The sequence below is a fragment of the Rhizobium sp. 1399 genome, from assembly GCF_031455475.1.
Taxonomy (GTDB): Bacteria; Pseudomonadota; Alphaproteobacteria; order Rhizobiales; family Rhizobiaceae; genus Rhizobium.
In genome coordinates, this window is the sequence record NZ_JAVDSU010000001.1 from 665,098 (window position 1) to 720,687 (window position 55,590).

Below are 55,590 nucleotides of genomic sequence, written 5' to 3' on the forward strand. Positions count from 1 at the left end.
CATTTCGCCTCAGCGGGAATAGTGCGTTGCTTCTCCGGCTAAGCGCGCTACACTCCTCTTGCGACTTTGGAGAAGCCTGGGAGGAGCTGGTTCATGAAGAGAGCGTGGCCTGCGGAGTTCAATTCCATTTTCGATACGGCGGAGGAAGTGACCATCGAGCCCATAACAGTCGAGCCGGTCAACGGCGAACGGCTTGTTGCGCATGACGAGCCTCCGGTTCTGCGCAAGGCGCTGAGAGTGCGTATTCCCATGGAAACCTACGAACGCATCTGGCCGCTGGCAGAGATGCGGTTCCGGCCGGGCGAAGGTCCCTACGCCGGCAAGGCGGTGACACTGATCGCCACCAACCCACACTATCATCCCTGGCACCCTGCCGATGGCGGCAGCGAGGAGAAAGTCAGCGATAGCGGGCGGCATTACAAGATCGATTATCTGATCGTGCATTTCCTCTTAGATGAGGTGCGCGAAACCGTAGCAGCCTGAGCTAACCGCTTGAAGGCAGGACAGCTCCCGGAATAGGCTTGCGCAAGCAAAGTCCATTCGGGGAGCCAGGCCTTGAGCGATTTCGATATCATACGGCGCCGTGCAGAAGAGAGAAAAGGCGGAGCCGATGCGCTGAAAGCGATGCTGCCGGCCATGCCTGATCATGAGGCGCTGCGCGCTCTGCCCGATGACCGCATTCTTTCTCAGATGACCCGGCGCATCTTCTACAGCGGCTTCGTGCACAAGGTCATCGACAATAAATGGCAGGGCTTCGAAGAGGCTTTCGATGGCTTCGATCCTGCCGCCCTCAACATCGCTCCCGACGAATTTTGGCATGATCTGACCGGTGATGACCGCATCGTCAAGAACGGCGCGAAGATCATGTCGGTACGCGCCAATGCGGCCTTCGTGCGCGAGCTTGCGAACGAGGCCGGCAGCGCCGGCGCCTTCTTCGCCGATTGGCCGCGTGAGGATCATATCGGCCTGCTCGAATTGCTCACCAAGCGCGGCAGCCGGCTGGGCGGAGCCACGGGTCAATATTTCCTGCGCGGCATCGGCCGCGACTGCTTCATCATGACCACTGATGTGCTGGCCTGCCTGAGGGATGCGCGCGTGCCGCTGACTTTATCAGGAACCGGCAAGAAGGACCAGCAGCTGATCCAGCAGACCTTCAACCGCTGGGCTGCGGAAACGGGCCTGCCGCTTGCCTATCTCTCGCGCATCTGCGGGCTTTCGATCGACACGCCCGAACAATGAAATATTTCCGGCCAGCGGTTTTTTGACGGGCAGCGACTGCCTACCTCTCCAAAAGGCTCATCCTGAAGGAGAAGATCATGGCCGAGTTTCCCTATCGCAGCGCGCTGATCGTCGGCGCCGGTTCCGGCATCAGCGGCTCGCTTGCCCGCATGCTTTCAGAGCGCGGCGTGAAAGTGGGCCTTGCGGCGCGCAATATCGGCAAGCTCGGGCCGTTGATTGAGGAAACCGGCGCCAGGGCCTTCGCCACCGATGCCTCGCAGCCGGCGGCGGTTTCCGCCCTGTTCGAGCGCGTGGATGCCGAGATCGGCAAGCCTGATATTGTGGTCTACAATGCCAGCGGCCGGGTGCGCGGGCCGATTGCCGAACTGGATCCTATTGAGGTGGAACAGGCAATCGCCACAAGCGCCTTCGGCGGCTTCCTCGTAACCCAGCAGGCGGCAAAACGCATGATTCCGCGGGGACGTGGCGCGATCCTGCTGACGGGGGCGACGGCCAGCATCAAGGGCTATGCGCAATCGGCGCCCTTCGCCATGGGAAAATTCGCTCTGCGCGGGCTGGCCCAAAGTGCCGCCCGTGAACTCGGGCCGCTCGGCATCCATGTGGCGCATTTCATCATCGATGGCGGGGTACGATCGGCAGTGAGACCCGACCGGGAAGACAAGCCTGATGGTACGCTTTCGCCCGATGCGATCGCGCAGTCCTATATCGGCGTGCTGCTGCAGCACCGCAGCGCCTGGTCGCAGGAGGTGGAACTGCGGCCCTGGACGGAAAGTTTCTGATCCGGCCGGCGCGGCATATGCGCTTTCCCGAAGGCGCTGAAACCGGTAGGATCTGACTGGCTTCGAAAGCTCGGGAGGGAACGATGCTGCGCCTGGACCATGTGACGATCGATACCCGCAATGCGCCTGTCATGATGGGCTTTCTGGAAAGCATTCTCGGCGTGAAGGAAGGCTATCGGCCACCCTTTTCCACGCCGGGCCACTGGCTTTATCTCGACGACCAGCCGGTGATCCATCTGAGCCTGACGGAGCGCGAAGGCGACTTTCCGCCCGGCATCTTCAACCATGTGGCCTTCAGCCTCTTCGAATTCGAACCGGCGCTCGCTCGCATCAAGGCGAGCGGCTATCGCCACGAATATTACGATATTCCGGAAACCGATCTCGGCCAGGTCTTCGTCTATGGCCCCGAAGGCGTGAAGATCGAGCTGCAGTACAAACGGCCGATCTGACGATTTCCATCAGTGGAAACGCGCCAAAAAAGCAAAAGTTAAAAAATTCTCATCCGGGTTAACGAGTTCTTTACCACGTTTCGTAAAAGGTGCGCGGTGAGCATTGGCGATCTGCATTCCTTTTCTTTGTCTCGCGTTTCAGGAGTGCCGCCAAAAAGTCTATCCAGCTTGAGGAAAGTCTAATTGACTATTTCCTTATGGATGGCGCTCTCCGACGTGTGCCCCGGTACGCTTCGGAACAAGCAATGATCGGGCCCAGATCGGGCAATCGAAGCGAGCAAGAACATGAACGGATCGCGATCACATTCTTCCCGGCATTCCGACAGGACCTCGCTCGACGCGTTGAACCGCACCATCGAAGGGCTGGAGGCGCGGATCGAGGGCCTGATGGGCAGCGGGCGCGAACAGCGGCCCCGCAATCCGACGCCCGAACGCGATTCCTACGCCAGTCCCTATGCGCCGCGCGCGGCCGATCCGCTTGCGGAAATCCGCCAGCGCCAGCGCGCGCTCGACGCTACCAGAGAGAACCGCGAGCGCGCCTATACGCGCGAAGCGGCACCGGCCCTTCTGCGTGAACCGGCTCTCGCGCCTGCCCCGCAGCGCGCTCCGGCGCCGCAGCCGGCGGCACCCGCCTTCCGTGCCTCCGACGATACGATGACCGAAATCGCCCAGGCGCTCGTCAATCTGCGGCAGGACCTGAAGCGCGATATTTCCGAAGGTGTCACGCGCGAGATGAATGCGCTACGCACGGAACTGCGCGAGATCAAGACCGGCGCGCAGGACCGGCATTTCGCCGACGACATCCGCGCCGACATGGGTCGTCTGTCACAGAGCATTGCGCAGCTCACCAGCCGCTCGGCCGGACCGGAGGCTACCGGCCTGCGCAACGAATTCGAGGAGCTGCGTTCGTTGATGGACGGGCTGGCGCGCGAAGATTCGATGCGCCACATGGAACAGCGCTGGGACAATGTGGAAAACCGCCTGGCAGAGCTCGACACGGCCGGACTGCAGGGAGAGCTCGTGTCGCTCGCCTACCGGCTTGACGACATCAAGCGGCATCTCGGCGGCATGGGCGAAAGTCCGGCCGTTCGTGCGCTGGAAGACAAACTCATCGCGATTGCTTCAGCCGTCGAGCAATTCGGCAACATGATCCAGCCGCACGACCGGATCATGTCCGAACAGTTCGCCGCCATGGACACGCGGCTCGACGAAATCAGCCGCGCGATCGCCGCCAGTGGACGCACTGCCACGGGTAACGACCCGGCACTGATGCAGCGGCTGGAAAACCGCCTTTCCGCACTTGGCGACCAGATCGAGCTGATGGGACGCGCCGCTATGAGCCGGCCCGGTCCAGCCGACGACATGGCAGGCCGGCTGGAAGCGCTGACGGCGCGCGTTGAAGACCTCGCCAATACCGAAGCGACTTCACGTCTCGACGAGCGGCTTGAGCACCTTTCCTATCTGCTCGAACGCACGCAGAAGGCCGCGCCGCAGCCGGACCTGACCGGCACGCTTTCCGACATCTCCCGCAAGATCGATGCGCTGGAAAGTGGCTCGGTCAATGATGCGCTCGCCAAGCGGCTCGACTATCTCGCACGCCGCATCGACGAGATGGAAATCCGCCCCGCCCCGGCACCTGTTATCGACGACAGCGCCTTTCAGCGTCTCGAAGGGCGGCTCAGCGACATCGCCGCGCGGCTCGAAGAAAGCACGGCGGCCGCGCCGACTGACACGCGCGCGCTGAAGAACCTCGAAGATCAGATCGCCAATCTCTCCGAACTCTTGAGCGCACCACGCGAAAGCGCCGAAGTGTCGGCAAATCTCGACCGCCGCATGGGCGCGATCGAGGATTATATCGCGACGAACGACGAATATATCATCGAGGCAGCGCGGCAGGCGGCAGAAGCGGTGGTCGATGCTTATTCGCGCAATGGCGGAGCGCAGGGCGCTGCGCCTGCAGCAGCCGACATGTCGGCCCTGGTCGCGCTTGCCGAAGATCTGCGGCATCTCGAAGATCTGAGCCGCGACGGCGAAGAACGCACCCACAAGACCTTCCAAGCTCTGCACGAGACTTTGGTGCATATTGCCGACCGGCTGGATACGATGGAAGAGCGGGTTCGCCCGGCCGCCCGGATACCGGCGGCGGAAGTCGATTTCGACGTCGATCCCTACGCACTGGTCGATGCAGCCCGGGAGCCGGCTAAAGCTCCGGTGATGCAGGCGCCGAAGGCTTCGCCTGTGCTGCGCACGGCCGCCATCGCCGAAGAGGCGGCGCCGCGTATGCCGGAAGCGGCATTGGCCGACAGCACCAGCGCGATCGCCATCGACGCTACCAGCCAGCTGGAAAAGCCAGTCGTTCCCGCCAAAGGCAGCCTGCTCGCAAGCCTTGGCCGCAAGCTGATGCCAGCGCGCAAGACGGAAGAAAAGGCGGTCACCGAGCGCACAGTCATCGATCCCGCTCCGTCGATCGATCCCGTCGACGTGGTACCGACTGAGGCGGCAAACGAGCTGCTGGAACCGGGCTCGGGCGCACCTGATGTGAAGAAGATCCTGGAGCGCGTGCGCGCCAGCCAGAACGCCCAGCGCGGCAAGCCGGCCACCGAAAACGATCGGGCCGACTATATAGCCGCTGCGCGCCGCGCCGCGCAGGCTGCCGCCATGGAGATCGACAGCAACGCAAAGCCTGCGACGCGCGCCGAGCGCCGTGCCGCCAAGCCTGAAAAAGCCGGCAAGGGCGGCGCTTTCTCGCGCTTCCGCCGGCCGATCCTGCTGGCAGTCGGCGCCGTACTGCTCGCCATCATGGCCTTCCCGCTTGCCCGGACGCTGATGACGGGCGAAAAGGCCCCGCCGCCGGCTGAAGTCTCGGCCCTGACCGGTGCGACCGAAACGCCCCAAGCCAACATGGCGGCCCCTGCGCCGATTGCGCCGGAAGTAACCGCGCCGGAAATCGGCGCTCAGGTGCCGGCGATGACGCCGGAGACAACATCTCCCGAGGCGGCCGCTCCCCCAGAGCCGCAGCCGGCGAGACCCGACCACCTGACCGATGCAGCGCCGCTTGACGGCGAAGGAGCCGAATCCTTCGACCAGGCACCGGCACAGGAGACGTCCGGCTTCGTTCCGAACGCGCCCGCCGCACCGGCAGCAACGACGCTGGCAGCTCCTGCTGCTGCCTCCATCATCGTTCCAGACACGATCCAGCCGCAGCCGCTCGCCGACGCGGCACGCAACGGCGATGCGCTGGCGCTTTTCGAGATCGGGGCGCGCTACACCGAAGGCCGCAACGGCCTTGCCGCCGACCAGAAGCAGGCCGCGAGCTGGTACCAGCTTTCCGCCGACAAGGGCTTTGCGCCGGCGCAGTACCGTCTCGGCAGCATGTATGAGAAGGGCAATGGCGTCGCTCGCGACGTGCAGAAGGCCAAGGCCCTCTACGAACAGGCTGCAGCCCAGGGCAATGCCAGCGCCATGCACAATCTCGCCGTACTCTACGCCTCCGGCGCGCTCGGCCGGCAGGATTATGCGACGGCCGCCTCATGGTTCCAGAAGGCAGCCGACCTCGGCATCACCGACAGCCAGTTCAACCTCGCCATCCTCTGTGCCCGCGGCAATGGCGTGCCGGCGGATCTGGAAGAATCCTACAAGTGGTTTGCGATCGCCGCCAGGGCCGGTGACAAGGACGCCGCTCAGAAGCGCGACGAAGTGGCGAATGCCATGAAGCCGGACCAGCTCGAACGCGCCCGTGCCAAGGCCGACCTCTGGAAGCCGCAGCCGCTCGACAACAAGGCGAACGGCATCGAGATTCCGGACGCATGGGCGAGCGGCGCTGCGCCGAAGACGGCAACCGTCGACATGAAGAAGGCCATCCGCAACATCCAGGCGATCCTCAACAATAACGGATTCGACGCCGGCCCGCCGGACGGAGAGATGGGCGCCAAGACGGTGACCGCCATCAAGAACTTCCAGAAGTCGATCGGCCAGGAGCCGACCGGCAAGGTCAATGACGAGACGGTGAAGGCGCTTCTGGAGCGCAACAAGCCAGGCGCCAAGGCCATCTAAGACAACCCGGCGGCACCCTGCCGCAGGGCTTTGCACCTTTCGCGCCGACCGTCACAAAACCTGAAAAAAGCCGGATTATGCGGGACATATCGGGACTCGCATCCAGCTGACCATGGCTTTTTTCCTTCGAAAGCCTCTGGCAACGATTTGACAGTAGGATGCGCCATTCGAATGGGGACATGAGAGTGCCGCCCCGGCAGGAGCGGCAATAATCGGGGTCGGCTGTGACAATCTATCTGCCCATCGCAGAATTGTCGGTGAACATCTTCATCATTCTCGGCATGGGGGCTGCCGTCGGTTTCCTGTCCGGCATGTTCGGCGTTGGCGGCGGCTTCCTGATCACGCCCCTCCTGATCTTCTACAACATCCCCCCGGTCGTCGCCGTCGCGACAGGCGCCAACCAGGTGGTGGCTTCCTCGATATCGGGGGCGATCACACATTTCCGGCGCGGTACGCTGGATGTGAAGCTCGGTACGGTGCTGCTTGTCGGCGGTCTTTCGGGCGCGACGGTCGGCATCTGGATTTTCTCGTTGCTGCGCGCCATCGGTCAGCTCGACCTCTTCATCTCCCTGCTTTACGTCGTCTTCCTCGGTACGGTCGGCGGGCTGATGCTTTGGGAAAGCGTCAACGCCATGCGCCGTGCCGCCCGTAACGAAGCGCCTGCCCCACGGCGACCGGGCCATCAGCACTGGGTGCACAAGCTGCCGCTGAAGGTGCGATTCAAGAAATCGAAGATCTATCTCTCGGTGATCCCGATCGTGACACTCGGATTTTCGATCGGCATCCTCACCTCTGTGATGGGTGTCGGCGGCGGCTTCATCATGGTGCCGGCGATGATCTACCTGCTGCGCATCCCGACCAATGTGGTCGTCGGGACCTCGCTCTTCCAGATCATCTTCGTGACCGCCTATACGACAATCGTGCAGGCGGCGACCAACTATTCGGTCGATATCGTGCTCGCCTTCTTCCTGATGCTCGCCGGCGTCATCGGTGCGCAGTATGGCGTGCGCGTCGGCCAGCGGCTGCGTGGCGAACAGTTGCGCGCTCTGCTCGGCCTGCTGGTTCTTGCCGTCGGCCTGCGCCTTGCAGTCGCACTGGTCGTGACACCGGAAGACATCTATTCGGTGGTCATGGGAATGGGGAACTGATGCTTCGGCTCCTCCTGCTCCTTGCCCTTCTCATGCCTGTCGCCGCCTGGGCACAGGTGCTGCTGCCCGGACAGGGAACGACGCGGGCAGAGCGCGAGGGGCTGGAAATCGGCACTTCCACCAGCGAAATCGCCATTACCTCCGATTTCCGCGGCGCGGATCTGACGATTTTCGGCGCGGTGACGAATACCGACGACCTGCTGCTCGCCATCGGCCAGTATGATGTCATCGTGGTTCTAGAAGGCCCGCGCGAAGACGCCACGGTGCGCAAGAAGGAGCGGGTCTTCGGCATCTGGATCAATACCTCGTCAATGACCTTTGCCGACGTACCGCATTCCTATTCGATGTCGAGTTCGCGCTCCATCGATGACATCACGACGCCGCTCGACCTGACCGGAGAGGGTATCGGCATCGACCATATTCCGCTGCGGCCGATCGATTTTGCCGGCAACTTCAACAGTCTCAACGAATTCCGCACCGCCTTCAGGCGTCTGCAGCAGTCGGGCGGGCTTTACGAGCGCGATCCGAGCGGCGTTCGTTTCGTCTCCTCCAACCTCTTCAAGGCAAGCCTGCGGCTGCCGGCCAATATTCCGAACGGCGTGCATACGGTGCGTGCCTATCTGTTTAAGAGCGGGAAGTTCGTAACGCAGAAATCGCAGCCGCTGCGCGTCATCAAGACGGGCATCGAGCAGACGATTACCGACGCGGCGCATGAGCAACCGATTTTCTACGGCTGCTTTGCGGTGCTGCTGGCCGTGCTGACGGGATGGGGCGCCAGCCTGATTTTCCGCAAGGATTGATCGGGCGGAGGTCCGCCGTCGCGGCGATGACTTTCAAATGGGCTTTTATCAAACGTCCGGGGACGATGACGTACCCGGTGGGCGGACGCTTGTCCCGATGCCTGCCATAGCCACCATTCAAAGTCTTCTTGCTCATAACCGCTTGCATTTCACCATCAGTCAAGCTAACTTCAAAACCAGTTGCTTATGGCAACTGGTTTTGAAGAACATGGTCTAAGGAGGATGAGATGAGGAAGCTTGTTGTCTGGAACCTGATGACGCTGGACGGTTACTTCGAAGGGACGAAGCCGTGGGATATCGAGTTTCACAATCTGGCCTGGGGCCCGGAGCTCGAGAAATATGCCGAGCAGTTCGGTGAAGAAGGCGACCTTTTGGTCTTCGGCCGCAAGACTTATGAGGGCATGGCCGCCTACTGGCCGAGCGCGGAGAGCGAAGACAAGATCAAGGCCTATATGAACGGCATCGCCAAGATCGCCGTCTCGCGGACCATGGAAAAGGCGGACTGGAACAATACGCGCGTCGTCAATGATCCGGTGTCCGAGCTGAAGCGGCTGAAGGAAGAAGATGGTAAGACGATCTTCGTCTTCGGCAGCGCCGAGCTTGCCGATACCCTGTTGAAGGCGGAGTTGGTGGATGAAATCCGCATCTGCCTCGTGCCCGTTATTCTCGGCCGCGGTAATCCGCATTTCAAGCCTGCGGATGCGCAGCAGACCCTGAAACTGCTCGACTCGTCTGTGACGAAGAGCGGCGCGGTGATCCTGCGCTATGAGCCCGTCAGGGCAGTCTGATCATTTGCCTTTACCGGCTGCAGCCACCAAGGCTGCGGCCGCTTCGCCTGCCGTTTCCATATAGGTGGGATCGCGATGCAGGAGCACGGCGGCAAAGGAGCCGTCGAGCAGCAGAACGACCTGGCGGGCGAGCTTTGGCGCCTCGACAAGATGCTGCTCCTCGAAGAGAGCAGCGAGCCATTGCTCGACATTCTTCTTATGCGCGGCGCCAACCTTGATGGCGGGATGGCCGGGCATATTGGCAAGTTCAGCCGAGGTCCTGAGATAACCGCAGCCCTTCCATTTCGGATGCCGCGCCGAGCGAGCAAGATTGTCGAATATACCCTTCACCTTCGCCGCCAGATCCCCATCCGTTTCCGCAAACCAGCGCCGATAGACCGCAAGATTGGGCTGATCGCGGGTTTCCAGATAGGCGGTGATCAGGTCGTCCTTGCTGTCGAAATGATAATAGAGGGTGCGCTTCGTGACATCGGCTTTCTCCGCCACGGCATCGACGCTCACGGCCCGGATGCCTTCGCTGTAGAACAGTTTGGCGGCGGCGGTGACGATGCGTTCGCGCGTGTCGGAAGCGGATTTGACCATGTCGGCAATGTATACCGACTAGTGAGTATCCTCAACATCAACTGTCGCCTACTGTCCCGGCCAAAGTGCAGGCAAGGGAGAGATATATGTCGGCTGCAAGAAAACGGAGGAAGAGCGACCTTGCACGGGAGGCAGAAGCTGTCGCGATCGGCTGCCGTGACGGCGTGGAACTTCGCGGCCATCTCTGGAGTGCAATCAGCGACCGCAACAATGGCAGCGTCGTCATCAATCCGGCAACCGGCGTCGCGGCACACTATTATCACTACTATGCGCGCTTTCTCGCCGAACACGGCTTTGACGTGCTGACCTATGATTATCGCGGCATCGGCCTGTCGCGCCCGGAACGGTTACGCGGCTGCGGCTATCGCTGGCGGGACTGGGGTGAACGGGATTTCGATGCGGCGCTGCTTTTCATGGAAGGCCAGCGGCCCGGCCAGCCGCTTTTCGTCGTCGGACACAGTATCGGGGGCTTTCTGCCCGGCCTTTCGGTGCGTGCCGACCGCATCACGCGCATGCTTGCAGTCGGCGCGCAATATGGGAACTGGCGAGACTATGCCCCCGCGCACCGCTGGTGGCTGCTCCTGAAATGGCATCTTTTCATGCCAGCGGCGACCTTGCTGTTCGGCTATTTTCCAGGGCGGCGTCTTGGCTGGCTCGAGGATCTTCCGAAGGGCGTTGCGCTCGACTGGGCGTTCCAGCGGGAATGGATCGATCCTCATCCATCGGCTGCCGAAAGAGCCGGTGCGTCGAAGCCCTTTGAGAGTTTTCATGCGCCAATCCTGAGCCTCACCGTCACCGATGATGAGATTGCGACTGTCCACGCTATCAGGCGCGGTCTTTCCCATTATCGCAACGCAAAGGTGGAAGAAGTGCTGCTGACGCCGGAAGATCTTGGATTTCCGAGGATCGGACATTTCGATCTTTTCCACGCCCGCCACGCCGCCGGCTTCTGGCTCGACACTCTGCTCTGGCTGCGGGACGGCACCAATCCCTGGCCTGGTAAAAAGCCATCGGAACATCTCGTATTCGCATAAAAACCGCTCTTTAACGTTTACGAGTTAGTAATCTCTCGGAAACGAGAGGTTTGTAGCATGCGTACTCGTATCGTGCTCGCGGTCATCGGGCTGGCCCTGCTTGCCGGCTGCGCGACAGCGCCCCGCCAGACGAGAAATATCTGCGCCGTCTTCGATCAGAAGGATGGTCTCTTCACAAGCTGGCAGGGTGCTGCGGAGCGTGCGGAGAAGAAATACGGCGTGCCGGTGCCAATCCTGATGGCGACCATGTATGTCGAATCCGGCTTCCAGCCTTATGCGCGGCCGCCGCGCACGAAACTTTTCGGCTTCATTCCCTGGACGCGGCCTTCGACGGCCTATGGCTATTCGCAGGCGCTGAACGGGACCTGGGACCACTACCAGTCCGAAACCGGCAACTGGGCCGCAACGCGTACCAACTTCGCCGACGCGATCGATTTCATCGGCTGGTACCACTACAGCAACAGCCAGGCGACGGGTATTCCGCTCAACGACGCCTATGGTCTCTACCTTGCCTATTATTCCGGTCCGACAGGATACAAGCGCGGCGACTGGCGCAACAATGGTCAGCTGCAGCAGACGGCGCAGAAGTTTGCGCGGATGGCCGGGACCTATCAGCAGCAATTGCAGGGATGCAATTGAGTTATTCCCTTCTCCCAGTGGGAAAGGGAGAAGGTGTCAGCCCCGCAAATTGTCGTATCGGACCGAATAGATCCTGTCACGCCCGAGCAGATGAGCAATCAGCGACGCCTTGTCGAAAAGGCCCTTCATTGCGTTGTGGCCGAGGTCGAGACCACCGCTCATGACGCCGAAAGCAGGCATCAGCAGGCGGGCGCCGTCCGTGGCGAAGCAGGGACGGCGAACGGATTTTTCGCGGCGGCGGACGGTGGCCGCCGGATGCAGATGGCCGGCGATTTCACCCTTCTGCAAGCCATCGCGCGGCTCATGACGGAAGGTCAGGCCGGCATAATATAGCTCGTCCGAACAGGTGCCCGGCAGGTCGACGGTGCCGTCAGGGTCGTGATTGCCGTTGATCCAGATCCATTCGCGGCCGCGGGCCATCTCGACGATCAGGGTGCGGAAGGCATCCGGCAGGTGCTGCGAGCCGACGCGGTCGTGAAAATTGTCACCAAGCGATATGACGAGTTTCGGATCGTAGCGGGAAATGACGGCGGCGAGCACAGTCAGTGTCGCCAGCGTATCGTAGGGCGGCAGCATCATGCCGCGGCGGGCGTAAGCTGCGCTTTTTTCCAGATGGAGGTCGGAAACGACGAGAATGCCGGCATCCGGCAGGTAGAGCGCACCAAGCGGATCGCAGACGGCAGCAATACCATGAATAGCGGTTTCGACGCCCGGTATTGCAGCAAGGCTGATCATGTCGCGCGCGAGCGCAAGGCGGTTCATCACTCTCGTATTCCCAATAAATTCAGGCCCGATTTCTCAGGACATGGCCTCGGCGATCAGATCGTCGGCGGCTTCGGCAAGCAGGGCGTCATGAGCCTGACCCGGTACCGATTCCCGGCCGATTTCCAGCATGACCGGCACGGCGAGCGGCGAAATATGATCCAGCGCCCGGTGGGTGATGTGGCCCTTGATTCGCCTCAGCATATCGCCAAGGCGGGAAATATCCAAAAGACCGGTCGAAGCATCTTGCCGTGTTGCCTGCAGCAGGATGTGATCGGGCTCGTGGGTGCGCAGCACATCATAGATCAGGTCGGCGGAGACGGTGATCTGCCGGCCGGTCTTTTCCTTTCCCGGATGGCGCCGCTCGATCAAACCTGCGATCACGGCACAATTGCGGAAGGTACGCTTCAGAAGGAAGGATTCATTCAGCCAGGATTCCAGATCGTCGCCCAGCATGTCCTCATCGAAGAGATCGGAAAGACTGAGGCGGCCGTTGGCGATCATCAGGCCAAGATCTTCAAGCCCCCAGATAGCAAGGGAATAATCCGTTGCGACGAAACCGAGGGGTTTAGCCCCTGTCCTGTCCAGACGGCGGGTAAGCAGCATGCCGAGCGTCTGGTGTGCGAGCCGACCTTCGAAGGGATAGATGACCATGTAACCGCGGCTGCCGCGCGGGAAGGTCTCGATCAACAGCTCGTCGCGTTTCGGCAGGAGAGATTTTTCTTTCTGCAGTGAGAGCCAGTCTCGCACCTGATCCGGCAGGCGGTGCCAGCGGTCGGGATCATCGAGCATCGAGCGGACCTGATCGGCAAGGTAGGTCGAGAGCGGGAACTTGCCGCCGGCATAGGAAGGGATTTTCGGATCGAAGGAATAGGCCTGGCTTACCAGCGCCTCGTTTTCCCGGATGCCTTCGAAGCGGAGCACCTTGCCGGAGAAGATGAAAGTATCGCCCGGTGCAAGCTGTTCGAGGAAATATTCCTCGACCTTGCCGAGCACTGCACCCGGACGGCCAAGCCTGCCGCCGTCGCCGCGTTTGGCCATGCGGATGTTCAGCATCGGATCCTCGACAATGGTGCCGAGGTTCAGGCGATATTGCTGGGCGACCTGCGGATTGGAGACACGCCAGCGGCCCTCCTTTGTCTTGCGGATGCGGGCATAACGCTCATAGGTGCGCAGAGCGTAGCCACCGGTCGCCACGAAGTCGACGACACGCTCGAATGTCTCCCATGGAAGATCGGCATAAGGCGAGGCGCTGGTGATCTCATCATAGAGTTCCAGCATGTCGAAGGGTTCGGCGCAGGCCATGCCGAGCACGTGCTGGGCAAGCACATCGAGTCCACCGCGGCCGACGGGGGGCGTATCCTGCGCGCCGATGTAATTCGCATCGAGTGCTGCCTGGCACTCCATGACCTCGAAGCGGTTGGCGGGGACGAGGATCGCCTTCGACGGTTCGTCCATGCGGTGATTGGCGCGGCCGATACGCTGGGCAAGGCGCGAGGCGCCCTTGGGCGCACCAACATGGATGACGAGGTCGACATCGCCCCAGTCGATGCCGAGATCAAGCGTGGAGGTGGCGACAACGGCGCGCAGCCGGTTGGCAGCCATGGCGGCCTCGACCTTGCGGCGCTGGGCAACATCGAGGGAACCATGATGGAGCGCGATCGGCAGATTTTCCTCGTTGACCGTCCAGAGCTCCTGAAAGAGCATTTCGGCCTGCGAGCGGGTATTGACGAAAAGCAGCGTCGTCTTGTGATCGATGAGCTGTCGATAGACATCCGGGATCGCATATTTGGCGGCATGGCCGGACCAGGGGATGCGCTCCTCTGTATCGAGAATCGAGATATCGGGCTTGGCACCGCCTTCGACAAGCACGAGGCCGGCGTGGTTTTCCTTGCCCTCCTGCTGCGCCACCAGCCATTTCTGCAGATCCAGGGGTTCGGCCACGGTGGCTGAAAGACCGATGGTCTTCAGATCGGGCGCAAGCCTGCGCAGCCGAGCAAGGCCGAGCGAGAGCATGTGCCCACGCTTTGACGTGACGAGCGAATGCAGCTCGTCGAAGATGACGTATTTCAGGTCCTTGAAGAAGCGCTCGGCTTCCCGGTTTGCCAGAAGCAGGGCGACCTGCTCCGGCGTCGTCAGCAGGATATCGGGCGGGTTGAGCTTCTGGCGCTGACGCTTGGCATTCGGCGTGTCGCCGGTGCGGTTCTCGATCGAGATCGGCAGGCCCATTTCGGTGACGGGCTTCGTCAGGTTGCGCTCGATATCGACGGCCAGCGCCTTCAGCGGCGAGATGTAGAGCGTGTGGATGCCGGTAAAGGCGGAACCCGGCGGGATCTTGCCGCGGCGGGTGAGATCGGTCAGCGACGGCAGGAACCCGGCGAGCGTCTTGCCGGCGCCGGTCGGCGCAATCAGCAGCGTGCTCTCGCCGGCTTCGGCCCGAGCCAGCAATTCGAGCTGGTGGGCGCGCGGGCGCCAGCCCTTTTCCGCAAACCAGCGGAGAAAGGGGGCGGGCAAGGCAAGGTTGGTCTCGGCATCGATCTGATCCACGGGGCAAATGTAGTTCAAACGCGGACGAATAGAAGCGGTATTGACTCCCCAGCATAATCGTGGATAAATAATATCCACGATTAAAGGAGATCGGCTGTGAAGCTTGGTGACGGCGTCGAACAGAGCATTCATTGCACGGCGGTACTATCAGGGCTTTCGGCGGGCGGCGTGCTATCGGCCGCAGCCCTCGCCGAATATCACGGCGTATCGACGAGCTATCTGCTGAAGCACCTGCAGGCGCTTTCGGGAGCTGGAATTCTGGAGACAGTGCCGGGGCCGAAGGGCGGTTACCGGCTGGCGAAGAAGCCGGAAGACATTTCGCTGCTCGATATCGTGCTCGCGGTCGAAGGGCCGGCGCCTGCCTTCCGCTGCGCCGAGATCCGCCAGCGCGGCCCGAACCCGCTGCCGCAGCGCTATTTCACCAAGCCCTGCCAGGTCACGGCGGCAATGCTCAGAGCCGAGCGCGCCTATCGCGCCGAACTCGCGAGCACCAGCATCGCCGACATTCTGACAGAGCTTTCCGCTGATGATGACGGCGGGATCGCAGCCAGAGGCTGCGCCTTCATGGAAATGCATGAAAGAAAAGTGGCTCGCTGAGCCCCTAACACAAACCCCAACCCAAGGAGAAATACCATGCAAGCACGTTTCAACTTCGGCAAAGCCGCTCCGGATGCCTATAAGGCCGTCGTCGCTCTGGAGCAGTATGTGCAGGAATCCGGACTGGATAAGCGCTTCATTCACCTGATCAAGCTTCGTGCCTCGCAGATCAATGGCTGCGCCTATTGCGTCGACATGCATTCAAAGGAAGCGCGCCATCACGGGCTTTCCGAACAGTGGATCAACCTGATGTGCGTCTGGCGGGAATCGCCGGTTTACGACGCCCGCGAACGCGCGCTGCTCGGCTGGGTCGATGCGGTGACGAAGATTGCAGAGACTGGTGCGCCGGATGCCGATTACGAAGCCCTGAAGGCGCATTTCTCTGAAGAAGAAATGACCAAGATCACGGTTGCGATCGGCACTATCAATATCTGGAACCGGCTTGCTGTCGGCTTCCGCAGCCAGCATCCGATCGATGCGCCGCAGAAGGCAGCCTGATAGATTCTGCCTATAGGGAATTCATCCCAGCGACCGACCCGAAGGTTTCGGGTCGGTTGATTATATGGTCACCCGTGATCCGTCGTGGCCCGTGCGGCAACGGCTCCAGGCCATTTGCCCGAGAGGTCGACGCTGTTGAATATGTCGCGAACGACCTTGGCGATTTCCTCTGCAGAAGAACCCTTGGCATATTCTTCCTGCATGCGGCGTCTGACAAGCTTTTCCAAATCTGACATAGCTCACCTCATCATATCCGGCACGAGGAGAAGTGTCGCGCCAGGACCGATCACGGGCAAGTTACGTTTTGTTTAGAATGGCTTACGGATTTGTAAGGTTAGAACTGCCCCAAAGCGTGTCGCGATCCTTCAGATTCGCCTACCACGCCTTAGGCTCTTGTCTTCGCATGTCGTTATCGCAAAACCGCTGCACAGTTTTGTGCGACATGCTTTAGAGCGCGATGTAGCGGTCGGCCCTGTGGTTGACGGCGACGAAGAGGTTGAGGACCACGGCACCGAGCACGGAATAGAAGACGACCGGCGGCGTGGTGACGAAAAAGGCGGCGGCCAGCACGCACATATCGATCACAAGCTGCACGAGACCAGCGCGGATGCCGAAACGCTCCTGCATATAGATGCCGAGAATGCCGACGCCGCCGAGGCTGGCGCGATGGCGATAGAGCGCCAGAAGGCCGTAGCCAAGCAGCAGACCACCAAGAAGAGCCGCCCAGGCCGGATGAATGGCGGCGATCTCCATAACCTTCGGCTGCAGGCTAGTGAGAAGCGAGGTCAGGCCGATAGCGATGAACGTCTTGATCGTGAAGGCCGTGCCGAGGCGCTTCCACGAGAGATAGAAGAAGGGCAGGTTGAGCAGGAAGAAGGCGAGGCCGAAATTCACGCCGAAAGCATAGTGCAGCAGGAAGGCAATGCCGGCGGTGCTGCCGGTGAGAAGGCCGGCACTGGCGAGCACATAAAGGCCGAGCGCGGAAACGAGGCTGCCGGAGAATATGCCTTGCACATCCTCGACCGGCGTGTGGCGCGTCGCAGTGGTGTTCCAGAAACCGAGGGCACTGATGAGCTGGCTCATGACGCGATCTCCAATAGCGGCGGCTCCGGACAGGCCGGAGGAAGAGGAAATGTAAGGGTGGATGCGGCGCGTGCTGCGCTTTGGGGGCGCGTCGCTTCTCGCGGAATGGCCGGATTATCAGGCCTTGCAAGGTTGCGCGCAAACGAAATACGTAAGTAATGCTGACCTATTTTAAAATCGCAAGAAATATGCGTTCAGTCGGTCTTGCGCGTAAGGAACAGAATGCCGGAAACCGGTTTGCCGCCATCTTTGCGAATGGTGGTTTTGACGATGTCGAGGATTTCGAGACCGTGCGCCGCTGCCAGCCCTTCGACATAGGATTGGGAGTGGGCATAACGCAGTGACGGCGCCAGGCTGAAGCCATCGCCTTCGCCGCCATCCTCGACCGAAAAGACAAAATCGGCGCCCGCTATGGCGAGGTCGTCGAGGATTGCAAAGACGCTTTCCAGATTGCCGAGATACATCAGCACGTCGGCGGCGGTGACGAGATCGGCGCGGTGCCGCGCGCCATCGGTAAAGAGACCGGAGGCTTCGGACGCCAGCGACAGGTCTGCCTGGGCGAGGTGGTCGTAGATATGCTTTTCGGCAGCCTTCGCCAGCATGTTCTGCGACAGGTCGAAACCTTCGAGCTCCGTGACTTGGGCGCGGATTTCAGGGCCGAGCAGGCCCGTACCGCAGCCGAGATCAACGGCACGCCGATAGTGCCTTCCGGTCGACGCGACGAGCGCCGCAAGTTTCTGCGGAACGGAATAGTCCAGCTTCTCGACGAGCGAGGTCTCGAAACGATCGGCATAATCGTCGAAGAGGCGTTCAACATAGCGGCTTGGCGGCTGGGCCGGCGTCTCAGTGTCGCCGAGCAGAGCAAGCTTGAGGCTCGAGCCGAAAACATCCTCGGGATCGAGTTCCAGCGTACGGCGATAGGCTTCGACGGCGGCATCCGTTTTGCCCACCTTTTCCTGGTAGGTGGCGAGGCGGTACCAACCTGCAGCCCATGCCGGTACCAGTTCCAGCGCCTGTTCCATCAGCTCGGCGGCGGCATCCGGCTCGCCGCCCTCATCCAGCATCCTGGCGTAATCGGCACGGCGGTCGGCGATGACATCGCCGGATGAGAGCTGGCTTGGCTGCATGATTAGACCCTTTGGCTGGCGGCATTTGGCTTCGGCCACAAAAAAACTCAAGTCCTATTTCAGAGGCGGTGCTGTCTTGGCGGAAAAGGCTTGCGGGCGAATCGCCGCGACCGTATCTCAAGGCAAACAGGAGATGGCGCATGTCCGATCAGGTGAACAGGTTCCTCGGCGATTCCATTGGCCGCACGATCATCAAACTTTTGGTGGTGTCGCTGATCGTCGGCTTCGTCATGGCCATCTTTGGGCTGACCCCCTGGGAACTTATCTACAACTTCCGTGATTTCGTGATCCATCTATGGCGGCAGGGCTTCTCTGCGCTTGGCCGCGTCGGCGACTATCTGATCCTGGGTGCGACCATCGTCATCCCGATCTTCATCATCATCCGTCTTTTCAGCTATCGCAAATAACATGAGCTCAATCATCCTTTCACGCCGCGGCCTGCTGCAGCTTTCAGGTCTTGCACTGGTGGCCGGCATTGCCGGCTGCACGACGACCCCGAAACTTGCGACCACGCCTTCCAATGCCGCAGACGAGACGGCTTCTGCATTACCGCTCGTCAACCAGCTTCGCGCCAAGAACGGCCTGCCGCCGCTCAGCGTCGATCCGCATGCAAGTGCCGCCGCGATCTTCCAGGCCAAGCGCATGGCAAGTGCGGGCAGGATGAAGCATCTGATGGGCATGACGGACAGTTTCGGCGCCCGCGTGAAGGCGAGCGGTGTTGCCCTGCCGGCCGCCGAAAACATCGCGTCGGGCCAGCAGAGCGTCGATGCGGTCGTCACCGCCTGGATCAACTCTCCCCACCATCTGGAAAATATGCTCGGGCGCTATAGCGGTATCGGCGTTGCCGTTGCACATAATACGTCTTCCAAGAACCTGCCCTATTGGGCCATGGTGCTTTCCAGCTGAGGCGATTCCGCCTCTCTCCCCAAGAGGCGGATATGGATACCGGCAGCAGCAGAAATACATTGGCATTCGACGTGACGCACCGGCTGGTGCTGTCGATCGCCATTCCGATGACGCTCGGCTTCATGACCACGCCGCTGCTCGGCATCACCAATACCGCCGTCGTCGGCCATATGGGCGATCCGGAAGCGCTGGCGGGGCTGGCGATCGGCGCCATGCTGTTCGACCTCATCATGGGCAGCTTCAATTTCCTGCGTGCCTCGACCACCGGCCTGACGGCGCAGGCGCTCGGGCGGCGTGACGCGCATGAGCAGCAGGCCGTCTTCTGGCGGGCGATCGTCTCGGCGCTCGGCTCCGGCCTGGCACTTCTCGTGCTATCACCGCTGTTGATCCTGATCGGGCTGAAGCTGATGGGGGCGGAGGGTCGGATTGCCGAGGCGACCAGCACCTATTTCTCGATCCGCATTCTCGCCGCACCGGCAGCGCTTGCCAATTACGCCCTTCTCGGCTTCGTCCTCGGCCGCGGTCAGGGTCGGACAGGGCTGCTGCTGCAGGCGCTGATCAACGGCATCAATATCCTGCTTTCCATCTATCTCGGGCTTTCGCTCGACTGGGGCGTTTCAGGCGTCGCCTGGGGCACGATGGCGGGCGAAACGGCGGGCGCGCTTGCCGGTCTTTTCATCGTGCTGCGCAGTTTCGACAAAGCGTATCGGCCAAGTCGGATGGAGGTCTTTTCGCGGAGCAAGCTCGCCGAACTCTTCGCGCTGAACCGCGACATCCTGATCCGCACCTTCGTGCTGATCGGCTCATTCGCGATCATGACCCGCATCGGCACCAGCTTCGGCGCCATAACACTGGCGGCCAATGCCGTGCTGATGAACTTCTTCCTGCTGTCGGGCTATTATCTCGACGGCCTTGCCAATGCCGCCGAGCAGATCACCGGCCGGGCGATCGGCGCGCAATACCGGCCCGCCTTCGACCGCGGTTTGAGACTCACGATCCTCTGGTCCTTCGGGCTGGCGGCGATCATTTCCGGCTTCTTCTATTTTGCCGGCCCAACTCTGATTTCAGTGTTGACCAATTCGCCCGAGGTCCAGGCAGCGGCCGAGACCTACCTGCCTTGGGCAGCGGTCACGGGGCTGACGGGTGCGCTTGCCTTCCTGATGGACGGCGTCTTCATCGGCGCGACATGGTCCGTCGACATGCGCAACCGGATGCTGATGTCCTTTGCAGGATATCTCGCCATGCTCGCCGTCTTCGTGCCGCTCTTCGGCAATCATGGCCTATGGCTGGCGATGAATGCCTTCCTGCTGTTTCGCGGTTTCTTCTTGGCAGTGCTGGTGAAGCCACGCGCGGCTCAGACGTTCCGAGCCGCCCAGTAATCGACGCGGCTGTCCCTGAGATCGCGGATCGAGGCAACCTTTTCACGGTCGAGCAGCTTCGACAGGCCGCGCACAATCGTGCCGGGAAGGCCCGGGCCTTCATAGACCATGCAGGAATAGAGCTGCACGAGATCGGCCCCGGCTCTGACCTTTTCCAGCGCCGTTTCGGCCGAGGACACGCCGCCGACACCAATGATCGGCAGGGACGGACCGACGCGCTTGCGCATCTTGGCGAGCACAGCGGTGGATTTCTCGAACAGCGGCACGCCGGAGAGGCCGCCGGTCTCCTTCGCCTGGAGCTGATCCTTCAAGCCGTCGCGGGAGAGCGTCGTGTTCGAGACGATGAGACCATCCAGCGCATGCGACAGCGCCTCCGCGGCAATGTCATCCATGCCCTCTTCGGTAAGATCAGGGGCGATCTTCAGGAAGACCGGGATTTTCCGGCCGGCCTTTTCGGCCTCCTCGTCGCGTGCCGTCAGCACGGCCGACAGGAGAGCAGCGAGGCTTTCGCGCGCCTGCAGATCGCGCAGGCCCGGCGTGTTGGGCGAGGAAATATTGGCGGTGAAATAGCGGGCGACCGAATAGAAGCGGCGGATGCCGGCGACATAGTCGGCGATCCGGTCCTCGCTATCCTTGTTAGCGCCGATATTGACGCCGACGATGCCCGCACGACCGATCTGCGTAAGACGGCGGAAGGCCGCTTCATGGCCTTCATTGTTGAAGCCAAGGCGGTTGATGACGCCTTCATCCTCCACCAGGCGGAAGATGCGCGGGCGCGGATTGCCCAATTGCGGCTTCGGTGTAACGGTGCCGATCTCAGTGAAGCCGAAACCGAGCTTCAGCAGTGCCTCCGGCACTTCCGCGTTCTTGTCATAGCCTGCCGCCATACCGAGCGGATTGGCAAAGTCGAGACCAGCAACGGTCTGGCGCAGTCGCGGATCCGGCGCGATGCGGCAGGCGGGCACGACGCCCGATTTCAGCGCCGCGATCGACATGCCGTGCGCGGTTTCCGGATCGAAGAGGAAGAGGCCCCGGCGGGCGATGCGCTTGAAAGGATCGATCACGGGGCAAGCTCCGGAAAGATGTGGAGGCCGGCATCGTCAAGCGATAAAGGCGCTTCCCAGAGGACGGCCGAAAGCGGCAGATCGGCATAAAGATGCGGGAAGAGCGCACCGCCCCGCGAGGGTTCGAAGACCAGCCTGTCACCGAAATTGCGGCCATCGATGGCGACGAGGACAAGGCCGGTCTGGCCGGCAAAATGCAGCGCTGCGGTCTGCTTGACCTGATCTGCCGTCGAGAAATGGATGAAGCCATCCTTGATATCGATGCCGGCGCCATGAAAAACGCCGGTTTGTCTGGCTTCCTGCCAGAGCGCCTCCGGCACGATCTTGTAAAGGGTCGGTGTCGCGGTCATGATGATCCCGTTGGTGGCCTTGTTGAGAAGGGGGCTGGCCTTCCTGATGAGGGCTTTGCCCCAAAGAGACGGCGATGTCCACGCCTGCGGGCGCAAAAACGGACAGGCACCAGGCTTTGCGGAGGATGAGACGATGAAGGCATTTGCAATCATGCTTGCCGCCGGTCTTCTGCCGCTTGCGGCATTGGCGGCGGAGCCAGACGCAGCCCGCTTCCAGCTCGAGCGCAGCGGCGACCATTTCGTGCGCCTCGACCGGCAGACGGGAGCGATGTCGCTCTGCACCGAAAATGACGGGGCGCTGGTCTGCCGCATGGCGGCCGATGAACGCGCCGCCTATGAGGACGAACTCGACCGGCTTGCCGATCGGGTGAGCGCGCTGGAGAAGAATACAGCCGCCCGGCCCGCCTTGCCGACGGATGCGGAAGTCGACCGCTCGATCGGCATCATGGAGCGGATGATGCGCAGTTTCATGGGTATAGTTCGGGAATTCCAGGCGGAAGACAAGGCCAATCCCCTTCCGCAGCGGAGTTGATCTGGTTATATTCATATAAATGGAGAGTCATGTTCGTGCGGGGAGCCGGACAGGACTGATGGGATCGAGCTCTTGGGAGGGAGTTTTCGATGCAGGAACAGACCATCATCATCGCTGACGACCACCCGCTTTTCCGCGACGCGTTGCGGCAGGCGGTGACCGGTATGGAAGGACAGCAGGCGATCGTCGAAGCCGGGGATTTCTCTGCGGCAAGAACGGCTGCGGGCGAGCACCCGGATGCGGACCTGATGCTGCTCGATCTTGCCATGCCTGGAGTCAGCGGTTTTTCCGGCCTGATGGCGCTGCGCTCCGAATTCGTCAGCTTGCCGATCGTCATCATCTCGGCAACCGATGACACCACGACGATCCGCCGGGCGCTGGAGCTCGGCGCTTCCGGTTTCATTTCGAAATCCTCAGGCATCGAGGATATCCGCCGCGGCATCCTGACAGTGCTCGCGGGCGACATTGCCACGCCGGAGAGCTATCGCGATGGACAGGAACAGGACCCCGATGTCGCCGACCTCATCCATCGCCTGCACACGCTGACACCGCAGCAGAGCCGGGTGCTGACCATGCTCGGCGAAGGACTCCTAAACAAGCAGATCGCCTACGAGCTCGGCGTTTCCGAAGCGACGATCAAGGCGCATGTCTCGGCAATCCTCCTGAAGCTCAACGTCGACAGCCGCACGCAGGCAGTCATCCAGCTCGGCAAGATCAATATGGCCATGGTCGCCTGAGCTTGCGCCCTGCAGCATCCACCCGAAAATCGGAATCGATTTTCGGAAAGCCTGACGCGCAGATTTAAACAGTTAGAGCGTCCTTTGTGCGTCCGAATGGACGCACGGCGCCCTAAAGAGACAGGATTTTATTCCTCATTTTCACTTTACTCGGGGAAGTGCCTCGGTTAATCTGCCGGCGATAGAAAGCGGCCGGATGGACCGCGGAACCGGACGCATATGCTGTCACATGACCAGATCTGGGGGGCGATCGACAGGCTTGCCGAAGGGCATGACCTGACGCCGTCCGGTCTTGCGCGGCGGGCGGGGCTCGATCCGACCTCCTTCAACAAATCCAAGCGGCTCTCGGCAGACGGGCGTCTGCGCTGGCCTTCGACGGAATCCATCGCCAAGGTGCTGGAGGCGACGGGGGCGAGCATGGAGCAGTTCCTTGGCTTCATGCGGCCGGCGGGTGCCGCCGCCGCCAGCCTGCCGGACAGTATTTTTGCCTCACAGGGAAGCTCCATTCCCCTGCTCGGCTTTGCACAGGCGGGCGCTGGCGGCTTTTTCGACGATGGCGGTTTTCCTGCGGGCCAAGGCTGGGATGTGGTGGAATTTCCGGCTGGCCCCTCGCAGAAGGCTGGCGTCTATGCGCTCGAGGTACAGGGCGAAAGCATGATGCCGCTCTATCGCGACGGCGATGTGCTGATCGTGGAGCCCGGTGCGCAGGTGCGCCGCAACGACCGCGTCGTCGTCAAGACACGCGAGGGCGAGGTCATGGCCAAGGTGCTTCTACGCCAGAGCCCGCGCTCCATCGAACTTTTGTCGCTTAATCCCGAACATCCTAACCGGACGATCGAGCTTTCCGACGTCGACTGGATTGCCCGTATCATCTGGGCCAGCCAATAGGAAAATAATCATGCGCCCTGCCGCCTTCATCACAGGTATCGCGGGGATAGCGACTGTGGTTGGTCTGCTCTTGGCCGGGCAAGCGCGGCTCAATGGCGGCGAGGGCCTGTCATCCAACGCCGATGCCGGAAGCGTAGCCGCAGTGTTGCCCGATGCGACCGCCGATGTGGCAAAACCGCCTGTATCGATCACAGACGAAGATGCTGAATTGATCGCTCGGGCAACGGAGCCTGCGCCAACCGAGCCGGCGGCGGCTCCATCCGGAAACACAGCAGAGGCCTCTTCCGAAAATGCGCCAGCGGATGCAATGGCGCAAAGCGCTCCTGCGCCGACAGAGACGCCATCAACTGCGCCTGCTGGAAAGGACAGCGTGGAACTGCTGCGGCCGACGGTGGAGAGCGCCGGCATCCTCTCCTTCGGCAAACGCAGGCTGCAGATTGCCAATGTCATCGAGACGCCCGCCGACAAGAGCTGCGGCTCGGATGGCAAACAGTGGCCATGCGGCATGATGGCGAAGACGGCGCTGCGGCTTTACCTGCGCAACCGCACGATCGATTGCGACCTGCCTTCCGATGCGTGGGAGGACATGGCGAGTGCGGCCTGCCGGCTGGGGCAGCAGGATATCGGCACATGGCTGGTTGAAAACGGCTGGGTGGAGGCGCAGCCGGGTTCACGGCTTGCCGCTGCCGGCGAAAAAGCAAAACAGGCAAAGCAAGGCATTCACGGCGAGGATCCGCGCCGCAGGCCGGCGGCTACACCCCGGCCCGAAACGGCCGCTCCCTTGTAATAAAGACCGCCAATTCCTAATCTCCGCTCATCGAAGAGGGAATCAGACATGAACAAGCCGCTTTCCGCCCATGACGCGCTGATCTATGTGATGGTGATGGCATCCGCCGTCGACAGCACCATGAATGACCGGGAAATGGAGAGGATCGGTCAGCTCATCGGCTTCCTGCCGGTTTTCCGCGATTTCGACGACGACAATCTGATTTCCATCGCCCGCGACTGCGCCTCGCTGCTGGCAGGCCCCGAAGGGCTTGACGTCGTGCTGGAGACCGTTCGCGATACGCTGCCTGCCCGTCTCTATGACACGGCCTACGCCTTGGCGGTCGAAGTCGCCTCGGCCGACCTTTCCGTCAAGGCCGAAGAACTGCGGCTGCTCAGCCTGCTGCGCGACCGCCTCGGCCTCGACAAGCTGACCTGCGCCGCCATCGAACGCAGCGCGATCGCCCGCTTCCGCAAGGGGTAAACCTTTCTGCTTTTTTTACGCAATTCCGCACGCAAAACCGCTGCACACGTTTGCTGGAATTGCTCTAGTACAGCCCGTAAGGGAAATAACGCAGATAGATTTCCTGCAGGCGGCCATTGCGCGAGAGCGTTGCCAGCGCATGGTCGATCGCCGCCATCAGCACGCTGTCGTTCTGGCGCAGCATGATCGTCATTCCCTCGCCCAGGAAATGCTCGGACATATAGGGACCGTCGAACAGGGCGCAGCATTTGCCCGAAGCTGACGAAGCGACCCAGAAGGAAAGCTGCAGCGCATCGGCAAAGGCAGCATCGATCTTGCGTTCCTTCAAGGCCGTCAGCAGCGCTTCCTTATTGTCGAAGGGCTGAGCTTTGATGGCGGGGAAGAAGGCAGCAAGCATCGCCTCATGCACGGTACCCTTGACCACGCCGACGGAATGGCCGGCGAGGCCGGTAGCCGTCGTTCCGGCCACGGAGGCGCCCACGTTGCGGACGAAGCGGGCCGGCAGCATCAGATAAGGGCGGGAGAAGAGGAACTCGCGGCGCAGCTCGGGCGTGACGGCAAGGCCGGCAATGACGGCGTCGCCCTGTAGGCCGGCGAGCGCTTTCTGCAGGTCGGCAAAGGGCAGCGCCTGGATCTGGCACTTGTCGGCGATCTCCAGCTCGGTGCAGATCTCGCGGGCGAGATCGACGTTGAAGCCGGAGAGCTTGCCGTTCTGGTCGGTGAAATTGAAGGGCGGGAAGTCCACCGAGGTCAGGAAACGCAGGCGCACGAGCGAGGAGAGATCGGGCTTCGCCAGGCGCTCGCGAGAATCGAAAAGCAGCGGCACGGACAGGCCCGATTGCTGCGCAAAAGCGGAAAAAGCCGAAAGCAGTACAACCGAAAATAGGCAAAGGACGAAAATCCCTCTGAGAGCCAGAAACGCCGGTCTAAATTGCACCATGATAACCTGCCTCGGGAATAAGAGCGGCGCTTGGCCACAGGCCGAGATGTAACAGAATCACGCCCATCGGGGAATATAGCCTGGCGGGCGGCAGACGGCGATCGGACAGAATTGCGATACGTGCAGGCCTTCAAAGCAAGGCTTCGGAAGACACGGCTCTGCGCCAGCCACACAAGAAATTCCGCATAAATTGCATTTTTTGAACACCCAAGCGCAAATGACAACCATGCCCTCAAAATTTACGGGCAATCCTGCGAGCCCGTTAGCGCGGAATTAAGCAATATCCGATCTTATTTGTTACCGACGACACCGACCTCACCGGCCGACCGCATGATGCGCATGTCGAACCTCTCAAGGTATCTCCCACACCGCAATACCGAAGAATTGTTCTGCAACAAATGATTTCAAAAGCACCGGGTTCGCAACACACCCGGTCAATCGGGTGACATTTCCATGCTGAAACATCTGAAAATCCGCACAAAAGTCATATCGGTCGTGGCGCTCCTGGGGCTGATCACCATGGCCGGATTGGTCTATGTCATGTCCGAGTTCCGCCAAGCGGACGCGACTTACAGCGCCTTCATCGATCATGAGGCGCTGGCTTCCATGCAGAGTGCGCGCGCCAGCGCATCGGTCGTCGCCTCGGTGCTGCAGGTGAGCCTGCTTGCCGAGATGAAGCCCGATACGCCGGCATTCCAAACGGCGCTCGCTACACCGAGCAAGCTGCCGCAGGCACGCGACCGCATGAAGCAGGCGCTGGCGCTTGTGCCCAGCCGAAAGGCGGCGATCGATGAAATCCAGGCCAGCATCGATGAAATCGAAACGCTGGCGAACAAGATCATCGAGCAGAGCAAGGCCAAAGACAGCGCCGGCGCCCTGGCGAATGTCGCCCTGATCAATGCCAAGCTCAACGCGCTGACGCCGAAGATGATCGCCAACAACGATGCGATGATGGCGATGCTCAACGACGGCGGCGACGCTCTTTCGGCTGCCGTCCATGGGCGGATCGTCTTCTGTTTCATTTTGATCGGCATCGCGGTTCTCGCCGCCGTCGGCATCAGCGTGGCCGTGGCGCAGATCGGCATCGCCGGCCCCATGATGCAGCTGCGCCTGCGCATGACGCGGCTTGCCGAAGGCGATACCGCAAGCGAGATCAGCGGTCTCGACCGCGGCGACGAGGTCGGCCAGATGGCAAAGGCCGTCTCGATCTTCCGCGACAACGCGATCGAGCGTGCCCAGATCGAGGCGCGCGCCGAAGCCGACCGCAGCCTCAGCGACAACGAGCGCCGTGAACGCGAAACGCAGAAGGCCGCGGAGGCCGCCGATCTCGAGCGTGCGGTCAATGCTCTCGGAGACGGCCTGCGCCGGCTCTCGGCGGGCGACCTCCTCTCACATATCGAAACGCCTTTCGTCGCTCATCTCGACGCGCTGCGCCAGGACTTCAACAATTCGGTCGAGAAGCTCAACGAAACCCTGCACGCAGTCGGCTCCAACGCCCGTGCCATCAGTGCCGGCGCCAACGAGATCCGGTCTTCTGCCGACGAGCTTTCGAAGCGTACCGAACAGCAGGCCGCTTCCGTCGAAGAAACGGCAGCAGCCCTCGAAGAGATCACCATAACGGTGAAGGACGCGGCAAAGCGTGCCGAAGAGGCAAGCCAGCTCGTCGCCCGCACCCGCCTTGGCGCCGAGAAATCCGGCGACGTCGTCCGCAAGGCGGTTGCTGCCATGCATCAGATCGAGCAGTCCTCCGTCGAGATCGGTAATATCATCGGCGTCATCGACGATATCGCCTTCCAGACGAACTTGCTGGCGCTGAACGCCGGTGTCGAAGCAGCGCGTGCCGGTGAAGCCGGCAAGGGTTTTGCAGTCGTCGCACAGGAAGTGCGTGAACTCGCCCAGCGCTCTGCAAACGCTGCCAAGGAAATCAAGGCGCTGATCACCACGTCAGGCACACATGTGCAGACCGGCGTCTCGCTGGTCGGCGAAACGGGCAAGGCGCTCGATGCGATCGTCTACGAGGTGCAGGAAATCAACCAGCACGTCCATGCGATCGCTGAAGCTGCCCGCGAGCAGTCGACCGGCCTGCAGGAGATCAATACAGCCGTCAATACCATGGATCAGGGCACGCAGCAGAATGCCGCCATGGTCGAGGAATCCACCGCGGCAAGCCATAGCCTTGCCACGGAAGCGACGGCGCTCAACAACCTGCTTGGCCAGTTCCGCCTGACAGGCACCGGCGGCTTCGTTGCAAGCGCACCAATCTCGACGGCACCGGCCGCGCCGCGTGCTGCCGCCCGGCCGGCTGCCAGAGCCCCGGTCCGCGTTGCCGAAAGCACCGCACGCCCGAAGGCTTCGCCGGCCCGCGCCCTCGGCCAGAAGCTCGCCAGCGCTTTCGGTGCGAACAGCGCAGCCCCCGCTAGCAGCCAGGAAGCCGATTGGACGGAATTCTGAGCAAAAGACATGATTGAATGAGGATGGGCGGCTTCGGCCGCCCATTTTCGTTTCAGGTCCTTCAGGCTGGTGGACGCCAGCCGACTTCGACAAGAAGATTGCCGGGCGCGGTGCAGTAGAAGAGCCAGCTGCCGCGAATGGCGGTCGGTGGTGCTGAGACAGCGGCATCATCTGTCACCAGACGGCCATGAAGCCGATCGACATCCAATCTTTCGGTGAGGATGAAGCCGATATGATAGGTCTGCCGCTGCAGCTCCACCTGATCGGCACCGCCGAATTTCGGCAGCGGGCGGCTCAAGACGATCTCCGTTCCCTGGTCGTCATGAAGGATCGCCCGGCCGATCCGTTCGTTCATCTCCCGCAATTCCAGACTGAAATAACGCAGGAAGAAATCCGCCGTAGCGGCAATATCGGGCACGTAGAAATCAAGATGGTTCAAACGCATGAATGTCTCCTTTGAGAATAAAATCCCGGAGGAGTGCGTCTTTTAACGCTCCGCATGCCGCCGGGACCCCGCATTCGCATGCGGGCCACGTCGCGGGTTCTCGTGTGAAACACGGAGCAGAGGTTCCGATGATGGAAGGGACCGGGCTTACCTCATCCGATCCTGCCTTTTTCGACATTGCCGCTCTAGCAGATCGCACCGAGAGCGGCAATATGGTCGGTCGAGCGGTTTCAGAGGAGCGAAGTCAGACCGATGGCGACCTTTACCAAAGCTCTTCTCGAAGGGTTGAAGACACGCGTACCGTTTGTATCGTGAGCTTTCCGGGATTTGCGGTACAATAGCACCGTGCTGCGGAATGAAAGGCTTCCAATATGAAACTGATCGCACTTGGCCTCATCGGCGCGCTGGCGCTCGCTGGCTGCACGACTGTCGAATATACCGGTCCCGGCATCGAGCCCATTCCCGGCAGCATCACCTATAACGGCCAGCCGCGCACGAAACTCACCAAATCACCTATTGGCTCGACCTTCCCGCACAATTTCATCGACCAGTACGGCAGGCAGGTCGAAGAGACCTATATCATCCGCCCGGATCGCACGCTGGCGATCGCTCACCGCCAGTACCGGCCGATCAACATTTTCGGAAGAGATTGAGAGGAATAGCTGGAGCGGGTGAAGGGAATCGAACCCTCGTATTCAGCTTGGGAAGCTGCTGCTCTACCATTGAGCTACACCCGCCTGATGGCTTGAGACTTCCAACAGATAGCCGCCGCTGTCAAGTGACGGCGCCATCGGGCATCAAATCCGAAAATGCTTAGACAGTTTGAGGCCCTGGGCCTGATAGTTGGAGCCGAGGCCTGAACCGTAGAGGCTCGACGGCTGTTCCTGCATGTGCTCGTAGATCAGGCGGCCGACGATCTGGCCGTCTTCCAAGATGAAGGGCACTTCGTGGCTGCGCACTTCCAGTACCGCACGGCTGCCGCGCCCGCCGGCCGGCGCATGGCCGAAGCCTGGATCGAAGAAGCCGGCATAGTGGACGCGGAACTCACCGACGAGCGGATCGAAGGGGGTCATTTCCGCCGCATAATGCGGGGGAACGTGCACGGCCTCACGCGAGACGAGGATGTAGAACTCATCCGGATCGAGGATCAACTCGGTGCGGCCGCGGCTGTAGAGTGGTTCCCAGAAATCGTAGATATCGTGCTGGGCCTTCTTGTCGACGTCGACGACGGCCGTGTGGTGTTTGCCGCGATAGCCGATCAAGCCTTCCTCGTCGCCCGTCAGATCGATCGACAGCGCAATGCCGCCGCCGGATACGTTCGGCTGCTTGGCAGCGACGAGCGTTTCCGTTGCGTGCAACTTCAAAAGCTCCGGCTCGCCCAGAACCGAATGGCCGACGCGGAAGCGGATCTGTGACAGGCGCGAGCCGCGGCGCACGACGATGGGGAAGGTGCGCGGGCTGATTTCGAGATAGAGCGGGCCGGAATAGCCTGATGGGATCTTGTCGAATTCCTGCGCGTAATCGGTGATGACGCGCGTGAAGATATCGAGGCGGCCGGTCGAGCTCTTCGGATTGGCCGAGGCCGACATGTCGGCCGGCAGATCGAGGCGCTCCATGAGCGGCACGATGTAGACGCAGCCCGTCTCCAGCACCGCGCCTTCGCTGAGGTCTATGACATGCAGGCTCAGTCGGTCGAGCTTGTCTGAGACGAGATGGGACGGGCCGGGCATGAAGCTGGCGCGCACCCGAAAAGCCTTGGCGCCCAGCCGCAGATCCAAGCTGGCGGGCTGGATCTGGTCGCGGTCCAGCTCGCGCTCGCTTTGAAGACGCCCCGTCTCAAACAGCGCTGCAATTGCGCGGTCGGCCAAAATTCCAGTTTCGCGAGCCATCATGCTCCATCCATAATTTGCAGCCGACAAAACCAAAGTCGGGGAATTGACGCAAGCTTAGAACGGCAGTATTGCAAATTTATCCCGTGGTGATTTGGCCGGTCGGCTTGCAGCCACGTTAAATAAGTGGCTAAAAAGACCGGGTTGAAAACCGGTCTGCATTTGCGGCCGGTTTTTTTGTTGTTTGAAAGTGGTGATGGCATGAGCAAGACCTGGCGCCCGGCAACCCAACTCGTCCACGGCGGAACGCTCCGCTCGCAATATGGCGAGACATCCGAGGCAATCTATCTCACGCAGGGTTTCGTCTACGATACGTCGGAAGCGGCGGAAGCGCGCTTCAAGGGCGAGACCGAAGGTTTCATCTATGCGCGCTACGGCAGCCCCACCAATGACATGTTCGAAAAGCGCATGTGCATGCTGGAAGGCGCCGAAGACGCCCGCGCCACCGCTTCCGGCATGGCTGCAGTCACCGCCGCCATTCTCTGCCAGCTGAAGGCCGGCGATCATATCGTTGCCGCCCGTGCCCTCTTCGGCTCCTGCCGCTGGGTCGTCGAGACGCTGGCGCCGAAATACGGCATCGACTGCACGCTGATCGACGGTCGCGACCTCGGAAACTGGGAAAAGGCTGTTACCCCGAAGACCAAGGTGTTCTTCCTGGAAAGCCCGACCAACCCGACGCTGGAAGTGATCGACATCGCCGGTGTCGCCAAGCTCGCCAACCAGATCGGCGCGAAGGTCGTCGTCGACAACGTCTTTGCGACGCCGCTCTTCCAGAAGCCGCTGGAACTCGGCGCCCATATCGTCGTCTATTCCGCGACCAAGCACATCGACGGCCAGGGCCGCTGCCTCGGTGGCGTCGTTCTCTCCGACAAGGAATGGATCGACGAGAACCTGCACGACTACTTCCGCCATACCGGTCCGGCCATGTCGCCCTTCAACGCTTGGACGCTCCTGAAGGGCATCGAGACGCTGCCGCTGCGCGTCAAGCAGCAGACGCAGAATGCAGCGAAGATCGCGGATTTCCTGGCCGATCAGGGCAAGGTCGCCAAGGTCATCTATCCCGGCCGCAAAGACCATCCGCAGGCCGATATCATCGCCAAACAGATGTCCGGTGGGTCGACGCTCGTCTGCTTCGAGCTCAAAGGTGGCAAGGAAGCTGCCTTCGCGCTGCAGAACGCGCTTGAGATCGTCAAGATTTCCAACAATCTCGGCGACTCCAAGAGCCTGATCACGCATCCGGCCACGACCACGCACAAGAACCTGACGGACGAAGCTCGCGCCGAACTCGGCATCTCGCCTGGTACTGTGCGCCTGTCGGCCGGCATCGAGGATACGGACGATCTGATAGAAGATTTCGCCCGCGCTCTGGCGAAGGTTTCGGCCTGACCATCAAGGCACGGCCGTCGGCAGACGCTGCGGCCGTCGCATTTGCCTTGAAATTAACACTGAGAGTTAGGCTTAATGAACGAAAGGCGGTCCAACCGGGGGTGGTGAGGCCGCGATCACTGTACCGTTTCTTGACGGCAGAGGCCTCTTATAAGATACGGGTAACATATCCTGACTAAGGTGTAAGGCATGTATCGCGCCCTCACACGAGATATCGAAGTCGTTGTCGAGCCGTTTTATCTGGAGGAGCAATCCGATCCGGATGACGATCGCTATGTCTGGGGTTACCGTGTGGTCATCAGCAACAATTCCGGCATCGCCGTACGTCTCGTCAACCGCTACTGGAACATTACCGACCAGAACGGGCAGATCGACGAGGTCAGCGGCCCCGGCGTCGTCGGCGAGCAGCCGCGGCTGCAGCCAGGTGACACCTATGAATATTCGTCGGGCTGCCCGCTGGATACGCCGTCCGGCCTGATGTTCGGCCACTACCAGATGGAGACGGACGAAGGCGAGACGTTCGATGTCGACATACCCGCCTTCTCTTTGGATTCACCCGGCCTGCTCAGGGTATTGAACTAGAGCCTGCCCCATTCTCCGCGCACTCACTCCGCCGCCGCAACTTCCTGCACCGGGAAGCGGTAGGTCGTGGAGCAGAATTCGCAGGTGACCGAGATCTCGCCATTTTCCTGGCTCGCCTCGATTTCCTCGGCGCTGAAGCCTTTCAGCACGCCGCCGATCTTTTCCCGTGAACAGCTGCAACGATCGAAGACGGCGCGCGGATCGTAGACGCGCACGCCGCGTTCGTGAAAGAGGCGAAAGAGCAGGCGTTCGGTGCCAACAAGCGGATCGGTCAGTTCATCGGCATCCACGGTTTCAACGAGCGAGCGGGCTTCCGTCCAGGCATCATCCTCAACATGGGCGCGCGCAGCCGTGTCGCCATCACCGCCATGAAGATCGGGCCGGCGCATACGCTCCGGCGCTTCCGGCAGGAATTGGGCGACGAGGCCCCCTGCCCGCCAGCGGTGACGCGGCTTACCGTTCTCGTCGCGGTCGAAGAGCTCGGCTGCGGCAAGGCGCACGCGCGTCGGGATCTGCTCCGACTGGCGGAAATAGACACCTGCAATGTCTTCCAGCGAGGTACCGTCAAGTGCCACGATACCCTGATAGGGCTGGCTGAACTTGCCCTGATCAATGGTGAAGGCGAGAACGCCCTTGCCGAGAAGCTGTTCCGGCTCCGTTTCGCCAGCCGCGATCGCCTTATCGAGCAAGGCCTGGTCGAAGCGAGCGTAGGCCCGGACATTTTCCGGCGTGGAGAAATCGGCAACCAAGAGATCGACGGGACCGTCGCTCTTGGTCTGGACAGTGAATTTGCCCTCGAACTTCAGCGAGGTGCCGAGCAGCACCGTGAGCACCACCACCTCCGCCAGAAGGCGGGCGACGGGCGTGGGATAATGGTGGCGTTCGAGGATTGAATCCAGCATTGGGCCGAGCTGGACAGCGCGACCGCGCACATCCAGCCCTTCCACCTGGAAGGGGACGACATGATCATCGCCGGCGAAATCGAACTCGCCGAGGGCGGCGGCAGCTTCTGCCATGGCTTTCACTCCTGTTTTGTCAGAGCAGCCGGCCAGCGCACCGGCTGCTTGCGCAGCCGCGAGTTTGGAACTCGCGACATCCGATTATGGTTCAGATCGCGCCCAGGCACCAAGCAAGAATCGACTTCTGCGCATGAAGACGGTTTTCCGCTTCATCGAAGACCACGGATTGCGGGCCATCGATCACTTCGTCCGTCACCTCCTCACCGCGGTGAGCGGGGAGGCAGTGCATGAACAATGCGTCTTTGCCGGCCTGCGCCATCAAATGCGCATTGACCTGATAAGGCTGGAAGACATTGTGACCGCGAGCCCGATGTTCCTGATTCATGGAGACCCAGGTATCGGTCACCACGCAATCGACGCCGGCGACCGCACGGTCAGCATCATGGTAAAGCATGATTTCGGCGCCCTCATTGCGGGCCCAGTTCAGATAGTGATCCTTCGGCTCGGAACCAAGGGGTACTGCCATGTTCATGCGGTAGCCGAAACGGGCAGCCCCCTCCACCAGGGAATGCAGCACGTTGTTGCCGTCACCCGTCCAGGCGATCGTCTTGCCCTTGATTGGGCCGCGATGCTCTTCAAAGGTCATGATATCGGCCATGATTTGGCAGGGATGGGTATCATCCGTCAGCGCGTTGATGACCGGCACGGTCGCATGCTCAGCGAGCTCCAGCATACGGTTGTGGTCGGTCGTGCGGATCATGATCGCGTCGACATAGCGCGACAGAACCTTGGCGGTGTCGCCGATCGTTTCGGCGCGGCCGAGCTGCATTTCAGTGCCCGATAAGAACAAGGTCTCGCCGCCGAGCTGGCGCATGCCGACATCGAAGGAGACGCGGGTTCGCGTGGACGGCTTCTCGAAGATCATGGCGAGCATCTTGCCGGCGAGCGGCTTGTCGGCCATGCCGGCCTTGAAAGCCTGCTTTCGCAGCTTGGCATCGTCCATGATGGTTCTGAGGTCGGATCCGGTGACGGCGGAAAGATCGAGGAAGTGTTTGGGGGAAGCCATTGTTCGTTACCTGCTACGCCCGCCGGCGGGCGGGGCATTGTCCTATCAAGCGGTCTTCTTGACCTTGGCGGCACGGATGTTTTCGGCAGCGCGTTCCAGACGGGAAAGACCCTCGCGCGCCTCCTCGGCGGTTACGACCAGCGGCGGCAGCAGGCGGATGACATTATCGCCTGCCGGGATCGCCAGAAGATGGGCTGCGCGGATTTCCTTCAGCAGCTCTGCCGAGGGAATGGCAGCCTTGACGCCGAGCAACAGCCCTTCGCCCCTGATATCTTCGATCACGTCGGGATAGCGATCCTTGAGCGATGCAAGGCCCTGGCGGAAGACGAGAGTGACATCACGCACATGCTGCAGGAAGCCCTCGGCCAGGATGACATCGAGCACCGCGTTACCGACAGCCATGGCCAGCGGGTTGCCGCCATAGGTGGAACCATGCGTGCCCGCCTTCATGCCGGAAGCGGCCTCTGCCGTCGCAAGGCAGGCGCCGAGCGGAAAGCCGCCGCCGATGCCCTTGGCAACCGCCATGATGTCGGGCGTTATACCCGACCATTCATGAGCGAAGAGCTTGCCGGTACGGCCGACGCCGGTCTGCACCTCGTCGAGGATCAGCAGCAGGCCATGCTCATCGCAGAGCTGGCGGAGCGCTTTCATGAATTCGGACGTTGCCGGGCGGACACCGCCCTCGCCCTGCACCGGCTCGATGAGGATGCCGGCGGTCTTGTCGGTAATAGCGGCACGGACAGCCTCGACATCGCCAAAGGGCACCTGATCGAAACCAGGGGTCTTCGGGCCGAAACCTTCGAGATATTTCTCCTGGCCGCCGGCGGCGATGGTCGCGAGCGTGCGGCCGTGGAAGGCGCCTTCGAAAGTAATGATGTGGAAGCGCTCGGGATGGCCCTTGGAGAACTGATAGCGGCGCGCCGTCTTGATGGCGCATTCGAGCGCCTCGGCGCCTGAATTGGTGAAGAACACCTTGTCGGCGAAAGTGGCATCCGTCAGGCGCTTGGCAAGCTTCTCCTGTCCCGACACCTCATAGATATTGGAGAGATGCCAGACCTTGTCGGCCTGATCCTTGAGAGCGGCCACAACGTGCGGATTGCCATGCCCCACGGAGGTAACGGCAACGCCCGCGCCGAAATCCAGATATCGCTCGCCCGTTTCGGTGATCAGCCACACGCCTTCGCCTCGCTCGAACCGCAGCGGGGCACGAGAATAGGTATCATAAAGCGGCGAGGCTTCAGCCATGGCGCAATCTCCTGGTCAGGCTCTGAGGCAATGGACTCCGGCTAAGAAAACCAGGCCCGAAAAATCAAAAATGCCGCCTTGCGGCGGCAGGGAGCACTATTTACTTTTCGCACTGCAATGTCAACAAAACTGAGGATTTAGCACATGCGTCAAGCCTCAAATCAGACTTGCAGGTCTATCAACAGCTAATGTTGCAGAAATGACTCTCCGGGGAAGCAAGTTGGGGAAAACCCTGAATTCGGATTCATCGGATTCACGCGACTCTTGTCACAGAGTCAGGCTCACACTAGGTTAAAGTTCAATTACTAGACTGCATGCGGCGGAACTAGTCACCAAAATTGATCAGGCGTTTCTTGCTTCGGAGACTTCCGAGGCAACGGTGAGGGATTCTGCCATCACCAACGCGAAAGGTGGAGACAGGGCAATGAACTGGACAGACGAGCGTGTCGAGAAGCTCAAGAAGCTTTGGTCGGAAGGGCTGAGCGCCAGCCAGATCGCTGCGCAGCTTGGCGGAGTGAGTAGAAACGCTGTTATCGGCAAAGTTCACCGGCTCAGTCTTCCCGGCCGCGCCAAGGCCGGCGGCACGGCGACCGCTGCGCGCGCACCGAAGCGCAATACGTCGGCTCCGCGCGCCCCGAACTATGCGTCTCGCATCACCACCCGCACCGTTACCCGCCAGCAGGGCGCAACGATGCTGAAGGAAGAGATCGAGATCGAAACGGTCGAGGAAATGGAATATGTGCCGGCCAAAAACGTGGTCGTGCCGATTTCGCGTCGTCTCGGCCTGACGGAACTGACGGAGCGCACCTGCAAGTGGCCGGTCGGCGATCCTCTGAAGGACGACTTCTACTTCTGCGGCTGCGACTCCCCGGATTCCTCGCCCTATTGCAACTATCACCAGCGCCTCGCCTACCAGCCGGTCAGCGAACGCCGAAAGGCTGTCCGGGTCGCCTGACCAGCGCCTTCTCAACAGATGCAGCATCCGCCGCCCCTCTTCGCTGACGCGCAGAGGGGCGTATTTTTTAGTCGGCACAGGAGGGCTGGAAAACGGCTCCTGACCACGATCTGCCGGGGGCCGATCTCTGCCTGCCGTTCACCATGCCTGACGATGCGAACTTGGCCCAACGCCGCCGATGCGTTTCAGCCCTAGACCGGTATGGAACGGTGGTGATGGCGCTGTAACGCGATTTTCTGATACAGATGCGGTATTCTCGTGGAGTAGCACGGCGCAAACAGTCGGTCAGGGGTGCCAATGGAGATCGATCCAAAGCGGATGGCAATGGGGTTCGTCGGGACGGGCACGATTACCGAGGCCGTCGTCACCGGATTGGGCAAGACAGCGTTTCGCGACACACCGGTAGTGCTGTCACCGCGCAGCGCAAGCGTCGCCGCCCGCCTTGCGGCGGCAAACCGGAATGTGTCGATCGCTTTGGGGAACCAGGATGTTCTCGACCGATCCGATCTCGTATTTGTGGCAGTGAGGCCGCAAATTGCCGAGGAGGTCATCCGCTCGCTCCGATTTCGGCCGGGCCACCATGTCATCAGCTTCGTCGCGGCCACGCCAATGGATCAACTGCTGGCGTGGATCGATCAGCCAGTTCGCCTGAGCCTGGCAATTCCACTTCCGTTCATCGCAGATCTTCAGGGCGCGACTGCGATCTACCCGCCCGACGAGGTTTCCCACGCCCTCTTTTCGGCGCTCGGAACGGCGATCCAGGTTGAAAACAGACCTGAGTTCGAACTTCTCGCGGTGGCGAGCTGCCTGATGGCCACCTATTTCGGCATCCTGGACGCGACGTCGACCTGGCTGCAGAGCCAAGGGCTTTCGAGAACGGCTGGCGACGCCTACCTCCGTCAATTGTTTTCCGGCCTCGCCCATGCTGCCCGTTCAAAACCTGTCGCGAGTTTTGATGAACTCATCGGCGAGCATTCGACCAAGGGCGGATTGAATGAACAGGTGCTCGAAAACTTTCGCGAGTTCGGCGGCACTGCGGCTCTGCAAAAGGCTCTTGATCGAGTTCTCGCACGCATTCGTCTGTAGAAAGCAGATTCTCTCGAGGTTCGCTTTCGGCGCCTGGTGTCGGCTTTCATAAGAAGCTAGGGGTGCCAGATAGACAAACGGGCCGCCCGGCAAAACCGAGCGACCCGTTCGTGACCTCCGATCACTCGGATCAGGCTTCCATGGAATATCCCGCGCCGCGGACGGTGCGGATGACATCCTGCATGTTGGAGAAGTTCAGCGCCTTACGCAGGCGTCCGACATGGACGTCGACGGTACGTTCGTCCACGTAGATATCGTGGCCCCAGACGCCATCCAGAAGCTGCGAGCGGGAGAAGACCCTGCCCGGCGACGACATCAGGAATTCGAGCAGGCGGAATTCGGTCGGGCCGAGACGGACTTCGCGGCTCTTGCGATGAACGCGATGGGTTTCGCGATCGAGCTCGATATCACCACACTTCAGAACGGTGGAGAGAACCTCCGGACGGGCGCGTCGCAGCATCGCCTTGACGCGGGCAACAAGTTCCGGCGTGGAGAAGGGCTTGACGACATAGTCGTCCGCGCCGGTCGAGAGACCGCGAACGCGTTCGCTCTCTTCGCCGCGTGCCGTCAGCATGATGATCGGCAGGCGCTCGGTCTCCGGCCGCATGCGCAGCCGGCGGCAGAGCTCGATGCCGGAAACGCCCGGCAGCATCCAGTCAAGGATGAGCAGGTCCGGCGTGCGCTCCTGAAGCCGGATTTCGGCCTCGTCGCCACGGAGGATCGTATCCACCTCGAAACCTTCAGCCTCGAGGTTGTAGCGGAGAAGCACACTCAGCGCCTCTTCATCTTCAACAACTGCAACTCTTGGGATCATGCGTGTCAGTCTCCTAATGCATGATCCTTAAACCGGGGGTGATTTAAGCAACGGACCATGCAGAAACTTGGAATTGGCTGCGACCTTTGCGCGCCCCAGCGCAGGGCGCGCACGCAATTGGCAGGTCCGGATTACTCCGTCACCGCACCGACGGTATTGGAGCTGTCGTCCTTCGGACGCTCACCCTCCGGCTGGGCGCCGGTTGCCATGTAATAGATCGTCTCGGCGATGTTGGTCGCATGGTCGCCGATGCGCTCGATGTTCTTGGCGCAGAAGAGAAGATGCGTGCAGCTCGTGATGTTGCGCGGATCTTCCATCATGTAGGTGAGGAGTTCGCGGAACAGCGAGGTGTACATCGCGTCGATCTCATCGTCGCGCTCGCGGATGGACTTGGCCTTGTCCGCAGAACGCGTCGTATAGACGTCGAGCACTTCCTTGAGCTGGACGAGCGCCAGTTCGGAGAGATGCTCGAGACCGCGGGCGAGCTTGCGCGGAACGCCGGTGCTTTGGACGGCGATGACGCGCTTTGCGGTGTTCTTGCCGAGGTCGCCGACACGCTCGAGGTCGGCGGCGATGCGGATCGAACCCATGATCTCGCGAAGGTCGGAGGCCATCGGCTGGCGACGGGCGATCGTGACGATCGCCTTGTCGTTGATTTCGCGTTCCGCGTGATCAAGGATCACGTCGTCGGAAATGACCTTCTGGGCGAGCGCAGTGTCGCCGTTGACCAGCGCACGGACGGCCTCGCCGACCATCTGTTCGGCAAGACCACCCATCTCGGAAATGCGCCGGGACAGGAATTTCAGATCGTCATCGTAAGCGGAAAAAATATGTGTCGATGCCATGGGGCTTTGTCCTCGAAAATCGGGAAGGCTTCACATCGCCAAAATCAGCCGAACCGGCCCATGATATAGTCCTGGGTGCGCGGATCGTCGGGATTGGTGAACATCTTGTCGGTGTCATTTTCCTCGACCAGGTTGCCGAGGTGGAACATTGCGGTACGCTGTGATACGCGCGCGGCCTGCTGCATGGAATGCGTCACGATGACGATGGTGTAGTTTTCGCGCAGCTCATGGATCAGCTCTTCGACCTTTGCAGTCGCGATCGGGTCGAGTGCCGAGCAGGGCTCGTCCATCAGGATGACTTCCGGGCTGACGGCAACGGCGCGTGCGATGCACAGACGCTGCTGCTGACCACCGGACAGGCCGGTGCCGGATTCATGCACGCGATCCTTGACCTCGTTCCAGAGGCCGGCGCGCTGCAGGCTCGTCTCGACGATCTGGTCCAGGTCGGCCTTGGACTTGGCAAGGCCATGGATGCGCGGTCCGTAAGAAACGTTTTCATAGATCGTTTTCGGGAACGGATTCGGCTTCTGGAACACCATGCCGACGCGGGCACGAAGTTCGACGACGTCGATGTCGGGATCGTAGATATCGTCGCTGTCGAGCGTGATCTTGCCGGTGACGCGGCAGCCATCGATCGTGTCGTTCATGCGGTTCAACGACCGCAGGAAGGTGGACTTGCCGCAGCCCGACGGGCCGATCAGGGCGGTCACGGTGTTTTCGCGGACGTTCAGATTGACATCGAAAAGCGCGCGCTTCTCGCCGTAATAAACGGAGACATCCTGACCGATCATCTTATACGGGACGTTGCTCATTTTCTGGTCCAGCGCCTTCTCGACTGCGGCTTCCGTCAACATGTTCATGATCTTTACTCCGTTTACCAGCGGCGCTCAAAGCGACGACGCAAGAGGATAGCTCCGATGTTCATGACGATCAGGAACAGGAGCAGGACGATGATGGCACCCGAGGTTCTTTCCACGAATGCGCGCTCGGCTTCGTTGGCCCACATGTAGACCTGGACCGGAAGTGCCGTGGAGGGATCGAGCGGAGTGGCCGGCGCCTGGGCGACGAAGGCGACCATGCCGATGAGCAGCAGCGGCGCGGTTTCGCCGAGTGCGTGGGCAAGGCCGATGATCGTGCCGGTCAGGATGCCGGGCATTGCAAGCGGCAGCACATGGTGGAACACCATCTGCATCTTCGAGGCGCCGAGGCCAAGGGCAGCCGCGCGGATCGACGGCGGCACGGCGCGCAGGGCCGCGCGTGTGGCGATGATGATCGTCGGCAGCGTCATGAGGGTCAGCACCAGGCCGCCGACCAGCGATGCCGAACGCGGCAGGCCGGCGAAGTTGATGAAGACCGACAGGCCGAGCAGACCGTAGACGATCGACGGAACGGCGGCGAGGTTGTTGATATTGACCTCGATCAGGTCCGTCAGCTTGTTCTTCGGCGCGAATTCCTCAAGGTAAATCGAGGCGGCGACGCCGATCGGCAGTGAAAGCACGAGAACGATCAGCATCAGGTAAAGCGAGCCGATGAGGGCGACGCCGAGACCTGCGGCTTCCGGACGGCTGGAATTGCCGTTGACGAAGAGGCCGGTGTTGAACGTCTTGTGGAGAGCACCGCTCGCCTTCAGCTCATTCATCCAGGCAACCTGCTTGTCGTTGACCTTGCGGTTCTTCTCATCGACCGAAAGATTGATCTGGCCTTTGTTGGCGCTGTCGATATTGGCATCTGCAAGCACTGTAACATTGACGGTCTTGCCAATGATCGACGGGTCGGCAACGACCATGTCGCGCAGCTGAATGGGCGCACCCTTGGACAGCATGCTGGACGCATCGCGCACGTCAGGACGGCTTGCGGCATTGATGCCGAGCTGCTTGACGATCGCGTCGCGCAGCAGAACCGGATAGTTGGCAGCGACCAGCACCGAAGGGTCGGTCGCACGCTTGTTGTCCGGGTCGATCGTCTTCTCGGAGAATTCGATCGGCAGGGTGATCGACGTCTGCAGGAAGGCCGTATAGCCGTTGCTGATGACCGTCCAAAGCAGAATGAAGAGGAAGACGAGGCCGAATGCTATGGCTGCGATGCCATAGGCCTGGAACCGGCGCTCGGCAGCGTAGCGACGCTTGATGCCGATATCGCGACGCGCGGGCGCCTTGGAAACGGTGACGCCGGCGACGGGGGAAACAATATTCGTCATTCGTACTGCTCCCGATATTTGCGCACGATGTAGAGCGCGTAGATGTTGAGGCAAAGCGTGATGCAGAACAGCGTGATGCCAAGTGCGAAGGCAACCAGCGTCTGCGGCGAGGTGAACTCAAGGTCGCCGGTCAGCTGGTTGACGATCTTGACGGTCACTGTCGTCATCGGCTCAAAGGGATTGATCTGGATACGGGCGGCGACACCGGCGGCCAGAACCACGATCATGGTTTCGCCGATGGCGCGCGAAGCGGTCATCAGCAGCGCGCCGACGATACCGGGAAGGGCTGCGGGCAAGACCACCTTTTTGATGGTTTCGGAGCGTGTAGCGCCGAGACCGAGCGAGCCGTCACGCAGTGCCCGCGGAACTGCGGTGATGATATCGTCCGACAGCGAGGAAACGTAAGGGATCAGCATGATGCCCATGACGATGCCTGCGGTGATGACGCTCTGTGCCTGGATGAAGTTCGTATAGCTGCCGCTCAAAAGACCGCTGATCTGCGCCGAGAAATCACGCAGGAACGGCCCGACGGTGACGAGTGCAAAGAAGCCATAGACGATCGTCGGAATGCCGGCGAGCACTTCGAGAAGCGGCTTGGCGATCGAGCGCACTCTCGAAGAAGCATACTCGGCCATGTAGATGGCGGCAAAGAGGCCGACCGGGACGGCGACCAGCATGGCGACCAGGCCGATATAGAGCGTGCCGAGCAGGAGTGGGATGAGCCCGAACTGGCCGAAGGAGGAGCTGCCCGCACCGGCAAAACGCGGATCCCAGACCGTTCCGAAGAAGAAGTCGACGAAGGGAACGGCTGCGAAGAAGCGGCTCGCTTCTGTCAGCATCGAGAGCACGATGCCGATCGTCGTCAGAATGGCGATGGAGGATGCAACCAGCAGCGCCCAGAGCATAACGCGCTCGACACGGTTGCGGGCACGGAAGCGCGGAGCAACGGAGCGCAGCGCATAGAAAGCACCTGCGACAGATATGAGCAGCACGATCGCCGTCATGATGACGCGGCTCGTCATGCTCTCCGAGTTCAGGGTCTTTGCGGCAGCGATCATGTAGGGCTGCGGCTCGCCGGCGAGCGGTACGCCCTTCTCGCTGAGCTTTGCCTGCAGACCCGCAGGATTGCTCGACAAGGAGGAAACCTCATCCGAGGTCAGCAGGTTCATGCCGCGGGCAACCGTGGCGACCATGCTGTAGGCGAGGTCCTGCTGGACGGCCGGTTGCGCCTTCACGTCATCAGGAAAGGCGCCGCGAACGGAGGAAGAGATGATGCCCGGGCTGATAGCCAGCCAGGCAAACAGAACGATCAGGGAAGGCAGAACAGCCCAGATCGCGGCATAGGAGCCATAATAGGCCGGCCGCGAATGCAGGGCAGAAGACCTGCCTCCGGAAAGCGCCATCGCGCGGCTGCGCGCAGCCATATAGGCAACGGCGCCGATCACTACCAGGCACAAGAGTATGATGGATGTGCTCATTCGTTACGTCCCCAGGCCCACAGCCCCCAAAGAGCCCGGCAGCTCCAGGAGCGTGCCATCGGCTTCAATATCATGGAGAAGAAGTTCATCCGCCCGGCACCCCAATGGAGCCGGGCGGATAAGGTGATGCCGGCGCGACGCCCCCGAGCGTCGCGCCGGCAAAGTCATTACATGGTCTTGCCAGCCTCTACGGCCTTACGGATCGCTTCGCGTTCTGCATCCGGAGCAGCAACGAGACCGTATTCGACGAGCGGGCTGTCAGGGCCGATCATCTGGTCGGATACGAAGAAGTTGACATATTCCTTCAGGCCCGGAACGGCGCCCAGATGTGCCTTCTTGACATAGAAGAACAGCGGACGGGAAACCGGGTAGGTGCCGTTAGCGATGGTTTCCGTCGACGGAACGATGCCGCTCATGGTCGCAACCTTGAGCTTGTCAGCGTTGTTTTCGTAGAAGGAGAGACCGAATACGCCAACCCCGGTCTTGTTGGCAGCGATGCGTGCCAGAGTTTCCGGATAGTCGCCGTCGATGTCGACAGCAGCGCCGTCCTTGCGAACCGCGACGCAAGCCTTGCCCTGGGCAGCCTTGTCGGCGATTTCCTTGGCGATGACTTCCTGAGCGCCGGAAGCCTTGCAGCCGGCGGCGAGAACGTTCTGTTCGAAGACTTCGCGGGTGCCGTGCTTTTCGCCCGGGATGTAGGCGGCGATATCAACAGCCGGAAGCTTCGGGTTGACTTCAGACCACTTCTTGTAGGGGTTGGCGACGAGCTTGCCGTCAACGACAACCTGGGCAGCGAGGGCCTTGTAGATGTCGGCCGGAACGTAGGCAACGTCCGGGTTGGAAGAGTCGGTTGCGAAGACGATGCCGTCATAACCGATCTTGACTTCCTGGATGTCCGTTACGCCGGCTGCCTTGCAGGCTTCCGCTTCATTCTTGTTGATCGGACGCGAGGCGTTGGCAACGTCGATCGTGTCTTCACCGACGCCCTTGCAGAATTCCTTCAGACCAGCGCCCGTGCCGCCGGATTCGACGACCGGCGTCTTGAAGTTGGTGAAGGTTTCGCCGAAGGACTCGGCGACGATCTTTGCGTAAGGCAGGACGGTGGACGAACCAGCAACCTGAATCTGGTCGCGAGCAACTGCAACGCCAGCGAAAGCGGCGGTTGCAGCAAGCGCGGCAACAGTAAGTTTAAAGGTGTTCATTTGAATCTCCCGGCATTTGGGCTTGTGTGAGTGCGGCCTCAAAGAGGCCCTCGCATTGCCTTTTTTCATCGGCAGGACTCTCTTAGCGCCTTAAGCACCGTCCTTTTATGTCAGATCGATGAAACATTTATGACAAGATAAATTCTTGATTTTAAATGCAAAAATATGACGTCGAAAAATTGCGTGCGACATGTTGCGTCAGAAGCGCACGGTAAACTCCGTTCCCTTGCCCACCTCTGATTTTACGATCAGCCGTGCACGGTGGCGCGTCAGAATATGCTTGACGATGGCAAGCCCGAGGCCCGTGCCCTTCTTGGAACGGCTGTCTTCGATGCTGACGCGATAGAAGCGCTCCGTCAAGCGCGGTACATGTTCGGCCGGAATGCCTGGCCCCCTGTCGACGACGCTGACTTCAACCGGCTGGCCCGATCCATTCTTCAGCCAGACATCGACGACTTCGCCTTCCTGGCCATATTTGCAGGCATTTTCCATCAGGTTCTCGAAGACCTGAACGAGCTCGTCGCGGTCTCCCAGCACTTCGACCTTGCCGTCGGGCAGGTGCAGGTTGATCGAGACGCCGACATCCTTCGCAAGCGGCACAAGCGAATCCCTGACATGGCCGAGTAGCGGCACGAGATCCACCCTCTCATCCGGGGCGATATGCGACTTGAGCTCAAGCCTGGAAAGAGACAGAAGGTCGTCGACGAGCCTGCTCATACGCGTCGTCTGGTCGAACATGATGCCGAGGAAACGTGCCTGCGCCTTCGGATCGTTCTTAGCCGGACCCTGGATCGTCTCGATGAAGCCGCGCAGCGAGGCAAGCGGCGTGCGCAGCTCATGGCTGGCATTGGCGACGAAATCCGAGCGCATGCGATCGATGCGGCGTATTTCGGAAATATCCCGGAAGGAGAGGATGTAATAGCGCTCGTTGCGGCCGTCGTCGTCCTTGAATTCGACAGGAGCGCTGCGAACGATATAGACGCGCTCCGAAGGCAGCCGCTCGGAATGTTCGATCTGGTTCGGGGCGTTGGTGGCGATGGTTTCGCGCACCATGTCCAAGACGCCGGGAGAACGCAGCCGCGCCGATATATGGGAGCCGAGCGCCACCTCGCCGAAGGCCTTTTCGGCCGCGCGGTTCTGAAACAGTACCGAGGCATCTTCCGAGAGCACCATGACCGGGATATCGAGGCCGGCCAGCGTGGCGGAGACTTCCGGCAGGCGGCTTGGGAGCACTTCAGGCTCGGGTTCGATCGGCTCGGCGACGTCAGGTCTGATGACCGGCGCCTCGTTGAAGAGCGAGGTGAAGATCATCACGAGCAGCAGGGCGAGCACGATCCATTTGTTCATGCCTGCGGCAAGCGCGACAAGCGCGCTCAGCAGCGTCGCCAGCAAAACCGGGCGCTCGCGCCGGATGCGCGCCAACAGGCTTTTTGTCCACGGCATCTCGTCTTCCAAACTGCCCCTCACGGCATCGATTCGTTTTTCTTTATATTCAAACTCTGCCTGATAGCCGCGTTTCATGACAGAAGTTTTCCATTTGAGAAACTTGCGCGAAAAGCCGCAGCGCGCGTGACCGAATTGCGCTTTGCTTACGCAGAGGATTTGATTTTCAATGATAAATATGTTCGCCTGCTGAAAAATGAAATCATCAAGCGCAGGAGGAGACGATGGCCGAAGACGTCGAAAGCAGGGTTGTGGAGCTGGAGATCAGGGGCAAGAGACGCGTCTTCGATATCGATGATCCCGTGCTGCCCGACTGGGCGGATGAGCATGCGCTGGAATCCGGCGACTACCCCTACAAGAAGAAGCTGAAGGACGACGAATATCTCGACGAGCTCAGGAAGCCGCAGGCCGAGCTCGTGAAGGTGCAGTTCTGGCTGCAGGCGACGGGCAAGCGGGTGATGGCGCTCTTCGAAGGGCGCGACGCGGCCGGCAAGGGCGGCGCGATCCAGGCATCCTCGGCGCACATGAACCCGCGCCTTGCCCGCGTGGTGGCGCTCGCCAAGCCTACGGAGCGGGAACAGGGCCAATGGTACTTCCAGCGCTATATCGCACAGTTTCCGACATCGGGCGAATTCGTGCTCTTCGACCGTTCCTGGTACAATCGCGCCGGCGTGGAGCCGGTCATGGGCTTCTGCACGCCGAAACAATACGAGGACTTTCTCAATCAGGCGCCGCAGGTGGAAAAGGTCATCGCCCACGAAGGCATATTCTTCTTCAAGTTCTATCTGGATATCGGCCGGGAAATGCAGATCAAGCGGTTCCATGACCGGCGGCACGATCCGCTCGCTGTCTGGAAGCTCTCCTCGATGGATATAGCCGCATTGACCAAATGGGACGACTACAGCGAGAAGCGCGACCGCATGCTGAAGGAAACCCACACGGAGTTTGCGCCCTGGACCGTGATCCACGCCAATGACAAACACCGGGCGAGGCTCAACCTCATTCGCCACATGCTGAAGACCATCGACTATGACGGCAAGGACAAGGACGCGATCGGTGCGCTTGATGATAAGATCATCGGCTCGGGTCCCGGCTTCCTGAAATAGACTTCCTGAGCTAATCGCGCCGCTTACTGGCCCGGCAGTATCCGCACGGCAAAGAGATTGATGCCACGGGCCTTGCCGTCGACATCGCTGTTGATCATCAGCCGGCCCGGAGAATTCGGTGCCAGGGAGCGGTCGAAGCGCACCTGCAGCAGCGCGTCCGATTTTTCACGCGTGACGTTGAAACGATGGCGGGCGCAATTGCCGAGCGACTGGAAATCGCATTCGACGGTGATCTGCGTAGGCTCGTCCGTGGTCGACTGCAGGGTCAGCGCGATGGTCGAGGACTTGCCGGCGAGCTGCTGCAGTACATTGGCCGGAATGGTGATGGAAACATTGCCATCCGTATTGCCGCTCTGCGACGTCAGGCGGACGGCCGGGCCTTCGGTTTCCGTGACATTTTCGGTGCGGGCACGCGGGCCGCTCTCGATCTTGTCGGCATCGGCGGGCTTGAAGACCTCGATCCAGTCTGCCGAGAAGCTGTTTTGCGGGTCGATCGCCACAGGTTGGTCGCCATCCGAGGGGGCGCTGTTGCCGGCACTCTCCTCGCCGTCGAAATCTTCCGGCTGCGTGCTGGCGGGCGGATTGGCGACGCTGGTATCGCGCTCAGCCGCCGTCATCAGCAGGCCGGAACTATAGACCCACCAACCACCCGTGCCGATGAAGGCGAGCAGCACGCACCAGACGAGCAGGCGCGAGAAGAACTTGCGCGGCTTGCGGCGAACAGCGGCCCGTTCGGGGCGAAAATCCATGCCGCCGCGCTTCTCCGGCGTCGCGCGTGTCTCTCCGCGCATCTCTCCATCAGGTGCCGCCCCCAGCTGATCGGCGCTGCTGGCGTGAACATCATCCAGGCTTGCATCGTCCGTGCGCCGGGAAGTGGCGTTGTAGGCGCGCGTTTCGCCTGTAACGGCCAGATGGTCATCCTCGCCCTCGCGATAGATCGGTTCTTCCGCGCGATAGGCGGGCTCTTCCACGTGATGGGCGGGCTCCGGGATCTCCACAACGGGCGGAACCGGAACTTCCGGAGGCCCCTGCCGCGGGTGAAGGCGGGCGCGCTCTTCGTTCTCGATGGTGTGGATCGTGGTTTCGAGGCGGTGGCGGTGATGGGCCACCACTTCGGCATCGGTGATATCCTGCTTGCGCAGGCCGGCTTCCAGCGCCTGACGCGCGGACTGATAGATGCGTGCACGAACTTCCGCACTGTCGCGGTCGGAATTATCCAGCGCAGTTCTGATAGCCGTTTCTAGTCCGCTCACATCGGGCCCTTCACGTTTCGTGCCGGCATCAACACCAAAAGATTGAATGCCTGTCAAAATTCGGTAGCGGCAAGTGCGGCAAACCGCAAGCCTTGCAGCCCTTCCGGAGCGCATCGGCGGGGGATAAGCAGCCGCCGGGCGTTCCGAATTCTCCATTAGATATAGTGAAAATGGACAGGATTACGGAAAAGGCAGCAAGAAGAAGACCACACTCTTTTCCTTGGTCACTCTTTTCCTCGGGCGATGGCTCTGCTAATCAATTGACGTTTTCGTAAACGTCAAAAAGCGGTGAAAGCATGACCCTGCCCCCGATCCTCCGGGATAATCTGAGACTGCCGGTCATCGGCTCGCCGCTTTTCATCGTCTCCCATCCGGCGCTGACACTGGCGCAATGCAAGGCCGGCGTGATCGGCGCATTTCCCGCCTTGAACGCGCGGCCGGAAAGCCAACTCGACGAGTGGCTGGCCATGATCACCGAAGATCTTGCCGCCCATAATGCCAGGCATCCGGAGCGGCCGGCAGCCCCCTTCGCGGTCAACCAGATCGTCCATATGTCGAACAAGCGGCTGGAGCACGATCTGATGCTCTGCGTGAAATACAAGGTGCCTGTCGTCATTTCCTCGCTCGGCGCCGTGCCGGAAGTGAATGCGGCGGTGCATTCCTACGGCGGTATCGTGCTGCACGACGTCATCAACAACCGCCACGCCAATTCGGCGATCCGCAAGGGTGCCGACGGACTGATCGCCGTTGCGGCAGGTGCGGGCGGACATGCGGGCACGCTTTCTCCCTTCGCAGTGGTGCAGGAGATCCGCTGTTGGTTCGACGGCCCGCTGCTGCTCGCCGGCTCGATCGCGACCGGCGGCGCCATTCTGGCAGCCCAGGCGATGGGTGCCGACATGGCCTATATCGGCACGCCCTTCATCGCGACCGAGGAGGCACGCGCCTCCGATGCCTACAAACAGGCGATCGTCGAGGGAGCCGCCGCCGATATCGTCTACTCGAACTATTTCACCGGCGTGCACGGCAACTACCTGAAGCCTTCCATTCGGGCAGCAGGCCTCGACCCGGACGATCTGCCTGAAGCCGATCCCTCGAAGATGGATTTCGAACAGGCGACGGGCGGCGCAAAGGCCTGGAAGGACATCTGGGGCAGCGGCCAGGGCATCGGCGCGATCAAGGCGGTGGAACCGGTGGCAAAGCTGGTCGACCGGCTGGAAGCGGAATATCGAGCCGCCCGCACCCGGCTGGCGCTCTGAACTGCGGGCCTTTCCACAGGCTTCAGCTTTTTTGCCAAAGACATAAGTGGGTGCTTGAAATCTCCTGATAATGGCTGTATCAGCCCCATGCAAATCGCGGGCCGCATGCTTCGCCCGCCGGATTGCCGCTTTAGCTCAGTCGGTAGAGCACATCATTCGTAATGATGGGGTCACGTGTTCGAGTCACGTAAGCGGCACCATTTTTTTCCTCTTCCGGCATCACATCTTCCTCGTGCATTGGCGCCTGAGAAAATGGTGTGCTGCCGGGCACGGGGCAAACGCCGGCGGAAATGAGCTTGCCGAAGTTTTCGACCGTAGATAGCATCCGCCACTACTGGGGGATGCCATGCGATATCACGACCTGAGCGGGGCGACACTCGTCAATAACTTCACGCTGCAGCATGCGAGCAAGAAGAATGATGGCAGGCCGTTCATCAGCACATGCGTTCCGCAGACAGTTCACCTGGATCTCCACGACATCGAAATCGCGCATGCTGTCGAATGGCAGGACAAGGATTTCGTCGAGAAGAGTCCGGAGACGCCGAACTTCAAGATCACGACTACTCTCACCGCGCGCGGCACGACCATCGACACCATCACCGTGTTTCGAGTGCCAGACGGCGAGGTTGGGCGCTTCAAGGAAATCGAGATCCAGATCAAGCCGCTGCGCAAGGGAGTAGTAGGAGGTAAGAAACAGGCGTCATCTATGGACGGTGTGAAGTTCTCGGGCATGTCCTCGACGACTGTTCCTGAAGAAGGTTTGATGGACGGAGAGCCAGGCAGGATCTTCTATCGCGACCCTCAGGACGACTCGTGCGACAAGAAGTCGGGACCTTATCTACAGCTCGAAGCGTACATTGATGAAGCGGAATTCAATTCGCTCCTGCAGAGGCTGTCCGTCGCCTCAGCGCCCATCGCCAAGGGAAGGCTGCAGATAACGGCCGAGCTGTTCGAGAACGAAGTGGACGCAGCGCTTTCGGAGCCGTGGCACCCTAGACAGTATGGTCTGCTGATGAAGGGCGATAAGGCGCTGTACGTCTGGACAAGGGCACGGGCGGACAGGGTCCAGATCGATTATCGTCCTCTGGCCGCTCCTCCGCCACCCGAAGCAACGATCAATAAGGATGGCACTTATCAACCGCCCATACCCTTCGAGCCTGTCTCGGCGGCTGCGGTGAAGAAGATTGAGAAGCATTTGAAGAACATCGCCACGGTTACGTCTATCGGTTTAGCCGCGATTTTCATCGCCCTCCTGCTGAGGTGATCATGAGCTATCCGCCACCAATGAACGTCCTGGAGAAGAGGCTGCTCGCCGCTATCGCAGCCGGGCACCCGGAGCGGCGAATGGAAGTCTCCGCGCGCGGCCAGCGAATGCGGATTGCCCCGCTGACGTGGAATGAGGTCGCCGTGGCAGTGGGTGTTCCGCAGCATCAACTTACCGATCCTATCGCACATCTTGTGGCCGGAGACGCTATCGACAGTGCACGGCAGCCTGCAGGCTTCTTCAAGAGGCTGCGCGGAGAAGACGATACGACGTTCTTCTTCGCGACGGAGAAAGGGCGGCGCCTTCTTCAGGTCGAGGCTCCGCAGAAGTCGGATGATGAGGTGGACGAGGAGCGCCTGGAGAACGTCGAGAAGATCGCGCATCATCTTGGCTACGATCTAACTCCCTATGGCCACGCGTTTTCGCTCATCAGCCTCAGCAGCGGATACAATGAGTTCGCAACTGCCACGCAGATTGCGCTGGTCACTCTGGCGACGGACATTCGAGCAGCCGGGCATGACATCACCAAGCTGATGTCGTTCATGCCGCATACGATGGCGATGATCGACATCATGAAGGAATGGAGAGACAGAGGTGTCCTGCCGCAGGCGATATTCGAGAACGATGGTCGGGCGATGGTGAAGGTAGCTACGGTGTCGCCCGAGCAAAACGAATGGATCGACAAGGTACTGTCGGATCCAGTGTCCACCGCCGAGCGCGTCGCCACCTGCCGTTTGGACTACATGAGGAACTAAATGCTCAGAATCTTACTCGGGATCACCGCACTTGTTGTAGCTACGCCGTCCTTCGCGGCGACGAAGGCTATGGAGTGTGAACGATACCAGATCGGCGCAGATAACATGAAAGCGGAGCGCTCCGTCTACACGATCACGGCGGACCTCGATGCTGGCAACCTGAAGATCGACCTCTCGAAGGAGCCGCCTGAAAACAGGACCGGAAAATTTCCTATTCCAACAGGGTTAGATTGGAAAATCGTCTGGCGGTCGCAGGATTCTCTCCGCTTGGTCGGGCGGGTCACTGACTATTCCGACAATCCATTCGACTCCCCAACTATGATGCTGGACGTTGACTTCGCCAACGTGCGGTCGAAGTATACAACGGCAGGCGGACTGATTGATTTCGACACCGTGGTCAACGACCCGTGGAAATACGAGTGCAAGCGGCTGGACTAAGCCGAGCGCTGTGCGATCCGGCTATGATAGGACACCGGAATCCTGCGGCCCTCGACGAGCGTAAGCGGCACCATTTTCGCTCAATAGATGTGATCGGCCGGCCGACTCAACGCATAGCTCGACATCAAACCAGGTCATTCAATCAACATTCAGCGCGACCGCGATCGCCTTCATCGCGTCGATCGATCCGCTCTTCTTGCCGCTTTCGATTTCGGAGACATACGGCTGTGATATGTTCGCCGCCGCAGCAAGTTCGGCCATCGTCATGCCGCGATACTTGCGGAAGACCTTGACCGGATGTTCGCCGGCAACGAGAGCGCCGACGACTTCTTCCCGCCAGGTTTCCTCGCCGGCCGCGATCCTGGCCTGCGCGGCGGCTGCGTCCCTGATGTCGATCATATCCTGATAGTCCGCTTCGGGGAGAAGAATGTAATCCTTCCCCTCGATGGTGAATCTTGTAAGCTCACTCATGTCTTTCTCCTATCCCTTGTAGATGTCGCCGCGTGGGCCGACAAGCCGCGCTTGGCTTCCGGCGGAGGTGGACGGGGTTAAAACGCATTTTCCAAGAATAGCCGGAAACACCCTGTATTTCGCCGTCTACAAGCCGGCATGACCCGTTTCCGGCACCTTTCAGCAAACAACCCCATCCACCCCCTCCAGCAGACGATAATCCTTTCGAATCAACCACCTAATCCGGATGGCGTTACCCCATCCATACACCCTCCACCTCTCTGAACTCCGTCCAGAATCTGCCGTTGATGGACGGGGTTCCAGGCCCGGACGGGGTTCGGTGGAGGGGGTTCGTCATCCCTCAGGAAATTAAAAAACCCGGCTCGGTGGCCGGGTTTTCAGGGTGTCGGGGCGCATCAGAAAATCGAACGGTAATCATATGCCGGCTCACGCCTGTCGGGGCTCCATTCCTTCGCCTCCTCCGCATCGCCGCGAACATAGGCGGTCTTTCTCTCGCCGTCGCGAAAGCGAATGCCTTTGTCCCTCTTCTCAAACCCGAGACCGACCATCGCCGCACGCATATGGGCGTGATGAAGCTTCGTCAGTTTGTTGATGGTTTCCGGGCCGTCGAAACCGACCAGCTTCCAAGCGTCCGTAGCCTTGATCTTCAGCGGACCTTCCGGAATGCGCTCGCGGAGGATATCCAGCCACGGGCCGAAATCCGAGGATTCACGCGCGACACCAGCTGCTGCATTCCGCAATGCCGGGTTATCTAGAGTCAGGTCCTCACCCGCCTCCTTCTCCGCAGCCTCCGCCCATAGCTGGTCTCGCACCGCCGCGATGCCGGCCGGATCAGCCGCTGTGGCGCGGACGATCCAGAAGCGGCGGTTGCCGGTGGTGTCGGTCAGGTAGCGGCTTTCGTTGGTGGTGCCGAAGAGGATGAATTGCCGGGGGCGTTTGCTCGTAAAGCGGCCATAGGAGAGCCTGGCGCTATCTATCATCGTGGGGATGAAGGATTTGACGCGGTTGGTGTCGCGGCGGCTGAGGCCGTCGAGTTCGGGCATTTCGAGGATCCAGTGGCCGGCGGTTTTTTCGATGGTCACTTTGGCGTCGGCGCCGATTTCGAGCTGGTCGGTGAACCAGTCGCGGTCATCGCAGAGCGCGAGGATCGCCGAGGATTTGCCGATGCCCTGGGGTCCCTCGACGACGAGCATGTAATCGAATTTGCAGCCCGGATGCCTGACGCGGCGAACGGCGGCGCAGAGGATCTTGCGGCCGAAGGCACGGTTGAGTGGCGTGTCTTCGGCGCCGAAATAATCGACGAGCCAGGTGTCGATGCGCGGCTTTCGATCCCATTGAAGACGGGCGAGATAGTCGTGCACCGGATGATAGGCGCGCCGCTCGCCGATCAGCATCAGCGCATCGAAAATGTTGTCCTTGGACGGCTCCCTGCCTTGGGCCGCGCAGGCGAGCTCGAAGCGAATTTCCGCCAGCCGCGCGTCGCTCATGCGAACGATGCTGCTGTTGCGATGGATCTCCAGTTCGCCCGAAAGCAGGTTGAGCTTGATGAACCATTGGCGATCGACCAACCATTGTTCGAGTTCGATATCGAAGCGCTCGATGCCCATCAGGCGACCGAAGCGCCCTGGCACAGCCCCGGCAGGCGTGATTGCTGGCGTCGGCTCATCGCCCTGGACTAACGCGCCCTCGACGACCTTGGCTGGGACCGGTGCGGGAAGCGCGCTTATGGAAGCCTGCACAGAAACTGCCCGCTTGAACGGCACGATGCGCCCCTCCTCCATTTCATCAGCGGGCTCCGGCCTCCAGTCGCGAAGCGTTGCGGCCATGAAGGCGTCGAGCTGGCTTTGCGTCCATCCGGCATCGACGGCATCGGCGCAGTCCCAGCCGCGGCAGGGGAAAAGGCCGGCCCGCCAATCGTCGAAATTGTAGCGCTCGATATCCGAAGCGTCCCCCGCATCCGTGAAACCGACAAGGCGCACATGCGCGCCGAGCGCGGTCAGGCGGGCGGCGATCTCATCGGCGGCCGACAGGCCCGGGGTGTCGAAATCCGGCCAGATCAGCACGTCGCGGCCCGAGAGCGGCGACCAATCGGTGTGCCTGACACCCTGCGTCCCGCCCGCCCAGGAAAGGACGGTTCGGCCGCTTGCCCGGTGCAGCCAGTCGCGGCACTTCTCGCCCTCGACGATCACCACTTGGCCGTCGTTACCGATCGTTTCCAGCCCGTAGATCGGCCGTGGCTTGGGGAACGGGAAACGCGACCAGGTTTCTCTCCCGTCGGCCAGGCGAACGAACATCACCATCGGCGTTTCCTTGCCGCCGTCAGGGAGATCGTGGCGCAGGACATAGCCTGACAGCGAGCCGTCAGCATAGCGATAGGGGAAGACCATAGACGGCGCGAATGCGCCCCACTCGGAGCGCTCGCCCTTGCGCTTGGGATTATAGAGCCTGATACGCGCGCCGGCCTGGAGCAAATCAGCCGGCGGCGGAACGGGCGTAATCCCCTCATAGATGTTCCGCGCCTGGATCTGCCGCGGGCGGACATTCGGCCGGCTGGTGTCGCTGATGTCGAGAATGCGGATTGCTTCGGGAAGATCGACGCCCTTGACCTCCTGCAGGAAGTCCAGGACATCGCCTTTCCTGCCGCAGCCGAAGCAATGGAAACGCTCGACGCCATCCTGCCCGATGAAGATCGTGAATGACGGCGTGTCTTCGGCGTGGAACGGGCAGCACGTTTCAAACTCTTGCCCGTTTCGGGTGAGCTTGTAGCCGTATTGCGCTGCTATCGAAGACAGGGACACATCGCGGCGCAGCCGTTCGACACAACTGGAGACGCC

55 protein-coding genes, 2 tRNA genes and 1 riboswitch (1 of these 58 only partly in view) are annotated in these 55,590 nt (G+C 60.9%); of the genes, 32 read left to right on the forward strand and 25 right to left on the reverse strand.

Annotated features, from left to right (window positions below):
- Positions 1-93: 93 nt before the first annotated feature.
- From J2X71_RS03475 to J2X71_RS03510, 8 genes are all read left to right on the forward strand, one after another.
- Positions 94-483 carry a hypothetical protein gene (locus tag J2X71_RS03475; RefSeq protein WP_007821195.1) on the forward strand — a complete coding sequence of 130 codons (390 nt, stop codon included), beginning with the start codon at positions 94-96 and terminating at the stop codon, positions 481-483.
- Positions 484-555: 72 nt separating this feature from the next.
- On the forward strand, positions 556-1,239 hold the full coding sequence (locus J2X71_RS03480) for a DNA-3-methyladenine glycosylase I (RefSeq protein WP_310378967.1): 684 nt from the start codon (positions 556-558) through the stop codon (positions 1,237-1,239).
- A gap of 77 nt (positions 1,240-1,316) precedes the next feature.
- Positions 1,317-2,018, forward strand: a complete 702-nt coding sequence (locus J2X71_RS03485) for an SDR family NAD(P)-dependent oxidoreductase (RefSeq protein ID WP_310378969.1) — start codon at positions 1,317-1,319, stop codon at positions 2,016-2,018.
- Between the two features lie 83 nt (positions 2,019-2,101).
- Positions 2,102-2,467 (forward strand): VOC family protein, encoded by a 366-nt coding sequence (locus J2X71_RS03490; RefSeq protein ID WP_310378970.1) that lies wholly within the window; start codon positions 2,102-2,104, stop codon positions 2,465-2,467.
- Positions 2,468-2,752: 285 nt separating this feature from the next.
- Positions 2,753-6,520: a peptidoglycan-binding protein gene (locus J2X71_RS03495; RefSeq protein ID WP_310378972.1), complete on the forward strand. Its 3,768-nt coding sequence runs from the start codon at positions 2,753-2,755 to the stop codon at positions 6,518-6,520.
- A 224-nt stretch (positions 6,521-6,744) separates the two neighbouring features.
- Positions 6,745-7,668: a sulfite exporter TauE/SafE family protein gene (locus tag J2X71_RS03500; RefSeq protein ID WP_113322951.1), complete on the forward strand. Its 924-nt coding sequence runs from the start codon at positions 6,745-6,747 to the stop codon at positions 7,666-7,668.
- On the forward strand, positions 7,668-8,468 hold the full coding sequence (locus J2X71_RS03505) for a TIGR02186 family protein (protein WP_310378977.1): 801 nt from the start codon (positions 7,668-7,670) through the stop codon (positions 8,466-8,468). The genes J2X71_RS03500 and J2X71_RS03505 overlap by 1 nt, the downstream gene beginning before the upstream one ends.
- Positions 8,469-8,695: 227 nt before the next feature.
- A complete protein-coding gene (locus J2X71_RS03510; RefSeq protein WP_310378978.1) occupies positions 8,696-9,256 on the forward strand; it encodes a dihydrofolate reductase family protein in 561 nt (186 codons plus the stop codon).
- On the opposite strand, the gene J2X71_RS03515 is transcribed toward J2X71_RS03510, so the two are convergent.
- Positions 9,257-9,838: a TetR/AcrR family transcriptional regulator gene (locus J2X71_RS03515; protein WP_310378980.1), complete on the reverse strand. Its 582-nt coding sequence runs from the start codon at positions 9,836-9,838 to the stop codon at positions 9,257-9,259.
- A gap of 86 nt (positions 9,839-9,924) precedes the next feature.
- On the opposite strand from J2X71_RS03515, the gene J2X71_RS03520 reads away from it, so the two are divergent.
- Positions 9,925-10,872 carry an alpha/beta fold hydrolase gene (locus tag J2X71_RS03520; protein ID WP_310378982.1) on the forward strand — a complete coding sequence of 316 codons (948 nt, stop codon included), beginning with the start codon at positions 9,925-9,927 and terminating at the stop codon, positions 10,870-10,872.
- Between the two features lie 57 nt (positions 10,873-10,929).
- The gene (locus J2X71_RS03525) at positions 10,930-11,511 is read left to right on the forward strand and encodes a transglycosylase SLT domain-containing protein (protein ID WP_310378984.1); all 582 of its coding nucleotides are present in this window, start codon (positions 10,930-10,932) and stop codon (positions 11,509-11,511) included.
- A gap of 36 nt (positions 11,512-11,547) precedes the next feature.
- Here J2X71_RS03525 and pdeM read toward each other — a convergent pair whose 3' ends face one another.
- Both pdeM and J2X71_RS03535 read right to left on the reverse strand, forming a co-directional pair.
- Positions 11,548-12,273 (reverse strand): ligase-associated DNA damage response endonuclease PdeM, encoded by a 726-nt coding sequence (gene pdeM, locus J2X71_RS03530; RefSeq protein ID WP_310380053.1) that lies wholly within the window; start codon positions 12,271-12,273, stop codon positions 11,548-11,550.
- A 36-nt stretch (positions 12,274-12,309) separates the two neighbouring features.
- Positions 12,310-14,820, reverse strand: a complete 2,511-nt coding sequence (locus tag J2X71_RS03535) for a ligase-associated DNA damage response DEXH box helicase (RefSeq protein WP_310378986.1) — start codon at positions 14,818-14,820, stop codon at positions 12,310-12,312.
- Positions 14,821-14,916: 96 nt separating this feature from the next.
- Here J2X71_RS03535 and J2X71_RS03540 point away from each other — a divergent pair, with 96 nt between their 5' ends.
- The gene (locus J2X71_RS03540; RefSeq protein ID WP_310378989.1) at positions 14,917-15,417 is read left to right on the forward strand and encodes an Rrf2 family transcriptional regulator; all 501 of its coding nucleotides are present in this window, start codon (positions 14,917-14,919) and stop codon (positions 15,415-15,417) included.
- A gap of 36 nt (positions 15,418-15,453) precedes the next feature.
- A complete protein-coding gene (locus J2X71_RS03545; RefSeq protein ID WP_113322942.1) occupies positions 15,454-15,915 on the forward strand; it encodes a carboxymuconolactone decarboxylase family protein in 462 nt (153 codons plus the stop codon).
- A gap of 68 nt (positions 15,916-15,983) precedes the next feature.
- On the opposite strand, the gene J2X71_RS03550 is transcribed toward J2X71_RS03545, so the two are convergent.
- The 3 genes from J2X71_RS03550 to J2X71_RS03560 form a co-directional block, all read right to left on the reverse strand.
- Positions 15,984-16,151, reverse strand: coding sequence for a hypothetical protein (locus J2X71_RS03550; RefSeq protein ID WP_310380111.1), 168 nt, complete (start codon positions 16,149-16,151; stop codon positions 15,984-15,986).
- A gap of 211 nt (positions 16,152-16,362) precedes the next feature.
- Entirely contained in the window at positions 16,363-16,998 is a 636-nt protein-coding gene (locus tag J2X71_RS03555; RefSeq protein WP_310378991.1) for a YitT family protein, read from the reverse strand.
- 194 nt (positions 16,999-17,192) lie between these two features.
- Positions 17,193-18,125: a methyltransferase gene (locus J2X71_RS03560; RefSeq protein ID WP_310378993.1), complete on the reverse strand. Its 933-nt coding sequence runs from the start codon at positions 18,123-18,125 to the stop codon at positions 17,193-17,195.
- A 140-nt stretch (positions 18,126-18,265) separates the two neighbouring features.
- Between J2X71_RS03560 and J2X71_RS03565 the strand changes: the two genes are divergently transcribed.
- Genes J2X71_RS03565 through J2X71_RS03575 form a run of 3 tightly spaced genes read left to right on the forward strand, consistent with a single transcriptional unit; the run spans position 18,266 to position 20,410 of the window.
- Positions 18,266-18,532: a DUF6460 domain-containing protein gene (locus J2X71_RS03565; protein ID WP_007821228.1), complete on the forward strand. Its 267-nt coding sequence runs from the start codon at positions 18,266-18,268 to the stop codon at positions 18,530-18,532.
- 1 nt (position 18,533) lies between these two features.
- On the forward strand, positions 18,534-19,031 hold the full coding sequence (locus J2X71_RS03570; RefSeq protein ID WP_310378996.1) for a CAP domain-containing protein: 498 nt from the start codon (positions 18,534-18,536) through the stop codon (positions 19,029-19,031).
- 32 nt (positions 19,032-19,063) lie between these two features.
- Entirely contained in the window at positions 19,064-20,410 is a 1,347-nt protein-coding gene (locus J2X71_RS03575) for an MATE family efflux transporter (protein WP_310378998.1), read from the forward strand.
- Here the strand turns inward: J2X71_RS03575 and J2X71_RS03580 are convergent.
- A complete protein-coding gene (locus J2X71_RS03580) occupies positions 20,386-21,474 on the reverse strand; it encodes a quinone-dependent dihydroorotate dehydrogenase (protein WP_310379000.1) in 1,089 nt (362 codons plus the stop codon). The genes J2X71_RS03575 and J2X71_RS03580 overlap by 25 nt on opposite strands.
- A complete protein-coding gene (locus tag J2X71_RS03585; RefSeq protein WP_310379002.1) occupies positions 21,471-21,824 on the reverse strand; it encodes a DUF952 domain-containing protein in 354 nt (117 codons plus the stop codon). Before J2X71_RS03585 ends, J2X71_RS03580 begins: the two co-directional genes overlap by 4 nt.
- A 133-nt stretch (positions 21,825-21,957) precedes the next feature.
- Here J2X71_RS03585 and J2X71_RS03590 point away from each other — a divergent pair, with 133 nt between their 5' ends.
- From J2X71_RS03590 to J2X71_RS03610, 5 genes are all read left to right on the forward strand, one after another.
- On the forward strand, positions 21,958-22,356 hold the full coding sequence (locus tag J2X71_RS03590) for a hypothetical protein (protein ID WP_113322936.1): 399 nt from the start codon (positions 21,958-21,960) through the stop codon (positions 22,354-22,356).
- An 89-nt stretch (positions 22,357-22,445) separates the two neighbouring features.
- Positions 22,446-23,093 (forward strand): response regulator transcription factor, encoded by a 648-nt coding sequence (locus J2X71_RS03595; protein ID WP_310379004.1) that lies wholly within the window; start codon positions 22,446-22,448, stop codon positions 23,091-23,093.
- 219 nt (positions 23,094-23,312) lie between these two features.
- Positions 23,313-23,981, forward strand: coding sequence for a helix-turn-helix transcriptional regulator (locus J2X71_RS03600; protein ID WP_310379006.1), 669 nt, complete (start codon positions 23,313-23,315; stop codon positions 23,979-23,981).
- A 10-nt stretch (positions 23,982-23,991) separates the two neighbouring features.
- Complete coding sequence (locus J2X71_RS03605) at positions 23,992-24,768, forward strand: thermonuclease family protein (protein WP_310379008.1); 777 nt, start codon at positions 23,992-23,994, stop codon at positions 24,766-24,768.
- Between the two features lie 48 nt (positions 24,769-24,816).
- On the forward strand, positions 24,817-25,230 hold the full coding sequence (locus J2X71_RS03610) for a tellurite resistance TerB family protein (RefSeq protein WP_007821246.1): 414 nt from the start codon (positions 24,817-24,819) through the stop codon (positions 25,228-25,230).
- A 64-nt stretch (positions 25,231-25,294) separates the two neighbouring features.
- On the opposite strand, the gene J2X71_RS03615 is transcribed toward J2X71_RS03610, so the two are convergent.
- The gene (locus J2X71_RS03615; protein WP_310379010.1) at positions 25,295-26,170 is read right to left on the reverse strand and encodes a transporter substrate-binding domain-containing protein; all 876 of its coding nucleotides are present in this window, start codon (positions 26,168-26,170) and stop codon (positions 25,295-25,297) included.
- Between the two features lie 453 nt (positions 26,171-26,623).
- On the opposite strand from J2X71_RS03615, the gene J2X71_RS03620 reads away from it, so the two are divergent.
- On the forward strand, positions 26,624-28,621 hold the full coding sequence (locus J2X71_RS03620) for a methyl-accepting chemotaxis protein (protein WP_310379012.1): 1,998 nt from the start codon (positions 26,624-26,626) through the stop codon (positions 28,619-28,621).
- A 61-nt stretch (positions 28,622-28,682) separates the two neighbouring features.
- Here J2X71_RS03620 and J2X71_RS03625 read toward each other — a convergent pair whose 3' ends face one another.
- On the reverse strand, positions 28,683-29,066 hold the full coding sequence (locus tag J2X71_RS03625; protein ID WP_310379013.1) for a VOC family protein: 384 nt from the start codon (positions 29,064-29,066) through the stop codon (positions 28,683-28,685).
- Positions 29,067-29,437: 371 nt separating this feature from the next.
- Here J2X71_RS03625 and J2X71_RS03630 point away from each other — a divergent pair, with 371 nt between their 5' ends.
- Positions 29,438-29,719, forward strand: coding sequence for a hypothetical protein (locus J2X71_RS03630; RefSeq protein ID WP_113322929.1), 282 nt, complete (start codon positions 29,438-29,440; stop codon positions 29,717-29,719).
- Positions 29,720-29,729: 10 nt separating this feature from the next.
- Here J2X71_RS03630 and J2X71_RS03635 read toward each other — a convergent pair.
- Positions 29,730-29,803: transfer RNA gene (locus tag J2X71_RS03635), tRNA-Gly, on the reverse strand.
- Between the two features lie 60 nt (positions 29,804-29,863).
- A complete protein-coding gene (locus J2X71_RS03640; protein ID WP_162748013.1) occupies positions 29,864-30,958 on the reverse strand; it encodes a 2'-deoxycytidine 5'-triphosphate deaminase in 1,095 nt (364 codons plus the stop codon).
- A gap of 73 nt (positions 30,959-31,031) precedes the next feature.
- A riboswitch (SAM riboswitch) is annotated at positions 31,032-31,110 on the forward strand.
- Between the two features lie 46 nt (positions 31,111-31,156).
- On the opposite strand from J2X71_RS03640, the gene J2X71_RS03645 reads away from it, so the two are divergent.
- The gene (locus J2X71_RS03645; protein WP_113322927.1) at positions 31,157-32,341 is read left to right on the forward strand and encodes an O-succinylhomoserine sulfhydrylase; all 1,185 of its coding nucleotides are present in this window, start codon (positions 31,157-31,159) and stop codon (positions 32,339-32,341) included.
- Positions 32,342-32,530: 189 nt separating this feature from the next.
- Positions 32,531-32,923 (forward strand): Co2+/Mg2+ efflux protein ApaG, encoded by a 393-nt coding sequence (apaG, locus tag J2X71_RS03650; protein WP_113322926.1) that lies wholly within the window; start codon positions 32,531-32,533, stop codon positions 32,921-32,923.
- A 23-nt stretch (positions 32,924-32,946) separates the two neighbouring features.
- Here apaG and J2X71_RS03655 read toward each other — a convergent pair whose 3' ends face one another.
- From J2X71_RS03655 to J2X71_RS03665, 3 genes are all read right to left on the reverse strand, one after another.
- Positions 32,947-33,939 (reverse strand): Hsp33 family molecular chaperone, encoded by a 993-nt coding sequence (locus J2X71_RS03655; protein WP_113322925.1) that lies wholly within the window; start codon positions 33,937-33,939, stop codon positions 32,947-32,949.
- 91 nt (positions 33,940-34,030) lie between these two features.
- Entirely contained in the window at positions 34,031-34,948 is a 918-nt protein-coding gene (gene argF, locus J2X71_RS03660) for an ornithine carbamoyltransferase (protein WP_113322924.1), read from the reverse strand.
- A 45-nt stretch (positions 34,949-34,993) separates the two neighbouring features.
- Positions 34,994-36,193, reverse strand: coding sequence for an aspartate aminotransferase family protein (locus J2X71_RS03665; protein WP_113322923.1), 1,200 nt, complete (start codon positions 36,191-36,193; stop codon positions 34,994-34,996).
- Positions 36,194-36,617: 424 nt separating this feature from the next.
- Here J2X71_RS03665 and J2X71_RS03670 point away from each other — a divergent pair, with 424 nt between their 5' ends.
- Together J2X71_RS03670 and J2X71_RS03675 are read left to right on the forward strand one after the other, a co-directional pair.
- Entirely contained in the window at positions 36,618-37,148 is a 531-nt protein-coding gene (locus J2X71_RS03670; RefSeq protein WP_113322922.1) for a GcrA family cell cycle regulator, read from the forward strand.
- A gap of 297 nt (positions 37,149-37,445) precedes the next feature.
- A complete protein-coding gene (locus J2X71_RS03675; protein ID WP_310379020.1) occupies positions 37,446-38,234 on the forward strand; it encodes a pyrroline-5-carboxylate reductase in 789 nt (262 codons plus the stop codon).
- A gap of 130 nt (positions 38,235-38,364) precedes the next feature.
- Here J2X71_RS03675 and phoB read toward each other — a convergent pair whose 3' ends face one another.
- The 7 genes from phoB to phoR all read right to left on the reverse strand — a co-directional run bounded on the left by phoB (position 38,365) and on the right by phoR (position 46,192).
- Positions 38,365-39,048, reverse strand: coding sequence for a phosphate regulon transcriptional regulator PhoB (phoB, locus tag J2X71_RS03680; RefSeq protein WP_003570612.1), 684 nt, complete (start codon positions 39,046-39,048; stop codon positions 38,365-38,367).
- Positions 39,049-39,179: 131 nt separating this feature from the next.
- A complete protein-coding gene (gene phoU, locus J2X71_RS03685) occupies positions 39,180-39,893 on the reverse strand; it encodes a phosphate signaling complex protein PhoU (protein ID WP_007821274.1) in 714 nt (237 codons plus the stop codon).
- Positions 39,894-39,937: 44 nt separating this feature from the next.
- Positions 39,938-40,753: a phosphate ABC transporter ATP-binding protein PstB gene (gene pstB / locus J2X71_RS03690; RefSeq protein ID WP_037101137.1), complete on the reverse strand. Its 816-nt coding sequence runs from the start codon at positions 40,751-40,753 to the stop codon at positions 39,938-39,940.
- 14 nt (positions 40,754-40,767) lie between these two features.
- Complete coding sequence (gene pstA / locus J2X71_RS03695) at positions 40,768-42,090, reverse strand: phosphate ABC transporter permease PstA (protein WP_310379030.1); 1,323 nt, start codon at positions 42,088-42,090, stop codon at positions 40,768-40,770.
- Positions 42,087-43,568 (reverse strand): phosphate ABC transporter permease subunit PstC, encoded by a 1,482-nt coding sequence (gene pstC / locus J2X71_RS03700; RefSeq protein ID WP_310379032.1) that lies wholly within the window; start codon positions 43,566-43,568, stop codon positions 42,087-42,089. The genes pstA and pstC overlap by 4 nt, the downstream gene beginning before the upstream one ends.
- Before the next feature lie 167 nt (positions 43,569-43,735).
- Entirely contained in the window at positions 43,736-44,770 is a 1,035-nt protein-coding gene (locus J2X71_RS03705; RefSeq protein WP_310379033.1) for a substrate-binding domain-containing protein, read from the reverse strand.
- 198 nt (positions 44,771-44,968) lie between these two features.
- Positions 44,969-46,192 carry a phosphate regulon sensor histidine kinase PhoR gene (gene phoR / locus J2X71_RS03710; protein ID WP_310380055.1) on the reverse strand — a complete coding sequence of 408 codons (1,224 nt, stop codon included), beginning with the start codon at positions 46,190-46,192 and terminating at the stop codon, positions 44,969-44,971.
- Between the two features lie 245 nt (positions 46,193-46,437).
- Between phoR and ppk2 the strand changes: the two genes are divergently transcribed.
- Positions 46,438-47,319 (forward strand): polyphosphate kinase 2, encoded by an 882-nt coding sequence (gene ppk2 / locus J2X71_RS03715; RefSeq protein WP_310379035.1) that lies wholly within the window; start codon positions 46,438-46,440, stop codon positions 47,317-47,319.
- Between the two features lie 23 nt (positions 47,320-47,342).
- Here the strand turns inward: ppk2 and J2X71_RS03720 are convergent, their stop codons facing one another.
- Positions 47,343-48,572 (reverse strand): hypothetical protein, encoded by a 1,230-nt coding sequence (locus J2X71_RS03720; RefSeq protein WP_310379038.1) that lies wholly within the window; start codon positions 48,570-48,572, stop codon positions 47,343-47,345.
- 296 nt (positions 48,573-48,868) lie between these two features.
- Between J2X71_RS03720 and J2X71_RS03725 the strand changes: the two genes are divergently transcribed.
- The 5 genes from J2X71_RS03725 to J2X71_RS03745 all read left to right on the forward strand — a co-directional run bounded on the left by J2X71_RS03725 (position 48,869) and on the right by J2X71_RS03745 (position 52,285).
- Positions 48,869-49,828: a nitronate monooxygenase family protein gene (locus tag J2X71_RS03725; RefSeq protein ID WP_310379040.1), complete on the forward strand. Its 960-nt coding sequence runs from the start codon at positions 48,869-48,871 to the stop codon at positions 49,826-49,828.
- 124 nt (positions 49,829-49,952) lie between these two features.
- Positions 49,953-50,028, forward strand: a tRNA-Thr gene (locus J2X71_RS03730).
- A gap of 146 nt (positions 50,029-50,174) precedes the next feature.
- Entirely contained in the window at positions 50,175-51,092 is a 918-nt protein-coding gene (locus J2X71_RS03735; protein ID WP_310379042.1) for a hypothetical protein, read from the forward strand.
- 2 nt (positions 51,093-51,094) lie between these two features.
- Positions 51,095-51,847 (forward strand): hypothetical protein, encoded by a 753-nt coding sequence (locus J2X71_RS03740; RefSeq protein ID WP_310379043.1) that lies wholly within the window; start codon positions 51,095-51,097, stop codon positions 51,845-51,847.
- A complete protein-coding gene (locus tag J2X71_RS03745) occupies positions 51,848-52,285 on the forward strand; it encodes a hypothetical protein (protein ID WP_310379045.1) in 438 nt (145 codons plus the stop codon).
- Between the two features lie 138 nt (positions 52,286-52,423).
- Here J2X71_RS03745 and J2X71_RS03750 read toward each other — a convergent pair whose 3' ends face one another.
- A complete protein-coding gene (locus J2X71_RS03750; RefSeq protein ID WP_310379047.1) occupies positions 52,424-52,756 on the reverse strand; it encodes a helix-turn-helix transcriptional regulator in 333 nt (110 codons plus the stop codon).
- 395 nt (positions 52,757-53,151) lie between these two features.
- Positions 53,152-55,590, reverse strand: the 3' portion of a protein-coding gene (locus J2X71_RS03755; protein WP_310379049.1) for a VapE domain-containing protein. Its footprint extends 39 nt past the window's final position; the window shows 2,439 of its 2,478 coding nt (coding positions 40-2,478); its start codon lies off the right edge, out of view; its stop codon occupies positions 53,152-53,154.

Bases quoted from the DNA above. Each gene is read 5' to 3' on its own strand.
- J2X71_RS03475 (WP_007821195.1), top strand. From the start codon at position 94: ATGAAGAGAGCGTGGCCTGCGGAGTTCAATTCCATTTTCGATACGGCG.
- J2X71_RS03485 (WP_310378969.1), top strand. From the start codon at position 1,317: ATGGCCGAGTTTCCCTATCGCAGCGCGCTGATCGTCGGCGCCGGTTCC.
- J2X71_RS03490 (WP_310378970.1), top strand. From the start codon at position 2,102: ATGCTGCGCCTGGACCATGTGACGATCGATACCCGCAATGCGCCTGTC.
- J2X71_RS03495 (WP_310378972.1), top strand. From the start codon at position 2,753: ATGAACGGATCGCGATCACATTCTTCCCGGCATTCCGACAGGACCTCG.
- J2X71_RS03505 (WP_310378977.1), top strand. From the start codon at position 7,668: ATGCTTCGGCTCCTCCTGCTCCTTGCCCTTCTCATGCCTGTCGCCGCC.
- J2X71_RS03510 (WP_310378978.1), top strand. From the start codon at position 8,696: ATGAGGAAGCTTGTTGTCTGGAACCTGATGACGCTGGACGGTTACTTC.
- J2X71_RS03515 (WP_310378980.1), bottom strand. From the start codon at position 9,838: ATGGTCAAATCCGCTTCCGACACGCGCGAACGCATCGTCACCGCCGCC.
- J2X71_RS03520 (WP_310378982.1), top strand. From the start codon at position 9,925: ATGTCGGCTGCAAGAAAACGGAGGAAGAGCGACCTTGCACGGGAGGCA.
- J2X71_RS03525 (WP_310378984.1), top strand. From the start codon at position 10,930: ATGCGTACTCGTATCGTGCTCGCGGTCATCGGGCTGGCCCTGCTTGCC.
- pdeM (WP_310380053.1), bottom strand. From the start codon at position 12,273: ATGAACCGCCTTGCGCTCGCGCGCGACATGATCAGCCTTGCTGCAATA.
- J2X71_RS03545 (WP_113322942.1), top strand. From the start codon at position 15,454: ATGCAAGCACGTTTCAACTTCGGCAAAGCCGCTCCGGATGCCTATAAG.
- J2X71_RS03550 (WP_310380111.1), bottom strand. From the start codon at position 16,151: ATGTCAGATTTGGAAAAGCTTGTCAGACGCCGCATGCAGGAAGAATAT.
- J2X71_RS03555 (WP_310378991.1), bottom strand. From the start codon at position 16,998: ATGAGCCAGCTCATCAGTGCCCTCGGTTTCTGGAACACCACTGCGACG.
- J2X71_RS03560 (WP_310378993.1), bottom strand. From the start codon at position 18,125: ATGCAGCCAAGCCAGCTCTCATCCGGCGATGTCATCGCCGACCGCCGT.
- J2X71_RS03565 (WP_007821228.1), top strand. From the start codon at position 18,266: ATGTCCGATCAGGTGAACAGGTTCCTCGGCGATTCCATTGGCCGCACG.
- J2X71_RS03570 (WP_310378996.1), top strand. From the start codon at position 18,534: ATGAGCTCAATCATCCTTTCACGCCGCGGCCTGCTGCAGCTTTCAGGT.
- J2X71_RS03575 (WP_310378998.1), top strand. From the start codon at position 19,064: ATGGATACCGGCAGCAGCAGAAATACATTGGCATTCGACGTGACGCAC.
- J2X71_RS03585 (WP_310379002.1), bottom strand. From the start codon at position 21,824: ATGACCGCGACACCGACCCTTTACAAGATCGTGCCGGAGGCGCTCTGG.
- J2X71_RS03590 (WP_113322936.1), top strand. From the start codon at position 21,958: ATGAAGGCATTTGCAATCATGCTTGCCGCCGGTCTTCTGCCGCTTGCG.
- J2X71_RS03595 (WP_310379004.1), top strand. From the start codon at position 22,446: ATGCAGGAACAGACCATCATCATCGCTGACGACCACCCGCTTTTCCGC.
- J2X71_RS03600 (WP_310379006.1), top strand. From the start codon at position 23,313: ATGCTGTCACATGACCAGATCTGGGGGGCGATCGACAGGCTTGCCGAA.
- J2X71_RS03605 (WP_310379008.1), top strand. From the start codon at position 23,992: ATGCGCCCTGCCGCCTTCATCACAGGTATCGCGGGGATAGCGACTGTG.
- J2X71_RS03610 (WP_007821246.1), top strand. From the start codon at position 24,817: ATGAACAAGCCGCTTTCCGCCCATGACGCGCTGATCTATGTGATGGTG.
- J2X71_RS03615 (WP_310379010.1), bottom strand. From the start codon at position 26,170: ATGGTGCAATTTAGACCGGCGTTTCTGGCTCTCAGAGGGATTTTCGTC.
- J2X71_RS03620 (WP_310379012.1), top strand. From the start codon at position 26,624: ATGCTGAAACATCTGAAAATCCGCACAAAAGTCATATCGGTCGTGGCG.
- J2X71_RS03625 (WP_310379013.1), bottom strand. From the start codon at position 29,066: ATGCGTTTGAACCATCTTGATTTCTACGTGCCCGATATTGCCGCTACG.
- J2X71_RS03630 (WP_113322929.1), top strand. From the start codon at position 29,438: ATGAAACTGATCGCACTTGGCCTCATCGGCGCGCTGGCGCTCGCTGGC.
- J2X71_RS03640 (WP_162748013.1), bottom strand. From the start codon at position 30,958: ATGATGGCTCGCGAAACTGGAATTTTGGCCGACCGCGCAATTGCAGCG.
- J2X71_RS03645 (WP_113322927.1), top strand. From the start codon at position 31,157: ATGAGCAAGACCTGGCGCCCGGCAACCCAACTCGTCCACGGCGGAACG.
- apaG (WP_113322926.1), top strand. From the start codon at position 32,531: ATGTATCGCGCCCTCACACGAGATATCGAAGTCGTTGTCGAGCCGTTT.
- J2X71_RS03655 (WP_113322925.1), bottom strand. From the start codon at position 33,939: ATGGCAGAAGCTGCCGCCGCCCTCGGCGAGTTCGATTTCGCCGGCGAT.
- argF (WP_113322924.1), bottom strand. From the start codon at position 34,948: ATGGCTTCCCCCAAACACTTCCTCGATCTTTCCGCCGTCACCGGATCC.
- J2X71_RS03665 (WP_113322923.1), bottom strand. From the start codon at position 36,193: ATGGCTGAAGCCTCGCCGCTTTATGATACCTATTCTCGTGCCCCGCTG.
- J2X71_RS03670 (WP_113322922.1), top strand. From the start codon at position 36,618: ATGAACTGGACAGACGAGCGTGTCGAGAAGCTCAAGAAGCTTTGGTCG.
- J2X71_RS03675 (WP_310379020.1), top strand. From the start codon at position 37,446: ATGGAGATCGATCCAAAGCGGATGGCAATGGGGTTCGTCGGGACGGGC.
- phoB (WP_003570612.1), bottom strand. From the start codon at position 39,048: ATGATCCCAAGAGTTGCAGTTGTTGAAGATGAAGAGGCGCTGAGTGTG.
- phoU (WP_007821274.1), bottom strand. From the start codon at position 39,893: ATGGCATCGACACATATTTTTTCCGCTTACGATGACGATCTGAAATTC.
- pstB (WP_037101137.1), bottom strand. From the start codon at position 40,753: ATGAACATGTTGACGGAAGCCGCAGTCGAGAAGGCGCTGGACCAGAAA.
- pstA (WP_310379030.1), bottom strand. From the start codon at position 42,090: ATGACGAATATTGTTTCCCCCGTCGCCGGCGTCACCGTTTCCAAGGCG.
- pstC (WP_310379032.1), bottom strand. From the start codon at position 43,568: ATGAGCACATCCATCATACTCTTGTGCCTGGTAGTGATCGGCGCCGTT.
- J2X71_RS03705 (WP_310379033.1), bottom strand. From the start codon at position 44,770: ATGAACACCTTTAAACTTACTGTTGCCGCGCTTGCTGCAACCGCCGCT.
- ppk2 (WP_310379035.1), top strand. From the start codon at position 46,438: ATGGCCGAAGACGTCGAAAGCAGGGTTGTGGAGCTGGAGATCAGGGGC.
- J2X71_RS03725 (WP_310379040.1), top strand. From the start codon at position 48,869: ATGACCCTGCCCCCGATCCTCCGGGATAATCTGAGACTGCCGGTCATC.
- J2X71_RS03735 (WP_310379042.1), top strand. From the start codon at position 50,175: ATGCGATATCACGACCTGAGCGGGGCGACACTCGTCAATAACTTCACG.
- J2X71_RS03740 (WP_310379043.1), top strand. From the start codon at position 51,095: ATGAGCTATCCGCCACCAATGAACGTCCTGGAGAAGAGGCTGCTCGCC.
- J2X71_RS03745 (WP_310379045.1), top strand. From the start codon at position 51,848: ATGCTCAGAATCTTACTCGGGATCACCGCACTTGTTGTAGCTACGCCG.
- J2X71_RS03750 (WP_310379047.1), bottom strand. From the start codon at position 52,756: ATGAGTGAGCTTACAAGATTCACCATCGAGGGGAAGGATTACATTCTT.